The following is a 42,986-nucleotide window of genomic DNA, read 5'->3' as shown; positions in this document are numbered from 1 at the left end:
GCACCGACATGACGGTCCGAGCATGCCTACCGAGCGACGGCCACACACCTCACCTGCGAAAACGTGACCCTACCTTCGGTTTGGGAATCGCTTCTCATCACACGCGACCAACTCTCAGTCACACTCATCGCCCTCTGCCCTCTGTCCTCTACGGGTATGTCTCCGTCCGACTACGCCACTGCGAAGGTTGGGAAGTATCGGCCGGAGAACCTTGCAGGGATGGTACTTCGAGCGTGCGTTCCATCCCTTCCCACGATCAACAACCCACTGTGCCCGGCGGGGACAGCCGAGGAGCTTCCAGGACTCAAGCGAGGGCCGGGCGTCACCCTGGGGTGGCGAAGCTGAAAACGCTCATTGAGCGCAAGAAGCCTGCGAACGGCAGATGGTTCAGTCGGTGTGCGCGGCTGGGCTATCGGGGGAGCTGTGTGTCGAATCAAAGCAGTGCCTCCGGTCTGCCCCCCATCGCTGGCTTGCCGGCCTGCGGCTTCGACCCCCCGGGCGCCGAGTGACTCTGCGGCAGAACAGTGCATTTACGGGCCCATGGTCCGGGTATCCGGTGACGATGCCTGGCAATGACGCGGTATCCGAGAGCCGTCAGCGCGGACAGTGGCGGGCACGTCATTGCGCTTCCGAGCCAGCTCCAGGGGCGCCCGCAAGCAGCCAGCCATCGACCGAAGGCGCGATGGCCGCCGTATGCGCCCGTGGAGTCCACCCACCACGCCTCGACGGAAGTCTGCTGCGGCGAAAGTCCGTACTGGTCGAGGTCGATCGACTGCCAAGCCCGAAAGTCCGGGCGGCTTGGCATGACGCGTGCCAGTTGGCTCAAGGACCAGCGGCAGAAGCCGCACTCACCGTCATAGATCAGTATTGCGGGCAACGACTTGCCAGCCGGGGATCTCAGGACCGGGCGAAGGATGTTCACGGGCTGCCCCTGCGGTGCGAAGTCGACGTGTGGAGAGGGGAGCATCCTGTGCCTGAGAAGCGGGACGAGGCGTCTCGGGGCGCCCCTGTCCGATCGTATGGGCTGGGCAGCCCAGTGTCCGAGGACGGTTGATGCCAGGACGGTTGATGCCACATGGGACCACTTCTCTGTCGACTCAACTCCGGATCAGACTGGTGCACACCGCAGCTGAACTGCGGACATCCAGGCGCCAGTACTTCGTTCGTCAGGAGGTGGACCCCTGCCCTGCGGATCCGCTGACTCCTGCCGCGCACCCGAGCTGCCATGGGGAGGTGCGACAAGGCGCATGCACATAGTTGTTGTCACGCTGCGAGCTCCCGTGGTGTGCATCTCGGTCGTGGACCCGATTTCAGTGCACCGGGCAATCCGCGAAACATCGGATGATCCTGCGGAGTTCGAGCATCTAACGGTCCGAACGAGCTCAGGCCGCATCGACGTCTGGGTGTTCTTGACCGCCAGCAGCACCACGACTGCCATGGCCTCGGCCCTGGCCGTCGTGACAAGGGGCCTGCGCAGTCATTGGCAACTGGCTGACTGGATCTTCGAGATCCAGGCCCACACCGTGGTCGGCCCCGAAATGGGCCGCTGACCGCATCTCTTTCAACTCTGTCCGAAGCGGGACCCTCGGGCCGATCAACTGCTGCCCCCAGCCGTTCGGGCATATCTCACATTTCCCGTATGGAGGATATCTTGACTGCAACTCACGACTTCACGCATGGCGGCTGGCGCCCCTCGAAGGACCGCTTCCTGGAGATTCTGGACAACCCCCTGTACAGGACTCTGGTCGACCTGCAGGACCTGGTCACCACAAGCACCGCGGCGTTCTGGTCCGCGCGCGGAGTCAAGTCGGTGCACCTGCCGATTACGACCGGCAGCATCTCCAGCCCTATGGGTCTCGGCAGCGACTCCCTGCCCGTGGCCGTCGACCTCTTCGGCGAGCGTACGTTCCTTGCCGACTCGATGCAGTTCATGCTCGAGTACGGCTGCCGCCTCAGCCCGAACGGCGCCTGGTACCTGATGCCGAGCTTCCGCGGCGAAGACTGCGACGAATCGCACCTGAACCAGTTCTTCCACAGCGAGGCCGAAGTCCCCGGCGGCCTGGACGATGTCATCACCGTTGTGGACGCCTACATGCGCCGCCTCGCCAAGGACGTCCTGGAGCGGCACAACGACACCGTTGGCGAGCTGGTCGGCAGCACCGACCACCTGAACGAGATGGTGAAGCTCGACGCGTTCCCGCGGATCACCTTCGACGAGGCGGTCGCGCACCTCGGCTCCGACCCGGCAGCCGTGCGCAACCACGCCGGCTGGCGCACCCTCACCCGGCACGGAGAGCAGCGCCTGCTGGCAGAGGTCAGCCCGATCCTGTGGGTGACGCACTACGACCACCTCTCGGTGCCCTTCTACCAGGCATACGGAGACGACGAGGGCCGCACCGCGCTCAACGGTGACCTGCTCTTCGGCCTCGGCGAGATCGTCGGATGCGGCGAGCGCCACGTCGATGGCGCACAGACGCGCGCCGCGCTCAACCACCACCAGGTTCCCGAGGCGGACTACGAGTGGTACGTGCGCATGAAGCAGGAGCGCCCCATGCACACGTCGGGCTTCGGCCTCGGAGTGGAGCGCTGGCTGATGTGGGTGCTGCAGCAGCAGGACATACGTGAGCTTCAGCTCGCCCCCCGCCTCAACGGCGTGACCCTCGCACCGTGAGAACCGGAACGGGCACGAGCTGGGAGATGATCTTGGAAGCAGACCTGAACCGATATCGGTCGGTGCGCATTGCCGGCCGAACAGTGGCCGCGGTGGACACCGCCGCGGAGTACGCGCGCCTTGCTGCCAAGGCCGAGGACGATCACACGCCGATCCCGGTACTGAACACGGCGTGGGACCAGTTTCTCGCCTCGCTGGCGATGTACGACGCACTGCACGCCGCGCCGGCGCAACCCGAGGAGTCCTGGCGAGGCGTGGTGTTTGCCGCGGACGCGGAGTACGCGCCGGTGGCACAACTCCTGGCTCGATGCACGGGCCGGGAACTGCAAGAGGGCAGCCTCGAGCAGGCGATCAGCGCGGCGGCGACGACCCCGGTGACCATCGTGGCGGGGCCCCGACTGGTGACCCCGCAGATGCTCGCGGTGCTTCCGCCCGATGCGCCGATCGGCCTCCTGACCGCGCGGACCCTGGCGTCTGCCAGCGCCCTGGTGGCTCGGACGATCCTGTTCGGTCCGCTGGTCGCTGCCGCGATGGGCGACCTCTCCTTTGACGCGCTGGCCGACGAGAACGAGCGGCCAGGCAGGCTGGCGGGACTGGATGCCACGCCCCGCGCGCTGAACGACGCCCTTGGTTCCGGAGTCGCGGTCATGGCCGGACGCGGACACGCTCGCGACTGCCTGATGCACCTGAACGGTGGCGGCATCTGCGGTCGCAGCAGCACTGGTGAACCCGCGCCGCGGGCGGCGGTTCCCGTGCAGATCGGCACGGACTGGTCCGCCAACCCAGCCGCATGCCAGCAGAGCGACCGCTGCTGGCGTGACGACGTCTTGCCCACCAACCACCTGCGCGCCGCCGAGGTCCGTGGCGCCTTCGTCGTGCTCGACAGCTGCAGGACCGCCCAGATCGGCGAGGGCAGCATCGCAACCGACGTCTCCCTGCCACTGGCCTTCCTCGAAGGCAGCGCCGTGGCCGTTGCCTGCGCGGTGGGCACTCGCGGAGGCTTGCCGGAGGCATCGCAGCTGTTCACGGCGCTGGTGCGGTCCGGACTGTCGCTCGGGGACGCACTCGCCGAAGTAAACGGGGCCATCGCGGCAGATCCCAGTGCCCTCGGCCGACTGGGCCTGTTCGGTGATGCCGGTCTGGTGCCGCTGGCCGGGGCCAGCGTGGAACGCGTGACATCGGCGGCGCAGGTAGTCGAGGTGACAGCGGGCCCCGGAGCCGTGCTCGCGGACAGTGCGCTGCTGCTGCCGGCCAATGCGACGGGCCCGCTGGCCGTACCGCGTAGGGACGGCCAGTCCTGCTGGCTGCTGACGCAGGCAGCAGGACGCGCCGGCGGCAAGGTGGTGGAGGGCCCCGGCAACTCGGCCGAGCTGTGGTCGCAGCGGATCCGACCGTGGCTGGACCGACTCCGCTCCCTGACCAGCATGGGGCTGACCAGCGATCAGCAGCGACTCGACGGCATCCACCGACAAGCCGTCGCAGCGCTGCGGGCCCACGGCCAGGCGTGCACCGTGCAAGACGCCGAGCAGGCCGACGCGGACTTCGCCGCGGCGGTTGCCGAGCTCACCGACATGCAGGTCGGCATAGTCGAGCGGGAGACGGACTGGATTCGCCGGAACTTCTATTCGTTCACCGAGAACTGGCCCGAGCCGTGGTCGACACAGTCCGAGGCCGAACCGTCCCGGTGTCCCCAGTGCGGGATCACAGCACTGCTGCGACACCGGATCCGGCCGGCCGCCGGTGCAGGAGCCGAGCTCTGCTACCACGTCTGCGTTCGCTGCGGAGAGATAGCTTCGGGAGCTGAGGAGCTTTCGGGCCTGGTAGTCACGGATGGCCCTGCCCAGGTCCGCTGCGGCGAATCGTTCCCCTTCCGCGTCACCGTCACCGCTCCGCCGCACAGTCACGTGAGCGTCGCAGTGGGCGCCTCCTTCCAGCAGGAGGAGAGGTTCCACTGCTCTATGGCGGAAAGCCACTCGTTCGAGCTTTCGCCGGGCGAAGCACGCAGCGTGGAGTTCACGGGATCCACCTCCGCCGGCCTGACCATCGCAGACCAGCTGCCGATCAAGATTTTCATCGCCGTGGACGGGGCGGTCGGCTGCCTCACCAGGTGGGTGTGGCTGCGTGCCTGAGCAGATCTCCCGTCCCCTGGCCCGACAAAAGGGTGGACCACCGTGTCCCTGCTGAGAGACGTGCGGGCGCTGCCCGCACTCACCAAACGGCTGCTGCTGCTCGCCATGATCAACAATCTCGGCACCGGCCTGATCATGCCGTTCATGGTCGTTTACGTGCACAACGTGCGCGGACTCGACGTGACCGTGGCCACATCGGCGGTAGCCGTGAGCTCTGTTGGCGTTGTCCTCGGCGCGCCCCTCGCAGGGTGGCTGACCGACCGGCGAAGTCCTGAAACAGCTGCCGTACTGCACCTTTCGGTTCAGACAGCCGGCATTGCCGCCTACGCCTTCGCCGATCGGGGCTGGGAATTCATCGCGGCCGCCCTTGTGGTCGGCCTCGGAGCAGGCGGCGGGGCAGCCTGGGGCGCCATGTACTCGGCCAGCGCCCCGGCCGAGGTGCTCCCCGTGGTCTTCACCACGAATCTGACCGGCGCCAATGCCGCCAGCGGCCTCGGCGCGCTCATTGGCGCGGCATTGGCATCTGTGTCCCATCCGGCGACGTTCCGCGGCCTGTACCTGGCCGACGCCGCGAGCTGTGCCCTGGTCGCCTTGGGCATCGCCGTCGGGGTGCGCACCGGTGCTCGTTCCGAAGACCGGGACAAGCGACACAGCACGGATGGTGCTTCCTACGCGGTCGTGCTGCGGCATCCGCTGTTCCTGGCGGTCTTGGTCCTGGGCGGGCTGCTGTTCCTTGCCAGCTACGCCCAACTGGAGTCCGGGCTACCGGTGTACCTGACGACTCGAGGGGTCGTCACCTCATCGGGCCTGGGTGTTCTGTTCGCGGTCAACACGGTCTGTGTGATCACCTCGCAGCTGCTCCTCCACCGCGTGCTCAAGCGCATCCGGCACACTCGCGCCGTCACCGTTGCGGCCGTGCTGTGGACAGGAACGTGGCTCCTGGTGCCCCTGGCGTCCCTTGCCGGGCGGGGGCTTGCTGCTCTGGCCGTACTGGTCGTGGCGATGGGGCTCTTCGCGGTCGCTGAGACCTTCTATGCGGCCGGAATGCCCGTGCTGGTGAACGCGCTCGCACCCGAGAACGCCCGCGGTCGGTACAACGCCGCCTACAGCAGTGTCGTCTCGTTGGGCTTCGTGGCCGGCCCGTTCGAGGCCGGGGCCTACGCCGGAGGGCCGTCCGGCACGATCTTCATCGAAGTTCTGGCGATTGCCTGCGCCGTGGTGGCGCTGGCTTTCGGGCTCAGCCGGCACTGGTTCCGGAACGACGCTTGGTGCACTGATCCGGACAAGGCCACGAGCGTTGTCACGGATGAGTCAGCGGACCGGGCGGCGGTGTCGTGATGGCTGAGGACAAGGATCACATCGTCCGCCAGGTGCACCGCTACTACTCCTGCGTCGATCGCGGGGACATCAGGGGTCTGCTCTCCCTGTTCAGCGACGATGCCACCTACCACCGACCCGGCTACGCGCCGATCGTAGGGCGCGCCGGACTCGCCGCGTTCTACTCGACCCAACGGGTCATCGATGAGGGTCGGCACACGGTGCGTCACGTCGTCCGGGACCACCACCAGGTCGCTGTCTGGGGAGACTTTTGCGGCACCCTGCGCGACGGTCGGGCGGTGCAACTGAAGTTCGCGGACTTCTTCACCGGGTGTGAGCACGGCCTGTTCAAGCGCCGTGACACCTTCTTCTTCGCCCCCATGGTCTGAGCGAGGGCCCCGCCATGTCTGCGCGGCCTCACTATGGAGAAAGACATGTCTGTTCCACTGAAATCCACCCACGAATCCGAAACGTTGACCGCGCTCTTCGCTCGCAGTGCGGCTGCCCACGCCAACCGTCCCGCAGTGAGCGACGACACCCACAGCCTCACCTACGCCGAGCTCGATCGCCGATCTGATGCCCTGGCCGAGCAGCTGCGGGACAGGGGCATCCGAACCGAGGACCGGATCGCGTTGTACCTCGACCGCTCGGTTGACGTTTTCGTGGCGATTCTCGGGATCCTCAAGGCGGGTGGCTGTTACGTCGCAGTCGACACGCGCTACCCGGACTCCCGCCGGGACCGCATGATTGCCGACAGCGGTGCCAGGCTGGTGGTGACCCGACCAGAGTGGGACGACCGGATAGGCCACCTCGGCGTTCCCGCGCTACCGTTCCGCAGCGGTCCCTTTGAGCCTGGGACGGCAACCCTGCAGACCGAGCCGCAACCCAGTGCGGTTCGGCCGGAGAACGCTGCGAGTGTGCTGTTCACCTCGGGCTCCTCCGGCACGCCTAAGGCGATCGTGCTGGAACACCGCAACATCATCTCGTTCGCCTGCAACGAGGATCTGCCGGTGTTGCGGCCGGAGGAGGACCGGACAGGTCAGATTTCCAGCCTGTCCTTCGACGCATTCCACTTCGAGATGTGGAGCACACTGGCCCAGGGAGCGGAGGTGCATGTCCTGCCGCCGGTTCCGGAGCTGCTGGCGGCCGGCTTCCAGAGGGAAATGAGGCGCCGCCGGATCACCGCGATGCTGGTGCCGACCATGGTCGTCAACCACGTGGTGCGAGAGGACCGGGATGCCTTCTCCCCGCTGCGGATCTTGCTGACCGGAGGCGACGTGCTGCTGCCAGCCACATGCCGCGACCTGCTGGCCGGCCAGTTCGAGGGCGAACTCTACAACCTGTACGGACCGGCGGAGATCACCACTGCCTGCACATTCCAGCGGGTGACGGCAGCTGAGACGGAGCTCGACTCCGTCCCGATCGGCCGACCGCTGGCATGCGTGACCGTCCACGTGCTGTCGCCGACCATGGAACCGGTGGCCCAGGGCGAGGTCGGGGAGATGTACGTCGGAGGCCCCGGCGTGGCTCGAGGCTACCTGGGCCGACCGGACCTCACCGACGAGCGTTTCGTGACAAGCCCATTCCCCTCCGGGCCGTCCCGGCTCTACCGCACCGGCGACCTCGCCCGCCAAGACGAGGATTCGCGCCTGGAATTCATCGGACGCACCGACTGCCAGGTCAAGATCCGCGGATACCGGGTAGAGCCTGGAGAGGTGGAGCGGGGCTTGCGGCGGCACCCAGGTGTCCCGGAAGCGGTAGTCCTGGCCTCGGGAGACGGGGACAACCGCCACCTCGTGGCCTTCGTGGTCATGGCATCCGGATTGACGATACGTGAGCTCCGGCAGCACGCCGCGGCGGAACTTCCGGACTTCATGGTCCCCGCACACTTCGTCGCAGTGTCGGCCATCCCCGAGGGCGAGCACGGCAAACGCGACCAGGCGGCCCTGGCAGAGATGCTGGAACAGCACCGACTGCGCCAGAAAAGCTTCGATGCCCCAACCACCGATAGCGAGCGCTATCTGGCCGAGCTGTGGGAGCGACTGTTCGGCATCGAGCACGTCAGTCGCAATGACGACTTCTTCGTCCTGGGAGGTCACTCACTCCTGGCGTTCCGGATGCAGAGCCAGATCCGGCGCGGCCGAGGGATCGCCCTCGAGGCCGGGATCGTCCTGCGGAACTCAATATTGGCCGACCTTGCTCGCGCGCTCGACGAGGCAGCGGAAGGCGGCGCACTGATTTGACGACCCAGATCCCCGCACGAACGGCCCCCGGAACGGCTGCTGCCGGCCTCACCAACGCCCACCGCAAGAGGGGCCCGGCTTCGCTCTCCGAACGGCTGCCGGCCGGCGGCCAGCAGCTCTGCCCGGCGTGCGAACTGCGCCGACCAGGTTCGAACCTCACTATGGGCACCACCTGGTTGCCCCTGGAGCTCATATGAGCAGGCTCACGGATCCCGCCTACCCGCTGGGCGACCGGATCGAGCGCGTGGTCGCCCAACATGCGGCCCGTACCCCCACAGCCGTTGCGCTCGAACAGGGCGAGCGTCGTGTGACCTACGCCGAACTCACGGGCTGGTCGCACCGGATCGCCCGCGGACTGGCGGCCTCCGACGTACGGCCCGGGGATATCGTCCCGGTACTGATGGACCGATCACCCGAACTGGTGGCCGTGCTGTTGGGCATCCTCACCAGCGGGGCCGCTTACGTCGCAATGGACCCCTGCTGGCCCGAGCACCGCCTGGCGGACGTAGTAGAGCGTAGCGGGGCTCGTCTTGTCGTGACAGAAGACCCCACGGTACGGTTCGCTGCCGACGCGGGTCTGGCAGTACGTTCACCAGGATACTTGGAAGAGGCCGGGCGCTCAGCCAACGTGGGGCTGCCCGTAGCAATGACCGGAACCGCACCCGCCTGCGTCTTCTTCACCTCCGGCTCGACCGGTCGGCCCAAGGGCGTCGTCTCCCCCCATCGCGGGACGATCCGGACCCTGGTCGGCTGCCCCACCCTCCCGCTGGACGCCGACTCGGTTTCCCTTCAGACGGCGCCCCTGCCGTGGGACGGCCTCTCGTTGGAGTTGTGGGCACCACTGCTGAACGGCGGCCGCTGCGTGCTGCTTTCCCCGGGGATACAGCTCGACGCCGAGGCGCTCCGTGAAGCACTGCAGCGCGGAGTCAACAGCATGTGGCTGACCAGCTCACTTTTCAGTCTGTTCGCCGAAGAAGACCCCGACCTACTCGGGATGCTGAAACTGCTGATGATCGGAGGCGAACGTGTGTCGATCGGCCACGTGCGTCAGGTTCTCGCCCGATTCCCAGAACTCCACCTCGTCAACGGCTACGGGCCGGCCGAAAGCACGATCTTCGCAACCACACATGTGGTCACCCCTACCGACGTCACCGAGGACAGCACCGAAATCCCGATCGGCCGCCCCGTGCCGCGCACCGGCGTCCGGCTGCTCGACGCAGAGGGAGCAGAAGTCTCCCGAGGGGAGATCGGTGAGATTGCCATCAGCGGCGACGGGCTGGCGACGGGCTACCTCGCAGACGAGGCCGAGACGGCCCGCAGGTTCATCCTGCTGGACGGTGAACGGCACTACCGCACCGGCGACCTCGCGCAGGCCGATCCCGACGGTCTGCTTCGCTACCGAGGACGGGCAGACCGACAATTCAAAATCAACGGGGTACGTATCGAACCCGGCGAGGTCGAAGCCGTACTTGAGCGACACCCCTCAGTCTCGTCCTGCTGCGTCGTCCGCATCGAGCACGTCGCCGGGCGCCCGGAACTGGCCTGTGCATACAGCACGGTAGACGGTAACCCTGCCGACAACAATGAGCTGCGCACCGAGGCGGCACGCTTCCTACTCGGTGTGATGGTTCCGACCCTCCTACGCCATGTCGAGCACCTGCCACTGGGCGCCACCGGGAAGGTCGACACCGCCGCCGTGGCACGCCTGCTGATCGGTCCGAACATCAGCGGAAGGGGAGCCGCGCCAGCAGTTCCCTCGGACACACCATCAGCAGGCGACATCAATGACCTGCTGCACGAAGTGCGACTCCTGCTCGACTCCCCGGGGCTGCGCGTCGGTGACGACCTCTTCGAAGCCGGCGTGAGCTCCCTTGACGCGGTGCGTATTGCCATGCGTGCGAGTCGAAGGCTCGGGGCACGGATCACCGTGGCGGACATCTACCGGCTAGGCTCCCTCGAAGCGCTGCATGCGGCAGCGCCCGGAGCACCCGCCAGCGATTCGTTCCTCGACAGCGGAACCACCGGACCCATGGCGCTCTCCGCTGCCCAGAGCCGCTTCTGGATGGCCGAACAAAGTAACCCGGGCGCCGCCGACAACATGGTCGTTCTCGCCTATGTGCTGACCGGGCCACTGGACCGAACGATACTGTCAAAGGCATTGCAGGACATCGTCGACCGGCACGCCGCCCTTCGTACGGTCTACTCCTGGGGGGATGAGCTTCCGGAGCAGCGGGTGTTGCCACCGAACCAGGCGACGATAACGCTGGAGCAGGTCGGACCAGGCCCGTCATGGCCCGACGGCGACGACCGAGCCCAGATACTGGAAGAGACGGTTCAGCAAGCCTGCGCAGATTGGTGGAGGCAACCCTTCTCCTTGGAGGACGAGCCGTCACTGCGGGCCCGGCTGGTCACCTGGGACGAACGTCGGCACCTGCTCTGTCTCCAGGTGCATCACATTGCTTTCGACGGTTGGTCGGAGCTGGTGCTGATCGATGATCTGCGTACCGCTTACCGTGCACGCCTTCTCGGCGCTTCCCCCGGCTTCCCACCAGACGCGGCGACGTACCTCGGCTACAGCGTCTGGGAGCAGCGGAACAGCAGCCAGTGGGCTCGGGGCGAACTGCCTCACTGGCGAAGGACCCTCGCAACAGTCCCAGCATCCGCGCTGCCGCCGCCGAAAGACGGCTCTGCCAACGAGGCTGCGCGCCTCGAGTGCACCGTGACGGTCGCGCGGGAAACAGTGGCACTCCTCAGCAGGGCCGCACGCGGTGCCGGAGGCCCTCCCCTCGCCTCCCTGCTGGCCGTTGTCGCCAGGGCGATGGCCACAACATTCGACGTACCAGGTGTCTGTCTAGGGACGACAACTGCCGGCCGTGCCGAAGCAGCCCTGGAGTCGGTCGTGGGCTACTTCGTGAACCCGCTGGCCGTGCCCTTGGCCTCAGTACGCGACACCGCGCTGACGGAGGTGCTTCGGCAAGCAGCGCACCAGGTTGTAGGGGCACTAAGCCACGCCCGGGTGCCCTTCGACGAGGTGGTCCGCGCGTTGGGGCCCGAACGCGGACGGCATCCCTGGTTCCAGACCTGGGTGGTGCTCCAGCAGCAGCCCCCACACGTCGACCTCGGGCCCCGGCTGACGCTGCAGGCCGTACGAGTCAGACCGCCGTACACCGCCCTCGAACTGGTGGTCGAGGCCGTGCCGCAGCCAGACGGCTCTTGGGAACTGGTGCTGTCCCACCGCGCCGACGGAATCACCTCAGACACCGCCCAGCAGCTCGCGCATGCCGTGACCGAGGAAATTTCGGCACTTGCAGCGTCGATCCAGGACGGTTGATGCCAGGACGGTTGGCGCAAGGACGGTTGGTGCCAGGACGGTTGGTGCCAGGAACAACTGCTTCCCACGCCCCGAATTGCCGGGAAGACTGCTGATCACAGCCGCTAGCAGCGACTGCAAACGATCAGTATTGAGCCGGGAAAGCCGGCTCAGATTCGGGGGTACGACATGTCGTGGGGTGTTCGTCTGGTTCGCCTGGTCGGTGCCGCGTTGATCGCGGCGGCCGCAGTTCTGGGCGGCGCTGCGGTAGCTGCCCCTGGGCCTGGCACCGCCGAGGCCGGCACAGGCTTCGGGTGGGACTCGCCCCCGGCCGGGGCGGCCTGACCTCATCTCGGGCCAATCACAGCAGGCTGCTTCTGCCGGCCGATCGAGAACGGATGATCATGCGTTGCAGTACGAGGCGGTTCGCGTGGCATGCGACGCTCGCCGCCACCTCCGGAGTCCTTGCGGTGCAGCTGTGGCACACACTGCGGAACACCAACCGGTGGCCCTGGTGCTCGTACAACATGTTCGCCTACCGCAAGCGCGCCCGCGCGTGGCAACTCCGGGTCCGCCTGATCACCGGCGACGGTCAGCAGGTAGGGCCTGCGGATCCTTGGGGACTGCTCCCGATGGAGTTCTTCCGCGTGGTGTCGACCCTCGAGCGGATCTTCTTCACCGAGCAGGACCACGCGGCCCGCGAAGAATTCTGCCGTGAAGTCCTTGCACGTCTTAACGACCGCCCCTGGCGCGGATGGGACGAGGTGAAGGCCGCTCTCGCGCCGCCAGCGGGTCAGCGCTTCGCTGCCATGGAGCTGTACCTGGTCGAGGTGGACTTCGACCAGTGCGATCCCTCGGACCGCACCTATGTGGTCAGCGCCGAGCTGCTCCACCGGCACGATCCTTCAGCTGTCGCGGCAGAGCTGCCGCAGCCGCAGTGGCGATTCGTCGCCGAGTGCGACCCGTCTCCCCAGCCGCAGTACCAGGAGAATTGATCATGAGCAGATCCGGAGCGCTGTTCCGTCAGATTTTCGTCGACCAGGAGGGGGCCCACGAACGGCTGGCCCTGGCCCGCCTCACCACAGGCGCGGCGATCCTCCGCACCATCTGGAAGCTCCCGCCCGGTGAAGCGCTTGAACGGTACCGTTTCGACGGCGCACCGTCCGGCCGGTCCCGGCCGATGCTGGATGCCCGCCAGTACGAGGCGCTTCGCGGGGTGGCGTTCATATCGGTAGCGGCATGGACGCTAGGCTGCGAGCAGGCAGGAGTGCGCTTTGCCGCGAACGCTGCATTCGCGGCGCTTCAGCGACACGTCGCTCACTTCGACCAGCGGGCTTGGAATTACAACTCCAACCTGAACCTAGCGCTGCTGATGCTGTCCGTCACGGATACGCGCGGCAGCCTGGCAGACCCAGACCGTGCACCCAGCCCCGAGACCGCCTCGGCAATGATGGCCGCCCTCCAGCTCTACTACGCCTGGGTCTACCTGCAGTCCGGCGTAGCCAAGCTCAGGGTCGGCGGCCTCGGCTGGCTGGATGGCAGAACCCTGCACGGGAGTTGGGCGGAGCTCGGAACGCGCCTGGGACGCCGGCTGGCACGCACGGACCGCCGACTGGCTGTCTCCGCCAGTGCGCTCAGTCTGCTCTTCGAACTTCTCTTTCCCGTTGCACTGCTATGCGCTTGGCGGCACCGGGAGTGGCTCGGCGCGGTATCGCTGACCTTCCACGCAGCGGTAAAGGCGACGCTGGACATCTCATTCTGGCACCACGCCAGCTATGCGGTGCCACTGTTCCTGCTGCCGGCACGAACCGAGCACGCCGTGTCGGCGGCCCTACGCTTCTCGCCGTTGTTGACCCGCCGCTGCCACAATGTCCGCTGAGGAGACCCAGCCCTGCTCGGCAGCCTTCACCCCAGCTTCGAAGCGGCTCTGCGCGCCGAGCCGGCTCATCAAGTCGGCCATCATCCGGCGTGCGGTGCGAAGCGAGACACCAAGGCGTCGTCCTGCCATCTCGTCGGTGAGGCCCTGGCCCAGCAGCCGAAGGACTTCCCGCTCCTGGCCGGTCAGGTTCTGCCTATCGCGCACCACGTCACTGTCAATCGGAACCGAAGTTGACCATATTTCCTCGAACCACGAGGTCAGGGCTGCGACAACGCCCGGTTCCTCGACCTGGATCACGCCAGCGCGAGAGTTGCCCGGTTCCAGGGGCAGCAGCGCGACCCGGCGATCGACTATCACCATCCTCGACGCGAGGACCGGGGTGGTCCGCGTCTCGCCACCCGCTCCCGCCAACCAGCGGGCGTAGGCCATGGTCGCCTGATCCTTCCGGGCGCTGTCAAGGTAGACCGCACGGATGGTGACCCCTCGCCTGAGTGCATCCTCGTCGAGTCGGCGGCTGCTCTCGAGAACCGCGGCGGACTGTCCGCCTCCGGGCACGAGCGAGAGGCACTCCGTCTGCGCGTGCTGCGAGAGCTCCTCGAGCCGGCGCTGTACGGAGTTCATGCCGACGAGCCGCTTGATGCCCCCGGCGCCCTCGTCGGGATCGCGCCCGTCGGTCTCAGCGATCAGCCGCTGAACCGTAGCGTTGCTGATGGTCAGTCCCTCCTGCAGGCGCTCGAGCTCCAGCTGCCTGTTTCGCAGTAGAGAACCGAGGCCCACCCGCGGGCTGACCGCCCGCAGTCGTCCCGGGCTTTCGCGGGACGGCTGGATGAGATCCATGTCGACGAGTTCGTCGAGCGCCTGCCTGATTTCCTGAGGGGGCATCCGGCACTGTTCGGCCAGTTCGGCGACGCCATAATTCGGATTCTCAAGCATCGCCAGATAAACCCGCTCCGAATCTTCCTTCAAACCCAAGAACTCAAGCATTCCAATTCCGCCCTCTTCCTGAGGCCGAACAGCTGGGCCGTCCGGTAGAACTTTTTTACGGATATAAATTTCCATCTTAATGAGGAGCCATCAATGACGGACACCTACTCCCAGGAAGTCACCACGTACTTCCGCGGCAAGGCCGACGGGTACGACCGCGTGGACGAGCAGGTCTACTGGCGGCTCTCGGACGAGCTCTTGTGGAACCTGTTGGAGCATCACGTCCTGCCGTCCCTTCCCCTGGGTGCCAAGATCCTCGATGCAGGCGGCGGCACCGGTCGCTGGAGTGACCGGCTTCTGCGTGCCCGCGAGAACGCCTCAGGCGTCCTGTTCGACCTGTCGCCCGACATGACCCGACACGCTCAGGCCAAGGCCGCCGCCCACGGCTACGCCGACCGGTTCCAGGTGATCAACGGGGACCTGGCCGACCTGGACAAGCATGTGAGTGAAGCGCAGTTCGACCTGGCTATCAGCTTCCACAACGTACTCGGCTTTGTCGACGACGTGCCGCAGGTGCTTCGCAATATTGCGGCCGCTCTGAAGCCGGGCGGCCAGGCCGTGCTGGTCGTGCCAAACCGCTACCACGCCGTGTTCTTCAACATCTTCACCGGGGCACTCGACGAGGCGGAGAGCGTCGCGCACAACCGACGCGGTCGGTTCGCCCCCGAGATGCCGGACATGCACATGTTCACGCCGTCCGAGCTGACGGGGACCCTGAGCTCCGTCGACCTGCCTGTATCCGTCCTCACCGGGTTCCCGGTCGCGGTCTACCCCGGCTTCCAGGAGACGCAGATCGAGGGAACCAGTGTGGGCGTCCAGCAGGTCCTCTCGGATGCAGAGGCCTACGAGCGCATCAAGGCCATCGAGCTCCGGCTCTCTGGAGAGCCGGGTCTGGCCGAGCGAGGCAACAACCTCTTCGTGGTTGCCCGAAAGCCTGCTACGACGGCCTAGTGACCTGCCGGCCCGCGTGTGCGGCGAGGATATGGCCATCCTCGCCGCACACGGCCAACCGTCAGGGCGTGAGTCGGTTCGGTCCGCGGAACAGGAACATCGCCTCGCGGATACTGTCCAGACCGAGCATCACCATCATGATGCGGTTCAGGCCGGCCCCGAACCCGCCGTGTGGCGGGGTGCCGAAGCGGAAGCAGTCGGTGTACGAGGCGAGAGGCTCGAGGTTCATGCCCTTCTCCTCCGCCTGCTTCACCAACACGTCGTAACGGTGCTCGCGCTGCGCACCGGTGGTGATCTCCAGGCCTTTCCAGAGCAGATCGAAGCTCTCGGTCACCGAGGCGTCGTGCTCTGGGCGGAGGTGGTAGAAGGGCCGGACCGATGTGGGAAACTCGGTGACGAAGACGAACTCGCTGCCGTGCTGCTTCTCAGCGATGGCAGCCATCATCCGCTCACCCTCGGGATCCAGGTCGTCCTTCTCGCCCTTCGGGTCCCAGCCCCGCGCCCGCAGCAGTTCAAGGGCCTCGGCCATGGTGTAGCGAGGGAAGGGGGCCTCCGGTACGACCACGTCAATATCGAACAACTCCGAGATCTGAGCAGCATGACGCTCATGCACCTTGCGCAGGACATGCACCAGCATCTGCTCCTCGAAGCGCATGACGTCCTCAACCCCGTCGATCCACGCAATCTCGACGTCCAGGCCGGTGAACTCAGTGGCATGGCGTGAGGTAAAGGAGGGCTCGGCCCGGAAGACCGGACCGATCTCGAAGACCTTGTCGATACCGCCGGCGATCGCCATCTGCTTGTAGAACTGCGGCGACTGCGCGAGGTAGGCGGTGCGATCGAAGTACTTGACATTGAAGACCTCGGCTCCGGATTCGGAGGCGGTTCCCATCAGCTTCGGGGTGTGCAGTTCCGTACACCCCTCCGCGTAGGCGAACTCGCGCAGCGCCTCCTCCACGGTGGTCTGTACCTTGAAGAGGAGTTGCCGCTCAGGCTGGCGCAGGTCCAGGAAACGCCAGTCGAGACGCTGGTCGATCCCGGTCTGGCGGTCGATGGGCAGCGGTTCGGCACGTGAAACTACCTCGATGGCAGTGGGCTTGATCTCCAGGCCGCCGAGCTTCACGTTCTCCGCCGCGACGACGGTTCCCGTGACCTTCACCGCGGACTCGGAAGGCATACCGTGCTCGATCAGTTCCTCGAGCTCGGTGGGCACCTCGTCGCGAAGGTTGGTCACCTGGACCAAGCCCGTGTGATCCCGCACGATCACAAACTGGAGGCGGCGCTGGAGTCGCAGTGTGTTGACCCACCCGTAGACCGTTACCTCCTGGCCGATGGCAGCAGATAGATCACGCACCAGTGTTCGCGGCATTGCACATTCCTTCGGTTCTCGGGCTTCCGTGGGGCTTGAAGCTGCCAGTCGGAACCGGCCCCCAACCTGAGAGTAGTACAGCCGATCTCGAGCGCCAGAGATAGATGCGTGTCCGATTTGAGTACTAATAATCCAAACTGTCGGAGAAGGTGCTGACGATGTATGAGATAAAGGACCATCAATGACATCCGGCATTCCGAGGCAGGTCATCCGCCCGCCGGTGCTGCCGCCCGCGCTGCGCTCCGGCGACACCATCGGCATCGTGTCACCGTCTTCCCCCGGTGCAAGTGTACTGACGGACGAAGTCGCCCGCGGTACGCGGGCGCTCGAGAAGCTGGGCTTCCAGGTCCGGTTCCTTCCGAACGCGCTCGGTCGGCACGGTTGGACCGCAGCACCGGTCGCCGCCAGGATCGCCGACCTGCACGCCGCCTTCGTCGACCCGACGATCCACGCGGTGCTCTACAGCCTCGGCGGACTTCACTCCGCGCAGGTGCTTGACGGGCTGGACATGGAGGTCATTGCAACGAATCCGAAGATCCTCTGCGGCTACTCGGATGCCACCTCACTGCTGAGCGCCGTCCACGAGCACACAGGTCTCATCACCTTCTACGGTCCCGCACTCATTCCCCAGTTCGGAGAACTGCCTGAGCCCTACCCCGAGACCTCGGCACATTTCCTGCGGGTCACCACCGAAGCCAGCGCGGCCGGGCCGTGCCCGCGGATCCCTTACACCGTGACCGACCTCGACTTCGGCAGGCGCGAACGTGAGCAACGACCACGGGACCGTTCCGTCGCGCCGCCGCGGCGAGTGCTGCAGCCGGGCAGCGCCACGGGGCCGGCGGTGGTTGCCTGCCTGCCATCGCTGCGGGACCTGGTCGGCACTCCCTGGCAACCTGCCACTGCAGGACGGGTGCTCTTCCTCGAGACGACCGAACCGCCCTACTCGGCTGCCGCGGCAGACGCGGACCTCTGGCACCTGCGCAACGCCGGCATGCTTGAGGGCGTCGCTGCCGTCGTGCTCGGACGCACCATCGGCTGGGACCCGGCGGAAGTGGAGGGCTTCGTCACGGCGATCCGAGAGTGCCTGGACAGCCCGGGAATTCCGCTGCTGGCCGACTTTGAATTCGGCCACGCGAACCCCATCCTGACGATCCCGAACGGCATTCTCGTGCAGGTCGCCGGCGACGAGGTGAGCATCCTGCAGCCGGCGGTCAGTCCCCGCGCTCTTTGACCTCTTTCCTTGATCACGTAGCCGTGCTACAGTCCAACACATCAGGTCCTGTGGAGCAGTTGGTTAGCTCGCCACCCTGTCAAGGTGGAGGTCGCGGGTTCAAGTCCCGTCAGGATCGCCCCCGTGCATACCGGGGACTCTCCTGCGCGCCAGAGCTGCGCGCGGTGTGGACTGAGCAGGCCTTCTCAAACCACATCAGAGGGTACCTGTCATGTCTCACGTTGAACTGGTCGGCCGTCTTTTCCATCTCCGCCCCCTGGGAAAGTTCCTGTGCCTGGCCACACTGCGCTGCGCTGATGCGGAATACCTGTGCGTCTTCAGCGGAAAACCGGAGATAGCTGCCGAAAGCATCGTCAGTATCACAGGGACGCTGCGCCCCAGCCAGAGCTCCAAGCAGTTCGAGCAGGAGGTCGAAGTATCCTCCTACCGCACCATCGCAGCTGGCGGCCCGGTGACCACGGCTCAGCTGAAGCAGGTCCCCTACAGTAAGGCAGTCCTGCCACACCAGCACGTTTACATGCGGCTGCCTGAGGTGCGACAGAGGCTTCTCGACAAATGGACGGCGATCAAGAAGATCCGGGATCTCATGGCGGGAGAGGACTTCGTCGAGGTGCAGTCCCCGCGCATCGTGGGCGGCATGGCGGACGGAGCCACCATGAAGTTCAAGGTGGACTTCTTCGGGACCGAGGCAAACCTCAGCCTGAGCAATCTGCTCTTCCATACTGCCTTCGTGGCCGCGGATTTCACCTCCGTCTTCGAGGTGGCACCACTCTTCCGGGCCGATCTGAACTTCAGCTCGCAGCACCTCAGCGAGTTCCTGATTCTCGAGGCCACCGCCGCGTACCGCACCCGCGAGGACATGATGCGCCTGTCGGACCAGATCGTCCGTTCGGTCTGCGGGATGACAGGCGCACACATCGACGAAGCGCACCTGGTTGATATCCCCACCTTGACCTACGACGAGGTCTGCGCGATCACCGAGCGCTCGGATATCGCGCCTTTGGTCCGTGGCAACCGGATCAAGCGCTACCACGCGCGGGCCGTGTCCGAGCACCTGAACCGCACGCTATTTTGGGTCGTCGACATGCCGGCCGAACACAAGGCCTTCTTCTCCTCGACCCGATACGAGCCGATTGTCGATGTGCAGGTGGCCGATGACTTCCGCCTCTACTGGCAGGAGATCGACATCGTTGACGGCGGCGAGCGGGTCATCGACCCGCGACGCTTGCGGGAGCGGCTGGCCGAGCAGCGGCTCGATCCCGCCCACTTTGCCTACTACCTGGACGTTCTGGAGAGCGGGGTTCCCCCTATGACGGGGTTCGGGCTCGGCATCGATCGGCTGTTGACTAAGGCGATGGGCCTCGGGAACATACGACAGTTGGTGCCCTTCCCGCGCTTCGTTGGACACCTCGAGCCCTGAGCGAAATCTGAGCTTGGCGTTTAACCTCGGAGGTCACTCGACCTGCTGATCTGCGGTTCTTCCCGGGACAACGGGGGCGGCCGTTCTCCACGCTTCGAGATGTCAAGTCACGAAGCACGAGAGAACGGCCACTGCCCATGAGTCTTGCCGTCGATACGCCCGCGTGCCAGGCATTGGCCCTCTTGTCCCGCTTTCGGGTTGAGTTCTACGAATGCTTCTACGCCCGCCCGGACGCACTCTTCGAGCTCACCGACGCGGTGCTGTGCGCGGACGGACCGGTGAAAACCCTCGTCGAGCTGTCGCTTGCGGCCGAGCACCGGCGCGGGCACGGCGCCCTGTACGCGGCGCTCGACCGGGGCTGGCTGGAGCCGGCCCGGCTGCGTCGCACGCTGGCCCGCCTGCCGCTGCCGAAGGCGGCCGACGGCCGGATCGTGCTTGCCGTGGACGTGAGCAACTGGCTCCGCCCCGACGCCCCCACCAGCGACGACCGGCTGTTCTGCCACGTCTACGGACGCGGCGACCGCAGCCGGGACCAGTTCGTTCCCGGCTGGCCGTACTCCTTCGTCGCCGCCCTGGAGACGGGCCGCACCTCCTGGGTCGCGCTGCTGGACGCCGTACGCCTCGGACAGGCCGACGACGCAACCGCTGTCACCGCCGCCCAACTGCACGATGTCGTGGAGCGGTTGACACAGGCCGGGCACTGGCAGCCGGGCGACCCGGAGATCCTGATCACGATGGACTCCGGCTACGACGTCGCCTACCTCTCCCACGCTCTCGCCGACCTTCCGGTCGTGTTGGTCGGACGCCTGCGCTCGGACCGCGTCATGCTCCGTGACGCGGGCTCCGCACGCTCCACCCCCAGGGGCGGGCGCCCGCGCCGGCACGGCGGGGTCCTCACCTTCGCGAAGCCCGAGAGCTGGCACCGGGCCGAGGCCACCACGACCACGGACACCACCCGCTACGGCAGGGCCGAGGCGATCGCGTGGGACCGGATGCACCCCAGACTCACCCACCGCGGCCCCTGGCTGAAACCACACCATGGAGGAACTGCCGATCCTGCACGGGACGTTGGTCCGTCTCACGGTCGAGCGCCTGCCGGGCGACCGGGACCCGAAACCGGTCTGGCTGTGGTGCTCGGCCACCGACGCCGCACCGGCCGACGTGGACCGCTGGTGGCAGTCGTTCCTCCGCCGCTTCGACCTGGAACACACCTTCCGGCTGATGAAGCAGACGCTCGGCTGGACCGCCCCGAAGATCTGCCACGCCGACAGCGCCGACCTGTGGACCTGGCTCGTCATCGCCGCCCACACCCAGCTCCGCCTCGCCCGGCCGCTGGCCGAGGACCTCCGCCGCCCCTGGGAGCGGCCCGCCGAGCCCCGCCGCCTCACCCCCGCCCGGGTGCGACGGGGGTTTCGCAACATCCGCCCGACCACCCCCGCCCGGCGGCACCGAAACCGACCACGCCCGGCCCGGGACGACCCCCCGGCTCGAAGAACAAGCAGCAGGCCACACGCCACAACGTCGGAAAGACGGTCAAACGCGCCGACACAATCAAGGATCACCAAGCCCGACAAGGATAAAACCCAAGCTGAGAGGGCGTTAAGTCCGTTTCTGGTAGCGGCCGCGTCCGGGTTGGTCGAGGATTCCTTGGCGGACGAGTCGTCCCAGGCGGGAGCGGGTGACGTTGATCGCGGGTTCGTCGGTTGGCAGGCCGAGGAGTTCGTGTAGTTCGCGCACTCGGAAGACCCGCCTGGGGTGTTCGTTGAAGGCGGTCACGATGCGCTGGTAGACGTTTGCGGTCTCCGTAGGGGCCGGTTCGTGGTCGGGAAGGGTGAGGCCGTCGATGACCTTGCCGGTGGTGGCGATCTCGGCGAGGCGGGCCTCGACCTCGGTGAGGGCGTTGGTGAGTTGGTCGATCTGTGCGCGCAGGTGGTCGGCGCGTGCGGCGGTCTCGTCGTGCTCGCTCTGCAGCAGCCGCAGGAGTTCGGTGACGTTCATGCCGCCGGCTCGACGTCGTCGCGCCAGGCGGGGCTGGGGATGGTGAGGCGGCGGAGCATGTCGGCAGTGGAGGCCCAGTAGACGCGGGAGGCGGCCTTGTCCAGCCGGTGGTCGTAGTCGCGGGCGAGGCGCCGGTGAGCATGAGGGTGCCGTTCGTCTGCTCGACCACCCACCGCTTCGGTTGCGGGACGAACCCCTTGCCCGCGTCGTCGGGGTTGCGCCGGACCACCTCGACGGTGATGTCCTTCACCGCCCCGTGGATGATCACCGCGTCCTTGAAGCCCTGGTCGACCAAGGCCTTCTCCAGGCGCGTCCCGCACCGCATCGCCGCTTGGTCCAGCAGGGCGATGCCGGCCTCGTTGTCGTGCGTGCTCGCGGCCAGGACCACCACGCGGATGACCAGGCCCAGCACGTCGACGGCCAGTCTCCGCTTCCTGCCGGGCGTCTTCTTGCTCGCGGCCAGTCCCGTGGTCTCCTTCGGCACGCCGGCCGAGGCGCGGACGGACCGGGTGTCGATGACCACCAGGGACGGGCCCTCTAATCGGCGGGCCCGCTCACGCACCTGGTAGCGCAGGATCTCCTGGATCCGCTGGTCAAGACCGTCCTGACGCCACAGCGTGAAGTAGTAGAACACCGCCGACCACGCCGGTAAGTCGTGCGGCAGGAGCCGCCACTGACACCCCGTCCGGTTCTGGTACAGCAGCGCGTTCACGACCTCTCGTAGGTCGCAGGAGCCCGGGTCCCCGGTCGCCGACCGCGGCACCCGCTTCTGCTTCCAGGTGGTGACCAGCGGCTCAATCAGGGCCCACTGCCCGTCGGACAAGTCCGTTGAGTACGGCATTCGCTCCATGCCCCGATATCATCATGCGCACGACATGACAGTCAGCCTGAACGCCTTCATGTCCACGAACGGGCGACACCAGATCATCCAGAAACGGATTTAACGCCCTCTTGGAAGCCCAAGCGGCTGGCAGAGAGGAGCCGATCGCATCCCGGACATCGAGGGACAGCAGGTCCGTGAGGTTGAACTGGACTTCTGCAAGCAGCGCCCACAAGGCGCGGTGCGCAACCGGGATGGCGGTGTCGGCCAACAGTTCGTTGAGCCGCTGAGGGACGATGGTGGTGATGAGCAAGGCTAACTTCTTGGTCACTTTCTGTAGTGGATGGGGTTTGCAAGGGGTGCTGCGAGTCAAAGGTGCACGCCAGGGTCCGGACCTGCCCGGCGCCCCTCGAAGGAGCCACGAGCCTGCGAGACTAACGTGGCTACAACAGGAGGCAAGCAACGGCCCGGCTGGCGGCGATCGGGAGGCCAGCGGACCGCTTCGCGGCACGGAATCGGCACACATGAGGCCGAGAAGTGCGGAGAGGTTGCGAGAACCCCCGAGAAGCATTCTCGCAGCTCAGAGCCACGGTGGCTAGTGTTTTCGCAGGTCAGGGGCTTGCTCGCCGAAAACTTGTAAAGCGGGGGTCGTCGGTTCGAACCCGACAGGGGGCTCACCGATAGGCCGGGTCGGAGGTCCTCCCGCTGCTCCAGCGGGAGGACCTCCGGCGTTCTGGCGCACGTTCCGTGCGCATCGAGCCGGGCGGGCTCGTCCGCGGTGGCGTCAGTACGCCGGCAGTTCCGGTCCGCTGATCCGCCGCACCCCGTCCGCGAACCGGAACTCGAAGGCGAGGGCGCCGCGGGCCGCCTCGATCGTGCGCACCGCCTCCGCATGGCTGTCGGCGACCCCTGAGACGGTGTCCAGCGTCAAGGTCGTGGTCCCGCCGGGCAGTTCGTCGCCCGGCCGGACGAAGCACCGGTAGGCGCCGACTCCGGGCAGCGCCCGGACCGTCTCGGCGCCGTGGACGGCTTCGAGCCGTCCGGGGCGCACCGGCGCGATGTTGTTGTACTGGAAGTGGACCCGGCCGCCGAAGTCGAAGGGCGGGAGGAACGGCTGCTCGCCGAGCGCCACGAGGCCGCCGATCCGCACCAGGTCCAGGCCGCACGCCTCCCGGGCCATCATGTTCACATGGGCCGAGATCCTCCCGTTGATCTCGATGATGCCCGGTCCGTCGGGCGTGAGCTTCAGTTCCGTGTGGGTGAAGCCGCAGTCGGACCCGACCGCCTCCAGCGCGCGGGTGACCAGTCCGAGGATCTCCTCCACCTCGTCGTCCGGCAGGTGGCTGGGCCAGATCCGGCCCGTCCCCCGGAACGGGGGCACGACCGGCGTCTTGCCGGTGAGGACGAAGTGGGTGATGCCCGCCGGGGTGCAGAGGCTCTCGACCGACACGTAGTCGCCGAACGGGTGGCTCGGCCGCCCGACGAGGAACTCCTCGACCACGAAGGGGCTCCAGTCGCCCGCCGCGTCCAGCTCGGTGAGCCGGCGCAGCACCGCGTCGGCCTCCTGCCGGGTGGAGATCGCATGGGTGTCCCGGCTGCTCCAGCCGGTGGCGGGCTTGACGACGGCCGGCAGGCCGACCGCTTCGAGGACCGCCGGCCAGTCGGCCGGTGTCTCCACGACGCCGGTGCGCGTCCGGTCGACGCCCGCCTCCCTCAGGACACGCCGCTGGAGGCCCTTGTCGGTGAAGATGCGGGCGGTGCGCACCGACTGGCCGGGCAGCCCCGCCGCGGCGGCCAGTTCTGCGGCCGGGCGGATCAGCCGCTCGCTGAAGGTGAGCACGGCGTCGGGAGCGATGCCGCGGACGAGGTCCGCGTCCGCCGCCGCGTCGCCGGTGAGCGCGTGGGTCCGCCCCAGCTGCTCGATGACCGGGCGCAGCTGCTCGACGTGGGCGGAGCCCCGCGGCAGCAGGAAGACGATGTCCCCCAGCGGGGCCAGGCCGGTGCCGATCTCACCCGCCGGCACCGCTCCCGCGTCGTACAGGACCGCGAACAGCGGTCGGGGCCGTCGGGTCACCGCCGGTCCCCCCGTCCGGCCGGAGCGGACGCCGTCGCCGGGCGGGTCGGGTGCGCGACCAGGGACCGCAGCGCCTCCCCCAGGGCGTCGGCGTACGCCTCGACCGAGGCCCGGGGCACGAAGTCCGGGTCGAAGCCGATGCGCACCCGGCCGCCGCCGTCACCGACCTCCAGGTTGACGTGGAAGGGGAAGCTCGGCCTTCCGCGTCGCCACCGGCCGCGGACGGGCGTCCGCACCAAGCGGTCGAGCTCCTGGTAGGCGTGGAAGTTCATGAAGTTGAAGGTGACGTCGAACGCCGGTCTGCCGAGCCGCTCCACCAGCTTCGCCTGCGGGTACGCGCGGTGCTGCGCGCCCTCCCGTTCGGCGTCGGCGGCGGTCCGGGCCAGTCCGGCCCACGTCGTGTCCAGGTCGGCGAACCGCATGGGCAGCGTGTTGAGGAAGAGTCCGGTGGCCAGGTCCGAACCGGGGCTCTCCGGTCGGGTGTTGTAGACGACGCCGGTGACGATGTCGTGGAAGCGCCCGGTCGACGCCCCCAGGGCCCGCACGTGCGCGGCGATCGCCAGCGACTTGACGGGGACACCGAGCAGACGGGCCAGACCCGTCAGTCCCGTGACGAGTTCCCCGCCGATCGCGAACTCGTGGCGCTGCTGCTCGCCGGGCACCGGCCCGTGCCCGCCGCCGGACGCGAGGAGCGGCTCCGCGCCGGCCCGGTCGAGCCAGTAGTCGGCGGCCGCCGCGTCCCCGACGGCCTCGCGTTCCGCCCTGATGAAGTCGCGCTGCACGCCGGACGGCAGCGGCGGGAGCTCCAGGTCGGGGGTGCCCGTCCCCGCGGCGTAGAGCGTCATCAGCTCCACCGTGAGGCGGCTGAAGCTCCAGCCGTCGAGGACGGCGTGGTGCGCGGCCAGGACGACCTGGAAGGAATCGGGCCGGGCCACCACGTGGCAGCGGGCCAGGGACGGCGACCGCCAGTCGAAGGGCAGGCCGCTCCGGCGGTCGCACCAGTCCCGCAGCAGGGTGTCGGCCTCCTCGGCGGTCGTGCACCGGTCGATGCTCAGCGGCGGCTCCACCCCCTCCCGGACGAACTGCACCAGGGCCGGGAGCCCGTCGATCCCGAAGGAGGTGCGCAGCGCCGGGTGCCGGTCGGCGAGCCGCGCCAGGGCGGCGCGGAAGGCCGTCTCGTCGAAGGGCGCGCCCACCTCCCAGCCGTCCATGACGTGGTACAGGAGCGGGTCCTGGCCGATCTCGCAGAGGTAGACCATGCCGGCCTGGAGGGCGGAGGCGGGCAGGGCGTCCGCCAGGCCCTCCGGAAGGGCGGCCCGCTCGTCCTCGCCGAGCAGCGCGAACGGCTCGTCACCGGTCCCGTCGCCGGGGGCGCCCCGCTCGGGGCCGGCCGTGCCGCCGTCCCGGGCGAGCGAGCCGACCACGCCGCGGACCGTCTGGTGGACCAGCAGGTCGCGCAGGGTCATCGGGATGCCCGCCTCGCGGGCCCGGTTGACGACGCGTACCGCGATCAGCGAGTCCCCGCCGTACGCGTAGAAGTCGCTGTCGGTCCCGAAGTCCGGGACCGACAGGCACTGCCTGACGATGCCCAGCAGCGCGGCTTCCGGCGCCTCCCCCGCGGCGGGCCCCGCACCGGCGTCGTCGGCGCAGTGCCGTGCGGCGATGTCCCCGCACGCCCGCCGGTCCACCTTGCCGCTCACGGTGAGCGGCAGCTCGTCGCGGTGCACCCAGTACCGGGGAACCATGTGGGCCGGCAGCCGGCCGTCCAACCGGGCGCGCAGGGCGGCGGCCGGCGCCGGCGTGCCGGTGTAGACGGCCACCAGTCGCAGGCCGGCCGTCGGTTCGGGCACCGCCGCGACGACCACCTCGGCGCACCCGGCTCCGGCCAGCAGGGCCGACTCGACCTCCTCCAGCTCCACCCGCCTGCCGTCCACCTTGACCTGGTGGTCCAGTCGGCCGAGGTGGACGAGTTCCCCGTCCTCTCCCGAACCGACCCGGTCGCCGGTGCGGTACCAGGCGTCCTCGCCCAGCGGCTCGTGCTCCGGCCCCGGGGACGCGAACCGGTCCCGGTCGTCGGACGGGTCCAGGTAGCCGTCGAACCGCTGCGGGCCCCGGACCTGGAGTTCCCCCTCCGACGAGATCCGGTGCTCCAGGTGGGGGTAGACCCGGCCGATCGGCACGGTGCCGTTGCCGGTGACGGGCCAGTCGGCGTGGTCGGGCGGCAGCCGGAAGGCCGAGACGGTCACGGTCAGTTCGGTCGGTCCGTACAGGTTCTCGACCGTGCTGCCGGGTGCGGCCCTGGCCCAGGCGGCCGCCTGGGCCAGGGTGAGCTGCTCGCCCGCGAAGAGGCTCCAGCGCAGGTCCGGCATGCTCCCGGCCTCCAACTGACCGGTGCGGTCCGCCACTCCGGCGAGTGCGGGCACCGAGTACCAGTGGCTGATGCGCTGCTCGGTGACGAAGCGGACGGGTTCGAGCAGTTCCTCCCGGGACGGTACGACGAGCGTGGCGCCCGCACCCCAGGCGACGAACATGTCGAAGACGGAGGGGTCGAAGGTCAGGTCGAAGGTCTGCGAGAGGCGGCAGCCCGGGCCCACGCCGTAGCGCGCGATGTTGTACCGCAGGAAGCCGTCGACATTGCGGTGCCGGATCGGCACGCCCTTGGGGCGGCCGGTGGAGCCCGAGGTGAAGAGCAGGTACGCCACGTCGTCCGGGCCGGCTGCCGGGTCGGGAACGAGTGGGCCGGCGGGCTCGGCGGGCACCGCGGGCCGCCGGCCCGGGTCGACGACCGGCAGCCCGATCCGCTCGGCGAAGCGCGCGTCCTGGCCGCCGTCGGTCACCACCACGTCGATCCCGGCCGCCTCGGCGATGAGCCGGTTCCGCTCCACCGGGTTGCCGGCGCTGAGCGGCACCACGGTCCCGCCGGCCCGCAGGGTGCCGAGGTAGCCGGCGTAGGCGGTCACGCTCCGCGAGGCGAGCAGGCCCACCCTGGGCGCGCGCCGTCCTGCCGCGTCCCGCAGCCTCCGGGCCATCTCCCCTGCGGCGGCGTCGAGTTGGGAGTAGGTCAGGCAGTCGCCGTCCACGACGAGCGCCGGTCCGTCCGGGACCGACTCGACGCCGGCGGCGAACCAGTCGTGAAGCGTTCTGTGGGGCATGGCCGTGTCCTTGTTCGGTGGGGTTCGGGGAGAGTGCCGCCTCGCCCGGCGGGGCCGGTTCGGCGTGCGGATCGAAGTGGCGGGGCGGGCCCGGTCAGGCGGGTGCGGGCACCGGCCGCGGGGCGGACACGTCCCGGAGCCCGCGCAGCGGGGAGAACACCACGAACAGCGAGGCGCTCCAGGTGCCGGCCACACAGATCCAGAGCGTGGCCGGGAGCCCCAGCGCGGCACCGAGCGCGCCGCCGAAGAGCGAGCCCAGCGGGATGACGCCGTAGCAGATCCAGAGGTAGACGGCGTTCACCCGGCTGAGGAGCCGGGGCGGGCAGACGAGCTGCCGGTACGACACGGAGGCGGTGTTGAACATGACCGCGTTGGCGGACAGGGCCGCGAGGCCGATGCCGTAGAGCGCCAGCCCCCAGCCGGGCCGGGCGAGCGGCATCAGGAAGTACAGGGGCCCCGGGGCCAGCATCGAGACCCAGATGATCCGTGCGGTGCCCACCCTGGCGGCGATCCGGTGGGCGAGGGCGCCCGACAGGAGGCCGCCCAGGGCGCCGAGGCTGAACACCAGTCCGACGGCCGCCGGCGGGGCGGACAGCTCGCGGAGCATGAACGTCACCGCGATCGACGAGGTCGCCATCACGAAGAAGTTGGAGACGCTGGTGCAGATCAGCAGGCTCCTGAGGACCGGCTCCCTGCGTACGAACGCCAGCCCCTCCCCCATGGCGGCTCCGAAGGGGACGCGCTCGGGGGCGGCCGGTCCTTCGTCGGCGGCGGCGGGGACCCGGATCATCCCCAGCGTCACGGCACTGAGCGCGTAGGTCAGCACGTTGGCGAACAGGGTCCGGGAGGAGCCGATCAGGCCGACGAACGCGCCGGCCAGCGCGGGGCCGACGAGTTCGGCGAGCGACTCGCACATCCCCAGTTTGCCGTTGCCCTCGACGAGTTGGGAGCTGCGGACCAGTCGGGGGAGCTGGCTCCGGTAGGCGACCGTGAACTGCACGGTCAGCACTCCGGAGACCCCGACGACCGCGTACAGGTAGGGCAGGCTCAGCCCGCCGGCGAGTGCCACCAGCGGGACGGAGGCGATCAGCAGCATGCGGACGACGTCGCAGAAGATCATGATCTTCCGCTGGTCGAGCCGGTCCGCGACGACTCCGGCCGGGAGGGAGAAGAGCAGGTAGGGCAGCCAGCCGACGGAGGTCAGCAGCGAGACCTGGAAGGTTCCGGCGTGCAGTACCTGCAGGGCGAGGAGGGGCAGCGCCACCATGGCCATCTGCGGGCCGAGCGTCCCGGCCCCCTGTCCGAACCAGAGCAGCATGAAGTTCCGGTTGCGCCACAGCTTCTCGGGTGCGGAGGTCTCCTGTGCCACCGCTACGCGCCCGTCGCCGCGACGAGGTCCGCGTCGGCGGCCTCCCACATGGCCCGGAGGTAGTCGAGACCGGCCTCCACGCTGGCGTTCCGGGTCTCGAACGCGATGACACCGGACCAGTCCTTCGCCCGGATCGCGTCGGTGAGCTCCCGGACCGACAGGGTCCCGTCGCCGAGGGCGAGGTGTGCGTCCTGGTTCCCGCCGTTGTCGCTCAGCGAGAGGGCGGCGATGGACGGTGCGAACGCCTCGAACGCCGGCAGCGCCAGCGACTGGTTGACGTTGGCGTGGCCCACGTCCAGCACGAACTTGATCTGGGGGATCGCGTCGAGGACCGTCGCGAAGTCGGCCTCCCGGGTGAAGACGTATGAGAACGGGCGGAACTTCGGGTAGTAGGACAGGTTCTCCAGCCACACCTCGACGCCCTGCTCCGCCGCCTCCCGCTCGACCACGGCGAGCAGCGAGACGAACCTCTCCAGCGCGGCGTCGCGGTGCGCCTTGGTCGGCCGGGGTTCGACGAAGGCGCCTCCGTGGATGACCAGCGCCTCGGCCCGGATGCGGGCCGCGAGGTCGATCTCCTGGCGCACGTAGTCGAGCGAGGCCGCCCGGACCTCCGGGATCTCGGAGGCGAGCGGGGCGCGGAAGTTCCCGTGCAGGATCGGCGAGAGCCCCTGCTCGGCAGCGGTCTCCACCAGGCGCCGGCTGCGGTCCTGCGACCAGTTGTGCGGCATGTCCTCCATCAGGCTCGCATCGACGTACCAGTGGCTGCACCGCTCCTCGCGGGCTGCCGCCAGGCCCTCCTCGGCCGTCAGGTAGCGCTGCACCGCCACCCCCGTGGAGAACGGAAGGGACCACGTGCCGTTCGCACTGTTCACTGTTGACTCATTTCTCGCATAGGTTCGGGACCCCTGGTTGCGGGGAACCGGTGGAGCGGGTGGTGGAAGGACGTCGGGTCCTCAGGACGTCGCCGGCGCCGGGGCGGAACCGCGGTCGACCATCGCCGCCAGGTTCGACACCGTGGCGTCGTAGAAGAAGTCCCGGAACCGGAGTTCGGCCCGGAAGACGGTCCGCGCCCGGCTGATCAGCTTCATCGCCAGGAGCGAGTGCCCGCCGAGCCCGAAGAAGTCGTCGTCGACCGAGACCTGTTCCACCCCCAGGACCTCGGCGACCATCGCGCACAGCACGTCCTCGCGGGGGGTCCGCGGCCCCCGCCAGGCGGATCCGCCCGCCTCCGGCGCGGGGAGCGCGCCGCGGTCGACCTTGCCGCTCGCGGTGACCGGGAGGGCGTCGAGCGGGACGACGGCCGAGGGCACCATGTAGCCGGGGAGCCGCTCGCGGGCGAACGCCCGCACCGCCCCGGCGTCCGGCCGGACCGCTCCGCCGGCCACCGTGTAGGCCACCAGGCGCCGGTCGCCGGGCACGTCCTCGCGGACGACGACCGCCGCCGCCGTGATGCCGGGGTGGTCGAGCAGGCAGGACTCGACCTCCCCGGGCTCGATCCGGTAACCGCGGACCTTCACCTGGTCGTCCGCCCGGCCCACGAAGACCAGTTGGCCGTCGGCCCGCCGGACGACGCGGTCCCCGGTGCGGTACATCCGTTCGCCGGGCCCGGCGAACGGGCAGGCCACGAAGCGTTCCGCGGTCAGCGCCGGCCGGCCCAGGTAGCCGCGCGCCAGGCCGGCGCCGGCCAGGTGGAGTTCACCGGTGACACCGTCCGGGACGGGGTTCAGCGCCTCGTCGAGCACGTACGCCCGCACGTTGTGCAGCGGCCGTCCGATGGGGGGCGCCGCCGCACCGTCCGTGCCGCGGCCGCCGAACCAGGCGGTGGCGTAGACCGTCGCCTCGGTGGGGCCGTAGAGGTTGACCAGCTCGGCGCCCGGCAGGGCCGCCCGTACCTGGCGGGCGAGACCGGCGGTCAGCGCCTCGCCGGCCAGCGCCGCGGTGCCGGCCGCCACCCCGGCCGCGTCGCCCCCGGGCAGTACGCCGAAGGCCGACGGGACCCCGCCGACGTGCGTGGCGGTGTGCCCGCGGAGTTCGGCGAGCGCGAGCAGGTCGGGCAGCACCTCGACGCGGCCGCCCCAGACGAGCGGGACCAGGAGCTCGAAGACGGAGACGTCGAAGCTCAACGAGGTGGTCGCCAGGACCCGTTCGAGCCGGTGCGCTCCGTACCCCTCGCCCGCCCAGGCGGCCAGCGCCGCCACGTTGCCGTGGGTGACGACCACGCCCTTGGGCCGGCCGGTCGACCCGGAGGTGTGGATCACGTACGCCGGGTGCCCGGGGAGCAGCGGCTCCAGGCGGTCCGCGTCGGTGACCGGTCCGCTGTCGGCCGTCTGCCGCGCGGCGGCGCCGCCGCTGCCCGGCAGCGGGGCCGCGTCCTCCACGAGCAACCGGAGCGGGCCGTCGGCCGCGGGCCCGTCGGCACAGCCGCCTCCGGCGGCCCGCCCCGTGGTGAGGAGGACCGCCGGTCGGGCGTCCTCGATCAGGGCCCGGCGCCGGGCCCCGGGGAGTTCCGGATCGAGCGGCAGGTAGCCGGCGCCGGCCCTGAGGACCGCCCAGACCGCCACGACCATCTCCACCGAGCGCGGCACGGCGACGGCCACCAGCGTCTCCGGGCCGACCCCCTGACGGATCAGCAGCCGTGCCAACCGGTTCGTCCAGGCGTCCAGTTGCGCGTAGGTGAGCTCCGCCCGGCCGTCGGCCACCGCGGGGGCGTCCGGGGTGCGGCGCACCTGCCGGTCCAGCAGGTCCGGCAGCAGCCCCGCAGGAAGGGGGCGGCCGGTGTCGTTCCAGTCGTGCACGATCCGCCGGTACTCGTCGGCCGCCAGCAGCGGAGCCGCGGAGAGCCGGAGGTCGGGGTCGGCGGCGAAGGCCTCCAGCAGCCGCACCAGCCGGTCGGCGATGCCGCGGGCGGTGTCCTGGTCGAAGAGGTCGGCGGCGAAGACCCATCCGCCGCTGAGCCCCGCCGGCTCACGGCCGGGACCGTGCTCCTCGACGACTCCGAGGGTCACGTCGAACTTCGCCGGCGGCCGGCCGGTCCGCCAGGGCGACGCCTCGACACCGGGGAGCTCCAGGGACCCCTCGTCGTTGTTCTGGAGGACGAGCAGTGTCTGGAAGAGCGGGTGCCTGCCCGTCGACCGGTCCGGGTTGAGGACCTCCACCAGGCGCTCGAACGGCATCTCCTGGTGCGCGTACGCCTCCAGGTCGGTGGTCCGCACCCGGGCGAGCAGTTCGCGGAAGGTGGGGTCGCCGGAGGTGTCCGTGCGCAGCACCAGCGTGTTGACGAAGAAGCCGACGAGGTCGTCGAGGGCGTTGTCGGTGCGGCCGGCGACAACCGTCCCGACCGGGATGTCCGTTCCGGCCCCCAGGCCGGTGAACAGCGCCGCGAGCGCCGACTGGACCACCATGAACAGGGTGACCCTGTTGTCGCGGGCCAGCCGGTTCAGCCGGGCGTGGGCGTCGGCCGACAGCCGGAAGTCGACGACCCGGCTGCCGTACCCGGGCTCGCTGCCACGCGGCCGGTCCACCGGGAGGGGCAGTTCGGCGGGCAGGCCGGCCAGCCGCTCGGTCCAGTAGGACGACTGGCGGCTGATCAGGCTGCCGGAGTCGTCCTCCTCCCCGAGGAGTTCGCGCTGCCACAGGGTGTAGTCCGCGTACTGGACGGGCAGTTCGCCCCACTGCGGCGGGCGCCCCTGCGAGCGGGCGGTGTACGCCGCCGCCAGGTCCCGCAGCAGCGGCCGGGTCGACCAGCCGTCCCCGGCGATGTGGTGGATCAGGACGAGCAGCACGTGGCGCTCCGGAGCGCTGGAGAACACCCAGCCCCGCACCGGTATCTCGGCGCCGAGGTCGAAGACGTGCCCGGACGCCTCCGCGACGCGGTCGTCGAGGTCCGCCTCGGCGACCTGCTCGCACCGGAACGGGACCTCCGCCCGCTCCGGCGGGACGATCCGCTGCCCGGACTCGCCGTCCGCCTCGCCGACGACGGTCCGCAGGCTCTCGTGGCGCCCCACCACGTCCTGGAGCGCGGCACGGAGCGCGTCCGTGTCCAACGCGCCGTCGAGCCGCAGGGCCACGGGGATGTTGTAGGTGGCGCTCGGCCCCTCCAACTGGTCGATGAACCACAGCCTGCGCTGGGCGTGGGACAGCGGGATCACGCGGCGGCCTCCTCGGCGTGGCGCACGGCGGTCAGGGAGTGCCGCAGGTCCGCTTCCTCGACGATCTCGTCGAGGATGAGCGTCGAGGCCCCGAGCGCGAGGTAGCGCGCCAGCAGCTCGCCGACCTCGGCATGAGTGCCCACCAGGTAGGGGCAGAAGGTCTTGTACGCGCGGAACGGGTAGAGCCAGTAGGTGCCCTCGGGCCCGGGCGAGCGGAAGGCGTCGGCCGACAGGCCCAGGTGCCACTGCGATTCGACGGTCTCGGCGGCGATCTCGTGGATCTCCTCGCCCATCGGATCGCGCGGGAAGCGCCGGTGGGCGACGGCCCAGGCCTCCTCGGCCGTCTCGCGGGCGATGATGCCGAGGCGGATCCCGCCGTCGGCGAGGGGGGTGCCCTCCCCGTACCCGGAGACCTCCCGCGGGTAGGCGAGCCTGGTCGCGCCGAGCCTGCGCCGCGCGGCGACGCAGGCGTCCGAGGTGCCCGAGACGAAGACGCCGGGGGTCAGGCCCGGTGCCAACGGCGGGGTCACCGAGGCGCCGTGGATCCGGTAGTAGCGGCCGTCGTAGGAGAACGGCCGGCCCCCCGCCAGCAGGCCCGACACCACTTCGGCGTACTCGGTGAGGCGGTCGTAGCGCTCGTCGTGGTCGAGCCCGCACCCCAGCTCCCGCAGGTGCCGGTGGAATCCGCCCGTGACGTAGTTGATGTCGATCCGGCGCTCGTGGAGGTAGCCGATCGTGCTGACCGCCCGGGCCACGCTGAACGGGTTCATGTAGACCGGGTTCACCGCCACCATCGGGACGAACTCCTCCGTCCGGGCGATGAGCAGCTGGGCGGCGGCCCAGGGGTCGAGCAGCTTGTTGTCGCTGTAGATGAGCATTCCGCGGCAGCCCGCGGCCTCGGCCCAGCGCGCTTCCTGCGCCAGGCGCTCGCGGAACTCGGCGGGTGTTCTGCCGGACGCCGAGGGGAAGGTCGTGTACACGGTCACCATGCGCGGTGCCTCGTCCATTTCGCTGGGGGGTGGTCGATGAGGGGGGTGCCGGGGTCACCAGGTGCGGTCCGGGGCCCGCCGCCGCCACGAGGCGGACGCCACCTCGCCGAGCACCGTCCGGTAGAAGGACCAGTAGCTCCGGTCGGTGTGTGCGGCGAACTGCCGTACCGCCCCGTGCCGTTCGGGAAGGCGGTTGATGGGGACGGTCATCGCGGCGTGGTGCTCGACGTGCAGGTTGTTGCCGTTGGTGAACCACGTGCTGAACCTGCTGCCGCTGATCGACCGGGTGTTGCGCAGCACGTCGGTGGTGTCGTCGTCGCAGTAGAGGTGCTCCGGCAGCTCGACCAGGAAGTGCAGCGGCGTGGAGAGCAGGAGCCAGGGCAGCAGCCACAGTTGGAGGACGAGCGGTCCGAAGCCGGCCAGCGCGAGGCCGCCGGCGAGCACCGCGACCAGCGAGATCAGCCGGTACTCGGACATGCTGTCGCGCCGGATGCGCTCGGAGACCTGGCCGTTCTCGTACCGCCAGGTCCCGCGCCAGCTGCGCCAGGACTGCGCGGCGACGGACGCGAGCCGCCGGTAGTCGAACATTCCGGCGAGCAGCGACCGCGGGGTCAGCTCCTGCCGTTTGTCGAAGCCGAAGAACTCGCTGTCCTGGTCGGTGCCCAGGAAGCGGTGGTGCTGGAGGTGGCGGATCCGGTAATGGCTGTAGGAGACCATCATCGGCAGTCCCAGGAGGAATCCGACAGTGCGGTGCAGGCCGACCCTCAGGAAAGCGGAATGGTGGAGGCACTGGTGCTGGAGCTCCACCATGTGTGTGTAGAGAACGCCCAGGAGGAGCATTCCCGCGATTGCGCACGCCAGGTTTCCGAGGAGCACCAGGAGCACGCCGGCGGCGCCGATCGCCAGCGCGGCGGCCAGTTTGGCCACGAAGACCCGCTGGTCCCGGGCCGTCAGCCGGGAGCGCTGGAATATGAGTTCCGATGCGGACACGGGGTCAGCTCCTCACGGGTTGCGGGCCGCCGGCCCGGCGCACCGGGACGACCTCACCAGGCTGGCCGGGCGCAGGTCGGTCCAGGTCTTCTCGATGTGGTCCAGGCAGTGCCGCCTGGCGCCGGGGCCGAAGGCCGTCCGCCAGCCGGCCGGGACGGAGTGCCCGGCGGGCCAGAGGGAGTGCTGCCCCTCGTCGTTCACCAGGACGGTGAACGTGCCGTCCTCGTCATCGAAGGGATTTGCCATTTCTCTCTCCTGCAGCATTGTCGAGCACCGCCCGGCATTGAATACGGGGATTCTTCCGGGGTGGCGGTGGATTCATTTCCAGTGAATTCTAATGAGCGCGGCGGCCGCGAACCGGTGTACGGGCCGGTGGATTTCCGGCAGTTACCGGAGAGGTCATGCCGGAAGCAGTCGGACCCGCATGCCCTTGAATCCGTTGATGACCGTGGAGGCGAGCCGGGCGGGCGGCTCCAGCAGGGTCGCGGAGCCCACCAGGTCGCACAGTTCGTCCAGGAAGAGCTGCAGTTCCATGCCGGCCAGCGCGGCGCCCAGGCAGTAGTGCGGCCCCGACCCGAGGGCCAGGTGCGGGTTGTGCGCACGGGTGATGTCGAACGTGTCCGGGTCCTGGAAGACCCGTCCGTCCCGATTGGCCGAGGAGTGCCACACCGCGACGTCCTGGCCGGCCCGGATCAGCCGGCCGCGCAGTTCGACGTCCCGCTCCGCCCTGCGCAGTACGTGCCGGCTCGGCGACACGTACCGCAGCACCTCCGCGACGGCGGCGGGCAGCAGGCTCCGGTCGCCGCGCAGGAGCCGCCACTGCTCCGGCGCCTCCATGAAGGCCAGCAGCGCGCCGACGGCGCCGTGCCGGGTCGTCTCGTTGCCGCCGAGCAGGAGCAGGTCGAAGAAGAGCATCGCGTCCTCCTCGCCCAACAGGCCGCTGTCCTGCGCCTCGACCAGCCGGGTGACCAGGTCGTCGGCCGGCCTGCGCCGCCGCTGCTGCATCAGGTCCTGGCAGTACAGCAGCAGTTGGGCATGGGCCCGGGCGGCACTGGCCCGGGCGCTCGGCGAGGTCTGCACGTCCTGGTCGGCCGAGCCGAAGGCGGCCGTGGTGAGCCGTAGCAACAGCGTCCAGTCCTGCTGCGGCACGCCGAGCAGGGCGGCGATGGAGGCGACCGGGAGCAGGGCGACGGTGTCGACGAAGTCGCACTCCCCGTGCTCCAGCGCCTCTTCGAGCGCCTGTCGGACGATCGACCGCAGGTAGGGCTCCAGTTTCGCGATCGCCCGCGGCGTGAAGGCGCGGTTGACGACCTGCCGGAGCTCGGTGTGCCGCGCCCCGTCGGTGTGGGTCAGCATCCGGCCGGCGCCTTCGTCGCCCGTCCAGCGCTGCTGGCCGAGGGTGTTGGTGCCGGCCGAACTGAAGGTGGCTCCGTCCTTCTGGACGGCGAGGCAGTCCTCGTAGGTGGTCACCGACCAGAAGCCGGGCTCCGTGCCGTCCGGGTTCCAGTGCACCGGGTCGTGGTCGCGCAGGTAGCGGAAGACCCGGAGGTGCTCCGGGGTGCTGAAGAACCGCGGATCGGCGAGGTCTATGTGGTCGAGCACGGCTCTGGCGGATCTACTGACCGGCACAAGGGCTCCCAGGAGAGTTCTGACAGGGGGTGGGGTGGAGGGGGCGGCCGGCGGGAGGGGCCCGGGGGGCGCCGTCGTCAGGGCGCCAGCATTTTCTGGATCTCGGTCATCAGCATCGTCAGCGCCGCGCGCTCGGGCAGCGTGGTGTCCGGATGCCAGAGGTCGACCAGCAGGCAGGTCCGGGCCCGGTCGCCGCCGTTCCAGGCCTCGTGCTCGAACGAGTAGTCGAACAGGAGGCACTTGCCCTCCTCCCATTCGCGGGTCTCCCCGGCCACCCGGATCGCGGCGCCGTCCGGGACGTCGACGGCCAGGTGCAGGTTGATGGAGAAGTTCCACAGGTCGCAGTGCGGCTTGATGGCGGCACCGGGGAGCAGGGTCGAGAAGTGCGACTCCAGCAGCGGGCAGATGAGTCCGGGCTCGACCGCGTGCTCCTCCAGCAGCCGGGAGGCGGTCGGGGCGGAGAGCGCCGACTCTTCCACCAGCCGGCCGTCGCGGTAGAGGTAGAGGGCCTGCCAGTCGCGCTGCTTCACGAGGTAGTGCTCGTAGTCCGAGAACCGCTCCCGGTGCCGGGCCCAGGTCTGCGCCTGCTCGGCCGCGATCCGGGAGTGGTTCTGCTCCAGCGCGGTGACCAGCGGCAGGATCTCCGGATAGGCGTAGGGGTCGTGCCACGGGACCTGGGGGATGCCCGGCAGCACCCACTTGGCCGCCTGCTGCAACGGATGGCGCCGGTCGCTGCGTCGCCGGGGCTCCAGCATCTCCTCGACCCGGTCGAGCGCGCCGGGGCCGTGTTCCGATCTGATGGCGTCGAAGAACGCGTCGATCTCCGGTGTCATGGTCTTGTGTCGTCTCCTGTCCGGACGGACGCCCGCTGCGCGCCCGTTCACGTGGCCGGTGGAACGGGGGCGGGGGCCGTGCGGCCCCGCCCCCGGGTGCGTCAGAGGGCGCGGCGCACCAGCTTCGGGCGCGGCGCCGCCGCCCCGGGCGCCTGCTGTTCGAGGCTGGCCACGACTCCGGCCACGGTCGGGTCGTCGAACAGCCGCATCAGGTCGACCTCCGCCCCGACGACCGTCCGGATGCGGTTGACCAGGCGGGTCGCAAGGAGTGAGTGGCCGCCCAGTTCGAAGAAGTTGTCGTCCAGCGACACCGTCTCGACCTTGAGGATCTCGGCGAACAGCGCGGCGACGGTCTTCTCCCGGTCGGTGGTGGCGGGCCGCCCCGCGGACCGCGCCCCGTAGTCCGGGGCCGGCAGTGCGCGCCGGTCGAGCTTCGCGTTCCGGGTCAGCGGCAGCGCGTCGAGGACGACGAAGGCGGCGGGCACCATGTAGTCCGGCAGCTTCGCGGCGACCGCCGCACGCAGCCCGTCCACGTCCACGGTGCCGTCCTCGGCCGGGACGACGTACGCGACCAGCCTCTTCTCGCCGGGGACGTCCTCCCGGACGACGACCGCGCAGTCCGCGAGGTCGCGGCACGCGGCCAGGACCGTCCGGATCTCCCCCGGCTCGATGCGGAATCCGCGCAGCTTGACCTGGTCGTCGGAGCGGCCGACGAAGTGCAGGAACCCGTCGGGCGTCCAGCGCGCCAGGTCCCCGCTGCGGTACATCCGCCCACCGGGCGCCCCGAAGGGGTCGGCGACGAACCGTTCGGCGGTCATCGCGGCCCGGCCCAGGTAGCCCCGGCCGAGGTTGGCCCCGGCCAGGTAGATCTCGCCCAGCACGCCGGGCGGGACCCGGTTGAGGTGCTCGTCGAGCACGTACACGCGGGAGTTGTGCACGGGGCGGCCGATCGTGGCGGTCGCGTGCTCCGACAGGGCGCAGCCCGACGCCTCCACGCAGAACTCGCTGGGCCCGTAGTAGTTGTAGACCGTGGTGCGCGGGGCGGCGCGCAGTTCGCTCCAGAGCGCCTCGCTCACCGCCTCGCCGCCGAGCATCAGCGTCCTGGGGGCGGCGTCGCCCGCCAGCAGCCCCTCGGCGAGCAGCTGCTGGGCGAGGCTCGGCGTGACGTCGATCTGCCCGATGCCGTGGGTGCGGAGGTAGTCGACCATCCTGGCCGGGTCGCGGCGGGTGGACTCGTCCAGCAGGTGCAGCTCGTGGCCGGCGATCATCGCCAGTACGCCCTCCCACGAGGTGTCGAAGGCCAGCGAGGCCGACAGCGCGACCCGCAGCCGGTCCTCCGGGCCGGCCGGGGGCGGGAAGGTGACGCCGGTGTGGAAGGTCCAGAGGTTGGTGAGGGCACGGTGCAGGACGGTGACGCCCTTGGGCCGTCCGGTCGATCCGGAGGTGTGGATGACGTACGCCGCGTGGTCGGGGAGCAGCGGTTCGGCGCGGTCGGCGTCCGTCGGGTTGTGCGCGGGGCCCTCCCGACGCCGGTGGTCGGTGACGAGGACGGGCAGGCCGGCCGGCCCGCCGAGGCCCGCGACGACGGACTCGGTGGTGACCAGCACGGCGGCCCGGGCGTCGTCGACGATGTCGCGGACGCGCTCCGCCGGGCTCTGCGGGTCGATCGGGACGTAGACACCGCCCGACTTGCCGACCGCGAGCCAGGCCACGACCGCGTCCGTCGTCCGGGGCATGGCGACGGCCACCGGGGTCTCGGGGCCCACCCCGAGGCCGATGAGGTGGTGGGCGAGCCGGTTGGTCCGGGTGTTCAGCTCCGCGTAGGTCGTCCGCTCGCCGCCGGCCACCAGCGCGGTCCGGTCCGGGACCAGGGCGGCGCGGTCCTCGAAGAGGTCGAGGACGGTCCGGTCGGACAGCTCCCGGTCCGTGGCGGACCACCGGTCCAGCCGCTCCCGCTCGTCCGGTGCGAGGAGGTCGAAGCTGCCGAGGTCCCGGCCGGGCGCCTCGACCACGGCGTCCAGGAGGCGGACGAGCCGCTGGACGAACGCCTCCACGGTGGCGGCCTCGAAGAGGTCGGTCGCGTACTCGACCGTGCCGCTGATGCCCTCGGGGGACCCGTCCCGCGACGTCCGCTCCACCATCACGACGGACAGGTCGAACTTCGCCTGGGACATCTTGAGCAGTTCGACCGCGGTGTCGACCCCGTCCAGCTCCAGGGCGAGCGTCCCGCCGTGCAGTTCGAGGCCGACCTGGAAGAGGGGGTGCCGGGAGCGGGAGCGCGCCGGGTTGAGCTCCTCGACGATCCGCTCGAAGGGCAGGTCCTGGTTGGCGTAGGCGTCGAGGCTGGTCTCCCGGACCCGCCGGACGAGTTCCTCGAAGGTCACCGGCCCCGACACGTCGGCGCGCAACACCTGGGTGTTGATGAAGAGGCCGACCAGGTCGTCCAGCGCCCTGTCGGTGCGGCCCGCGATGGCGGTGCCGAGCGGGATGTCGGTCCCCGCGCCCAGCCTCGACAGCAGTGCGGCGACCGCCGCCTGCACCACCATGAAGAGGGTGCCGCGGGTCGCCCGGGCGATGTCCAGGAGCCCGGCGTGCGTCGCGGCGGGGAGGTGGAACCCGACCTCCAGGCCCCGGTAGCTGGCAACGGCCGGGCGGGCGCGGTCGTAGGGCAGCCCCAGCTCGTCGGGGAGCCCGGCCAGTGCCTCCCGCCAGTGGTCGAGCTGCTGCCGGGCCACGCTGTCCGGGTCGTCCTCGTCGCCCAGCAGGTCCTGCTGCCAGAGCGTGTAGTCGGAGTACCGGACGGGCAGCGGTTCCCAGTCGGGGGCGCGGCCCGCCGACCGCGCGTTGTACGCGGAGCCGAGGTCGCGCAGCAGGGGGGTCATCGACCACCCGTCGCACACGATGTGGTGCATGACGAGCAGCAGGACGTGGCTGCCGTCGGAGACCCTCAGCAGGTGGGCGCGGACCGGGGCGTCGCCGTCGAGGTCGAACGGCTCGGCCGCCAGTCCCCGCAGCACGGCGTCGACCCGGTCCTCCTCGACCTCCGACCCCCGCACCGCCGGACCGGCGCCGTCGGCGGGCAGCACCCACTGGGACGGCTCCCCCTCGGACTCGCCGAACATCGTGCGCAGGCTCTCGTGCCGGGCCACGACGTCGGCGAGGGCCGCCTCCAGCGCCGGCACGTCCAGAGCGCCCGTCATGCGCACCACCAGGGGCACGTTGTACGCCGGGCTCTGCCCCTCCAACCGGTTGAAGAACCACAGCCGCTGCTGTGCGAACGACATCGGGAACACGCTGACCACTCCACATCGAAAAGTCCGGGCCGTACGCCGCGGGGTGAACGTCTGATCGGCCGGGTCGGTGACCCGCCGTCGTCAGGGCTTGCGGACCAGCCTCGGCCGGGGCGCCGCGGCCTCGGTGCGCTGCTCGAGAGCGGCCGCGAGACCCGCCGCGGTCGGGGTGTCGAGCACCTGCCGCAGTGCGAACTCCGTGTCCAGGACGGACCGGAGCCGGCTCCACAGCCGGGTGGCGAGGAGCGAGTGCCCGCCCATCGCGAAGAAGTCGTCGTCGACGGACACCGACTCCACCCCGAGCACCTCGGCGAAGACGGCGGCCACCGTCGCCTCCAGCGCGGTGCCCGGAGCCCGGCGCCGCCCGGTCGCGCCGCCGCCGGACGGGGTGGCGAGGTCCGCCAGCGCGGCCCGGTCGATCTTCTGGTTGGGGGTCAGCGGCATGGCGTCGAGCTGGGTGAACGACGACGGGACCAGGTAGTCGGGCAGTTCCGCGAGGAGGGCGCGGCGGAGCTCCTCGCCGCTCAGCGGACGGTCGGCGGTGAAGCAGGCCGCCAGCACGACCCCGTCCGCGCGCCGCTGCGGGAGGACCACCGCCTCGCGCAGCGCGGGGATCCTGGAGAGCTGCGCCTCGACCTCGGCCGGCTCGACCCGGAAGCCGCGGACCTTCACCTGCTGGTCGGTCCGCCCGACGAAGTCGAGTTCGCCGTCTTCCGTCCACTGGACGGTGTCCCCGGTGCGGTACAGCCTCCCGGGTGCGTCCGGCCGACCGGTGATGAACGAACTGCCGTTCTGTTCGGGCCGGTTGAGGTATCCGTCGCTGAGACCGTCGCCTCCCACGTGCAGCTCGCCGGGGACCCCGACCGGCTGGGCGCGGCCGTCGAGGTCGAGGACGTACGCCGTGGAGTTGCTGATCGGTCGGCCGATCGGGACCCGGCCCGGGTACGCGCCGCCCACCCGGTGCGCGGTGGAGAAGGTGGTGTTCTCCGTCGGTCCGTAGCCGTTGACGAAGACGCTGCCGGGGCAGCTGCGCACCGCCCGCTCGGCGTGCCGCGCGGACAGCGCGTCGCCCCCCACCACCACCTGGCAGCCGTCCAGGACCGACGGGTCCTGCTCGACGATCTGGTGGAAGAGGGCGGTGGTCAGGAAGAGGGTGTTGACCCCGTGCCGGCGGATCGCCGCCCCGAGGTCCGGCGCGCTGAGGACCGTCGGCTCGGGCACCAGGACGATGCTCCCCCCGTTGAGGAGCGCCCCCCAGAACTCGAAGGTGGTCGCGTCGAAAGCGGTCGCCCCGGTCTGGAGCAGCCGGGTGCCGGACGACAGCGCGACGTAGTCGGTGCCGCGCACCAGGCGGATCACCGCCCGGTGGCCGACCAGGACGCCCTTGGGCCTGCCGGTGGTCCCGGAGGTGTACATCACGTAGGCGCCGTCGCGCGGCAGGGAGTCGACGTCCGGTAGTTCCGGGGCGCTGCCGGACGGGCCGGGGCCGGCGACCGGTGCCGCCAGGTCGAGGAGCGGGACGCCGGGGTCCGTCGGGGTCGGACCGTCCACCAGCAGCAGGACGGCCCCGCTGTCGGCGAGCAGGAAGTCGCGCCGGCTCACCGGGAGCCCGGGGGACAGCGGCACGTACGTCGCGCCGAGGCGGAGCACGGCCAGCACGGCCACCAGCAGCAGCGGCGTCTTCGCCAGCGACAGGGCGACGCGGTCGTGTCGGCCGACGCCCGCGGCCCGCAGCCTGCCGGCCAGCGCGAGGGCCTGCTCGTCGAGCTCCCGGTAGCTGAGGGTCAGGTCCCCGTGGCTGACCGCGGGCCGGTCGGGCCCGGACGCCACCTGCTCGGCGAAGAGCCCGTAGACCGACGCGTCGCGCGGGTAGGGCCGCGCCGTGTCGTTCAGCACGCGAAGCCGCTCCCGCTCGGCGTCGGTCAGCAGCGTCAGCTCCCCGACGGCCCGGTCCGGGGTACCGGTGAGCTGTCCCAGCAGGTTCTCCAGGTGTCCCAGCAGTCGGCCGACGAACGGCGCGCCGTGGACGTGCTCGTGGAAGTCGGCGTGCACGGCGGTGCCCTGCGGGGTGGCCTCCCAGGAGACGGCCAGTTCGGCCCCGTGCCGGCCCTCGGCGGGACCGTCCGGTACGCAGAGCAGGGCCGGCGCCGGTCCGTCGCCCTCGGCCGGCCCGGCGGCGGCCCGGCGAAG

General features: G+C 69.7%; 29 protein-coding genes, 1 tRNA gene and 2 pseudogenes (1 of these 32 only partly in view). 14 read left to right on the top strand and 18 right to left on the bottom strand.

The window, feature by feature from the left end; genetic code table 11:
* Positions 1–433: 433 nt before the first annotated feature.
* Positions 434–967, bottom strand: a complete 534-nt coding sequence (locus ABD345_RS40330) for a thiol-disulfide oxidoreductase DCC family protein (protein ID WP_425556865.1) — start codon at positions 965–967, stop codon at positions 434–436.
* A gap of 313 nt (positions 968–1,280) precedes the next feature.
* On the opposite strand from ABD345_RS40330, the gene ABD345_RS22755 reads away from it, so the two are divergent.
* The 9 genes from ABD345_RS22755 to ABD345_RS22715 all read left to right on the top strand — a co-directional run bounded on the left by ABD345_RS22755 (position 1,281) and on the right by ABD345_RS22715 (position 13,549).
* Complete coding sequence (locus ABD345_RS22755; RefSeq protein WP_344554431.1) at positions 1,281–1,550, top strand: hypothetical protein; 270 nt, start codon at positions 1,281–1,283, stop codon at positions 1,548–1,550.
* A gap of 101 nt (positions 1,551–1,651) precedes the next feature.
* Positions 1,652–2,671 (top strand): amino acid--tRNA ligase-related protein, encoded by a 1,020-nt coding sequence (locus tag ABD345_RS22750; protein ID WP_344554429.1) that lies wholly within the window; start codon positions 1,652–1,654, stop codon positions 2,669–2,671.
* Positions 2,672–2,703: 32 nt separating this feature from the next.
* On the top strand, positions 2,704–4,800 hold the full coding sequence (locus ABD345_RS22745; protein WP_344554427.1) for a hypothetical protein: 2,097 nt from the start codon (positions 2,704–2,706) through the stop codon (positions 4,798–4,800).
* Between the two features lie 42 nt (positions 4,801–4,842).
* A complete protein-coding gene (locus ABD345_RS22740; protein WP_344554425.1) occupies positions 4,843–6,138 on the top strand; it encodes an MFS transporter in 1,296 nt (431 codons plus the stop codon).
* Positions 6,138–6,506, top strand: coding sequence for a nuclear transport factor 2 family protein (locus ABD345_RS22735; RefSeq protein WP_344554423.1), 369 nt, complete (start codon positions 6,138–6,140; stop codon positions 6,504–6,506). Before ABD345_RS22740 ends, ABD345_RS22735 begins: the two co-directional genes overlap by 1 nt.
* A gap of 33 nt (positions 6,507–6,539) precedes the next feature.
* Positions 6,540–8,360, top strand: a complete 1,821-nt coding sequence (locus ABD345_RS22730) for a non-ribosomal peptide synthetase (protein WP_344554421.1) — start codon at positions 6,540–6,542, stop codon at positions 8,358–8,360.
* Between the two features lie 193 nt (positions 8,361–8,553).
* Positions 8,554–11,691, top strand: coding sequence for an amino acid adenylation domain-containing protein (locus ABD345_RS22725; protein ID WP_344554420.1), 3,138 nt, complete (start codon positions 8,554–8,556; stop codon positions 11,689–11,691).
* 506 nt (positions 11,692–12,197) lie between these two features.
* Positions 12,198–12,665, top strand: coding sequence for a hypothetical protein (locus ABD345_RS22720; protein ID WP_344554418.1), 468 nt, complete (start codon positions 12,198–12,200; stop codon positions 12,663–12,665).
* Between the two features lie 2 nt (positions 12,666–12,667).
* Entirely contained in the window at positions 12,668–13,549 is an 882-nt protein-coding gene (locus ABD345_RS22715) for a hypothetical protein (protein ID WP_344554417.1), read from the top strand.
* On the opposite strand, the gene ABD345_RS22710 is transcribed toward ABD345_RS22715, so the two are convergent.
* Positions 13,502–14,533: a helix-turn-helix transcriptional regulator gene (locus ABD345_RS22710; protein ID WP_344554415.1), complete on the bottom strand. Its 1,032-nt coding sequence runs from the start codon at positions 14,531–14,533 to the stop codon at positions 13,502–13,504. The two genes, ABD345_RS22715 and ABD345_RS22710, sit on opposite strands and share 48 nt — an antisense overlap.
* Positions 14,534–14,626: 93 nt before the next feature.
* On the opposite strand from ABD345_RS22710, the gene ABD345_RS22705 reads away from it, so the two are divergent.
* Complete coding sequence (locus ABD345_RS22705) at positions 14,627–15,484, top strand: methyltransferase domain-containing protein (RefSeq protein ID WP_344554413.1); 858 nt, start codon at positions 14,627–14,629, stop codon at positions 15,482–15,484.
* A 61-nt stretch (positions 15,485–15,545) separates the two neighbouring features.
* Here ABD345_RS22705 and aspS read toward each other — a convergent pair whose 3' ends face one another.
* Positions 15,546–16,853, bottom strand: a complete 1,308-nt coding sequence (aspS, locus tag ABD345_RS22700) for an aspartate--tRNA(Asn) ligase (protein ID WP_344554412.1) — start codon at positions 16,851–16,853, stop codon at positions 15,546–15,548.
* Positions 16,854–17,034: 181 nt separating this feature from the next.
* Here aspS and ABD345_RS22695 point away from each other — a divergent pair, with 181 nt between their 5' ends.
* From ABD345_RS22695 to ABD345_RS22680, 4 genes and pseudogenes are all read left to right on the top strand, one after another.
* On the top strand, positions 17,035–18,084 hold the full coding sequence (locus ABD345_RS22695; protein ID WP_344554411.1) for a S66 peptidase family protein: 1,050 nt from the start codon (positions 17,035–17,037) through the stop codon (positions 18,082–18,084).
* A gap of 44 nt (positions 18,085–18,128) precedes the next feature.
* Positions 18,129–18,202 (top strand) — tRNA-Asp (locus tag ABD345_RS22690).
* 93 nt (positions 18,203–18,295) lie between these two features.
* The gene (locus ABD345_RS22685; RefSeq protein ID WP_344554410.1) at positions 18,296–19,504 is read left to right on the top strand and encodes an amino acid--tRNA ligase-related protein; all 1,209 of its coding nucleotides are present in this window, start codon (positions 18,296–18,298) and stop codon (positions 19,502–19,504) included.
* Between the two features lie 137 nt (positions 19,505–19,641).
* Positions 19,642–21,084: pseudogene (locus tag ABD345_RS22680) on the top strand (NF041680 family putative transposase).
* Positions 21,085–21,103: 19 nt separating this feature from the next.
* On the opposite strand, the gene ABD345_RS22675 reads toward ABD345_RS22680, so the two are convergent.
* From ABD345_RS22675 to ABD345_RS22605, 15 genes and pseudogenes are all read right to left on the bottom strand, one after another.
* Entirely contained in the window at positions 21,104–21,502 is a 399-nt protein-coding gene (locus ABD345_RS22675) for a hypothetical protein (protein ID WP_344554409.1), read from the bottom strand.
* Positions 21,499–22,352, bottom strand: a pseudogene (locus tag ABD345_RS22670) (IS5 family transposase). Before ABD345_RS22670 ends, ABD345_RS22675 begins: the two are co-directional and overlap by 4 nt.
* Positions 22,297–22,653 carry a hypothetical protein gene (locus ABD345_RS22665; protein ID WP_344554407.1) on the bottom strand — a complete coding sequence of 119 codons (357 nt, stop codon included), beginning with the start codon at positions 22,651–22,653 and terminating at the stop codon, positions 22,297–22,299. Before ABD345_RS22665 ends, ABD345_RS22670 begins: the two are co-directional and overlap by 56 nt.
* 453 nt (positions 22,654–23,106) lie before the next feature.
* Positions 23,107–24,396: an ATP-grasp domain-containing protein gene (locus ABD345_RS22660; RefSeq protein ID WP_344554406.1), complete on the bottom strand. Its 1,290-nt coding sequence runs from the start codon at positions 24,394–24,396 to the stop codon at positions 23,107–23,109.
* Positions 24,393–27,548 (bottom strand): AMP-binding protein, encoded by a 3,156-nt coding sequence (locus ABD345_RS22655; protein WP_344554404.1) that lies wholly within the window; start codon positions 27,546–27,548, stop codon positions 24,393–24,395. Before ABD345_RS22655 ends, ABD345_RS22660 begins: the two co-directional genes overlap by 4 nt.
* Before the next feature lie 94 nt (positions 27,549–27,642).
* The gene (locus ABD345_RS22650; protein ID WP_344554402.1) at positions 27,643–28,917 is read right to left on the bottom strand and encodes an MFS transporter; all 1,275 of its coding nucleotides are present in this window, start codon (positions 28,915–28,917) and stop codon (positions 27,643–27,645) included.
* A 2-nt stretch (positions 28,918–28,919) separates the two neighbouring features.
* Positions 28,920–29,789 (bottom strand): sugar phosphate isomerase/epimerase family protein, encoded by an 870-nt coding sequence (locus ABD345_RS22645; protein WP_344554400.1) that lies wholly within the window; start codon positions 29,787–29,789, stop codon positions 28,920–28,922.
* Between the two features lie 81 nt (positions 29,790–29,870).
* Positions 29,871–33,065, bottom strand: coding sequence for a non-ribosomal peptide synthetase (locus ABD345_RS22640; RefSeq protein ID WP_344554398.1), 3,195 nt, complete (start codon positions 33,063–33,065; stop codon positions 29,871–29,873).
* On the bottom strand, positions 33,062–34,054 hold the full coding sequence (locus ABD345_RS22635) for an LLM class flavin-dependent oxidoreductase (protein ID WP_344554396.1): 993 nt from the start codon (positions 34,052–34,054) through the stop codon (positions 33,062–33,064). The genes ABD345_RS22640 and ABD345_RS22635 overlap by 4 nt, the downstream gene beginning before the upstream one ends.
* Positions 34,055–34,108: 54 nt before the next feature.
* Positions 34,109–35,044, bottom strand: coding sequence for a fatty acid desaturase family protein (locus tag ABD345_RS22630; protein WP_344554395.1), 936 nt, complete (start codon positions 35,042–35,044; stop codon positions 34,109–34,111).
* Positions 35,045–35,056: 12 nt separating this feature from the next.
* A complete protein-coding gene (locus ABD345_RS22625; protein WP_344554394.1) occupies positions 35,057–35,290 on the bottom strand; it encodes an MbtH family protein in 234 nt (77 codons plus the stop codon).
* A 153-nt stretch (positions 35,291–35,443) separates the two neighbouring features.
* A complete protein-coding gene (locus tag ABD345_RS22620; protein ID WP_344554392.1) occupies positions 35,444–36,646 on the bottom strand; it encodes a cytochrome P450 in 1,203 nt (400 codons plus the stop codon).
* Positions 36,647–36,750: 104 nt separating this feature from the next.
* On the bottom strand, positions 36,751–37,506 hold the full coding sequence (locus ABD345_RS22615; RefSeq protein ID WP_344554390.1) for an aspartyl/asparaginyl beta-hydroxylase domain-containing protein: 756 nt from the start codon (positions 37,504–37,506) through the stop codon (positions 36,751–36,753).
* 101 nt (positions 37,507–37,607) lie between these two features.
* Positions 37,608–40,790 (bottom strand): non-ribosomal peptide synthetase, encoded by a 3,183-nt coding sequence (locus ABD345_RS22610; protein ID WP_344554388.1) that lies wholly within the window; start codon positions 40,788–40,790, stop codon positions 37,608–37,610.
* 90 nt (positions 40,791–40,880) lie between these two features.
* Positions 40,881–42,986: the 3' portion of an amino acid adenylation domain-containing protein gene (locus tag ABD345_RS22605; protein WP_344554386.1), read on the bottom strand. The gene runs 339 nt beyond the window's last position; only the last 2,106 of its 2,445 coding nucleotides appear in the window; its start codon lies beyond the right edge, outside the window; it ends in the stop codon at positions 40,881–40,883.

The sequence above is a fragment of the Kitasatospora saccharophila genome, assembly GCF_039529925.1.
Lineage (GTDB): Bacteria > Actinomycetota > Actinomycetes > Streptomycetales > Streptomycetaceae > Kitasatospora > Kitasatospora saccharophila.
The sequence above is the reverse complement of the archived record's forward strand: the minus strand, read 5'-3'. Positions and strand labels throughout refer to the sequence as shown.

Coding starts and splice junctions, on each gene's coding strand:
- ABD345_RS22675 (WP_344554409.1), bottom strand. CDS start 21,502: ATGAACGTCACCGAACTCCTGCGGCTGCTGCAGAGCGAGCACGACGAG.
- ABD345_RS22710 (WP_344554415.1), bottom strand. CDS start 14,533: ATGCTTGAGTTCTTGGGTTTGAAGGAAGATTCGGAGCGGGTTTATCTG.
- ABD345_RS22725 (WP_344554420.1), top strand. CDS start 8,554: ATGAGCAGGCTCACGGATCCCGCCTACCCGCTGGGCGACCGGATCGAG.
- ABD345_RS22615 (WP_344554390.1), bottom strand. CDS start 37,506: ATGACACCGGAGATCGACGCGTTCTTCGACGCCATCAGATCGGAACAC.
- ABD345_RS22655 (WP_344554404.1), bottom strand. CDS start 27,548: ATGCCCCACAGAACGCTTCACGACTGGTTCGCCGCCGGCGTCGAGTCG.
- ABD345_RS22610 (WP_344554388.1), bottom strand. CDS start 40,790: ATGTCGTTCGCACAGCAGCGGCTGTGGTTCTTCAACCGGTTGGAGGGG.
- ABD345_RS40330 (WP_425556865.1), bottom strand. CDS start 967: ATGCTCCCCTCTCCACACGTCGACTTCGCACCGCAGGGGCAGCCCGTG.
- ABD345_RS22685 (WP_344554410.1), top strand. CDS start 18,296: ATGTCTCACGTTGAACTGGTCGGCCGTCTTTTCCATCTCCGCCCCCTG.
- ABD345_RS22730 (WP_344554421.1), top strand. CDS start 6,540: ATGGAGAAAGACATGTCTGTTCCACTGAAATCCACCCACGAATCCGAA.
- ABD345_RS22705 (WP_344554413.1), top strand. CDS start 14,627: ATGACGGACACCTACTCCCAGGAAGTCACCACGTACTTCCGCGGCAAG.
- ABD345_RS22720 (WP_344554418.1), top strand. CDS start 12,198: ATGTTCGCCTACCGCAAGCGCGCCCGCGCGTGGCAACTCCGGGTCCGC.
- ABD345_RS22695 (WP_344554411.1), top strand. CDS start 17,035: ATGACATCCGGCATTCCGAGGCAGGTCATCCGCCCGCCGGTGCTGCCG.
- aspS (WP_344554412.1), bottom strand. CDS start 16,853: ATGCCGCGAACACTGGTGCGTGATCTATCTGCTGCCATCGGCCAGGAG.
- ABD345_RS22625 (WP_344554394.1), bottom strand. CDS start 35,290: ATGGCAAATCCCTTCGATGACGAGGACGGCACGTTCACCGTCCTGGTG.
- ABD345_RS22715 (WP_344554417.1), top strand. CDS start 12,668: ATGAGCAGATCCGGAGCGCTGTTCCGTCAGATTTTCGTCGACCAGGAG.
- ABD345_RS22635 (WP_344554396.1), bottom strand. CDS start 34,054: ATGGTGACCGTGTACACGACCTTCCCCTCGGCGTCCGGCAGAACACCC.
- ABD345_RS22735 (WP_344554423.1), top strand. CDS start 6,138: ATGGCTGAGGACAAGGATCACATCGTCCGCCAGGTGCACCGCTACTAC.